The organism is uncultured Roseobacter sp. (assembly GCF_947493125.1).
Classification (GTDB): domain Bacteria; phylum Pseudomonadota; class Alphaproteobacteria; order Rhodobacterales; family Rhodobacteraceae; genus Roseobacter.
In genome coordinates this window covers 1-55,255 of sequence record NZ_CANLQB010000010.1, presented here as the reverse complement: position 1 = coordinate 55,255, position 55,255 = coordinate 1, and the positions used below count along the sequence as shown (strand labels likewise).

Sequence of the window (55,255 nt, the reverse complement as noted above, 5' to 3'; positions counted from 1 at the left end):
GATGCGATAGTCGTCACGAACCTTTGTGTGCCAACGGCGTCTGGCGTGCCGCTGCGGCTGCTGCCCAAAGAGATCAACGGCGTGCGGATTGTTGGCATCGACGTGCCGGGCTTCGGCGTGCCGACCCACGCGGAGGCCAAGGATGTTCTCGCCGGTGCGATGCTCACCTATGCGCGGCAAGAAGCTGAAGCGGGCCCAGTGGCCGCACCGGTGGGTGGCAGGTCGTCGCGACCGACGGTCGCGCTTCTGGGCGAGATGTTCCCGGCGGATCCGATGATGATCGGCCAGATGCTGGCGCCCATGGGGTTGGCAGCGGGGCCGGTGTTGCCGTGCCGGGAGTGGCGCGAGCTCTATGCCGCACTCGACTGTTCCGTCGTGGCGGCCATCCACCCGTTTTACACCGATACGGTCCGGGCCTTCCGTGCCGCGGGGCGGCCTGTAGTGGGCTCGGCCCCCGTGGGGCATGACGGCACAGCGGCCTGGCTGCGCGGTATTGGCGAGACCTATGGGGTGTCAGCCGACCAGATTGCGGCGGCGCAGAATGCGGCTCTGCCTGCCATCAAAGGGGCGCTGGCAGCGACGCCGATCAAAGGAACCATTACGCTCTCGGGGTATGAGGGCTCGGAGCTTCTGGTCGCGCGGCTATTGATCGAGAGCGGGGCGGAGGTGCCCTATGTGGGCACCGCCTGTGCGAAGTCGGAGTGGTCTGCGGCGGATGCGGCCTGGCTCGAAGCCAAGGGCGTCACGGTGAAGTATCGCGCCTCGCTCGAGGATGATTGCGCGGCAATGGAGGCCGTGAAGCCCGATCTGGCCATTGGCACCACTCCTGTCGTTCAAAAGGCCAAGGAGCTTGGTGTGCCTGGGCTTTACTTCACCAACCTCATCTCGGCGCGGCCGCTGATGGGTGTGGCGGGCGCAGGATCGCTCGCAGAGGTGATCAATGCGGCAATTGCGAACAAGGACAGGATGGACCGGATGACCGCCTTCTTCGAGGATGTGGGTCATGCGGATACGGCGGGTGTCTGGGAGGGCAGCCCGAACCTGCGGCCGGATTTCCGGGCGCAGCATCAGAAGAAGCTCGACAAGATGGCGCGGGCCGCCAAAGCGCGGGAGATGATCTGATGCTTGTCACAGACCATGACCGGGCGGGTGGATACTGGGGGGCGGTTTATGCCTTCTGCGCTGCGAAGGGCTTGCAGGTGGTGATCGACGGGCCCGTGGGTTGTGAGAACCTGCCGGTCACGTCGGTGTTGCACTATACGGATGCCTTGCCGCCACATGAGTTGCCGATTGTGGTGACCGGCCTTGGCGAAGGCGAGATGGGCGCGGGCACCGAAGAGAGCATGAAGCGGGCGTGGGATACACTCGATCCGGCCTTGCCAGCGGTTGTGGTGACGGGATCCATTGCCGAGATGATCGGCGGTGGCGTCACACCGCAGGGCACCAATATTCAGCGGTTTCTGCCGCGGACGATTGATGAGGATCAGTGGGAGGCCGCCGACCGGGCGATGACCTGGATCTTCACCGAGTTCGGCATGACGAAAGGCCGGATGCCGCCCGAGAAGAAACGCGCGGAGGGCGCCAAGCCCCGCGTGAATATCCTCGGGCCGATGTACGGCACCTTCAACATGCCGTCGGATCTGGCCGAGATCCGCAGGCTGGTCGAAGGGATCGGCTGTGAGGTGAACATGGTGATGCCTTTGGGCGCCCATGTGGCCGAGATGAGAGATTTGGTGAATGCGGATGTGAACATCTGCATGTACCGCGAGTTCGGGCGTGGATTATGCGAGCTTCTTGCCAAGCCGTATCTCCAGGCTCCGATAGGGGTCGAGAGCACGACCAAGTTCCTGCGCGCACTGGGGAATTTGGTTGGCCTCGACCCCGAACCTTTTATCACGCGAGAGAAGCATTCGACCATCAAACCGGTCTGGGATCTCTGGCGCTCCGTCACCCAGGATTTCTTTGCCACGGGGAGTTTTGCAATTGTAGCGAATGAGACCTACGCCCGCGGCATCCGGCTGTTCCTCGAAGACGACATGGGGTTGCCATGCGCCTTCGCCGTCGCGCGGGTGGCCGGGCAGAAGACCAACAATGAAGAGGTGCGCGCCCTGATGGGGCAGAAGCGGCCCCTGATCGTCATGGGCTCGATCAACGAGAAGATGTATCTGGCCGAACTGAAGGGCGGTCATGGGCCAAGCCCTGCGTTCATCCCGGCAAGCTTTCCGGGAGCGGCGATCCGGCGGCATACGGGCACGCCGTTCATGGGCTATGCGGGCGCGACCTACCTTATTCAGGAAATCTGCAACGGGCTCTTTGACGCGCTTTTCCATATTCTGCCGCTCGGCACGGAGATGGATGCGACAGACGCGACGCTCACCCCGCTGCGGCGCGATTTCCCCTGGGATGCGGATGCGCAGGCGATGCTCGACAAGATCGTCGAGACCCATCCCATTCTGACACGAATTTCAGCTGCGAAGACTTTGCGCGACGCGGCGGAGAAAGCGGCTCTGGCCGCAGGCGCGGACCGCGTGGTGCTGGACACCGTGCGGGCGCTCGATGCCGGGCTGGCCGGTACTGATTTGGAGGATCAGACATGACTGATATGACATCTGACATCGTTGAAGCGGCTGTTGAAGCCCCGCATCAGGCGCCCAGCAAGAAGGCGGTGCGTACCGAGTTCATGGTCTACTTCGTGATCATCTTCCTGGCGACGCTGCCGCTGGCGACCCTGACCTGGGCGCTTTCGGCCATTCGAACCCGCAGTTTCACCGAGAAGGGCCCGATGGCACGCGCCTGGACCCAGGCCCGTATCATCACTCCGATGATCTTCTCTGCATGACGTTCCCTGCGCGACATAGGGGCCTCGGCCCGGGTCGCGATCCGCATTCTCGGCTTGTGTGCGCCTGTCGAGATCAAGAGCTGTACGCCTTTTGCGAGGTGGACAGAGCCCCGAGGGGGGAGACCCCCAAAGGACCCCGCCGCGGGGTGCGCGGCGTCAGCATAACAATCCGGAGGGATATTTATGGCTGATAATCACCTGTCTTTCACAGGTCTAACCGACGAGCAGGCGCAAGAATTGCACGCTGTCTACATGAGTGGGCTCTGGCTGTTTTCAGCAGTGGCCGTGGTCGCTCATCTGGCAACGTTCATCTGGCGTCCGTGGTTCTAAGAGGAAATGGATATGGCAAAGTTCTACAAGATCTGGCTCATTTTCGATCCTCGCCGAGTGTTTGTTGCACAAGGCGTGTTCCTCTTCCTGCTGGCAGCGATGATTCACCTCGTCCTGCTCAGCACTGAGCACTTCAACTGGTTCGAACTGGCGGCGCAATCCGCCCAGTAGAGGGATCTGGCCGGGCAAGGGCCATCCCGTACCGGTGCCAGAGTGACACCCAAGAACAGCTGCGGGCGGCCAAGTGTGCGCCATCCGCCCGCAGCAAACCAACGTAACAAACGACGGCCTCCGCCTCTCACTGGCGCGCCGCACACATGCGGAGACTGAAGATGGCTTTGCTCAGCTTCGAAAGAAAATATCGCGTCCGCGGAGGGACGCTGATCGGGGGCGATCTGTTCGACTTCTGGGTGGGGCCTTTCTATGTGGGCTTCTTCGGAGTGACGACGGCCTTCTTCGCCCTTCTGGGAACCATTCTGATTTTCTGGGGCGCGAGCCAGCAGGGCACGTTTAATCCCTGGCTGATCAATATCGCCCCGCCTGACCTGAGCTATGGGCTTGGGTTGGCGCCGCTTCTGGAGGGCGGGCTGTGGCAGATCATCACGATCTGTGCGACGGGCGCGTTCATCTCCTGGGCGCTGCGCGAGGTCGAGATCTGCCGCAAGCTGGGCATGGGCTATCACGTGCCCTTCGGCTTCGCGGCGGCGATCATCGCCTATATGACGCTGGTGATCTTCCGCCCGCTCTTGATGGGCGCCTGGGGGCATGGGTTCCCCTATGGGATTTTCAGCCACCTCGACTGGGTGAGCAACACCGGCTACGCCTATCTGCATTTCCACTACAACCCGGCGCACATGCTGGCGGTGACGCTGTTCTTCACCACCACGCTGGCGCTGGCGCTGCACGGTGGTTTGATCCTGTCGGCCTGTAACCCCGAGAAGGGCGAAGAGGCCAAGACACCGGATCACGAGGACACGTTCTTCCGCGACTTTATCGGCTATTCGGTCGGCACGCTGGGCATTCACCGTGTGGGCTATCTGCTCGCCATCAATGCCGGGCTGTGGTCGGCGATCTGCATCATCATCTCCGGTCCCGTCTGGACCGCGGGTTGGCCTGAATGGTGGAACTGGTGGCTCGATCTGCCGATCTGGGGTGAACCCATCGCGATGGGAGGGATGTGATCATGTGGCTTCCTGAATATCAGAACATCTTCACGCAAGTGCAGGTCCAGGGGAAACCCGAATGGGGCATGGACGACCAGGGCAACAACATGATGGAAGAACGCGCGGGCAAGCCGTTCTTCAGCACCCTCGTCGGGCTCTTCGGCAACGCCCAGGTCGGGCCCTACTATGTGGGCTGGACGACGCTGGTGGCGTTCGCGACGGGCATCGCCTGGTTCGTGATTGTGGGGTTCAACATGCTGGCGCAGGTCGGCTATTCGATCCCGCAGTTCATCCGACAGCTCTTCTGGCTGGCGCTTGAGCCACCTTCGCCGGAGTATGGTTTGAGCATGCCCCCGCTGGACGAGGGGGGCTGGTATATCATCGCCAGCTTCTTCCTGCTGGTCTCGGTGCTGTGCTGGCTCTTGCGGGCCTATCTGCTGGCGCAACAGCACAAGATGGGCAAGCACATCTTCTGGGGCTTTGCGGCTGCGGTGTGGCTCTTCCTGGTGCTGGGTCTCTTCCGTCCTGTCCTGATGGGATCGTGGAGCGAAGCGGTGCCCTACGGCATCTTCCCGCACCTCGACTGGACCACGGCGTTTTCGATCCGCTACGGCAACCTTTACTACAACCCGTTCCACTGTCTGAGCATCGTCTTCCTCTATGGCTCGGTGCTGCTCTTCTGCATGCACGGCGGGACCATCCTGGCGGTGACACGCTACGGCGGCGATCGGGAGCTGGAGCAGATCTACGATCGCGGGACCGCGACCGAACGCGCCGCTCTCTTCTGGCGCTGGACCATGGGCTTCAACGCCACGATGGAAGGCATCCACCGCTGGGCCTGGTGGTTCGCGGTGCTGACGCCGATTACTGGCGGCATCGGCATCCTGCTAACCGGCACGGTCGTGGACAACTGGTTCATCTGGGCGCAGGAGCACAACTTTGCGCCGATGTATGACGGCTCCTACGGATATGCCGACTACGGCTCCTACGAAGCCTTTATCGGGAAGGAGGACTGATCATGCTGCCCAAGTGGTTTGACAAATGGAACGCGGACAATCCGACCAATGTGTTCGGTCCCGCGATCCTGATCGGGGCGGTCGGCGGCGCGGTTTTCGCGGCGATCATGATCATCAGCTTTGGCAACCCCGCCCAGACGGCCTCGCTGCAGACGGGTCCGCGCGGGACGGGGATGTCGGTGCCGGAGTTCAACGTGGTGCGCACCGCGCCCGATCCGACGATTGAGGCCTACTACACCGATACACCCTTTGTGCCCGAAGGGGGTGAACCGCTGGCCCGGGACATCTATGAGAATGTCCAGGTGCTGGGGGACCTGACGGAGGACAACTTCAACCGGGTGATGACGGCGATCACGCAGTGGGTCAGCCCGGAACAGGGCTGTGCTTACTGTCATGGCGACGGCGATCTGGAGACCTATGGCGCGGATGACCTCTACACCAAGGTCGTCTCGCGTCGGATGATCCAGATGACCCAGAACATCAACGAGAACTGGGGTGGTCACGTCAATGCGGTCGGGGAGGTTGGTGTGAACTGCTACACCTGCCACCGCGGTCTGAACGTGCCGTCGGAGATCTGGTTCAACATCAGCCCGGTCAACGAGGCCGCTGGCGGTTGGGCGTCTGTGCAGAACCGCGCCACTTCGATCAGCCAGTCAACGTCGCTACCGTCCAACGCGCTGGAGGTGTACCTGACCGACTATGAGGCGGTGAATGTGCACGATCTGGAGAGCCGTGTGGAAGGCATCCCGAATGACGAAGAGGTCGCCTCGATCCAGAAGACCGAGATGACCTATTCGCTGATGAACTACTTCTCGAACAGTCTCGGCGTGAACTGTGTCTTCTGTCACAACTCCCGCGCCTTCTACGACCCCGAACAGCACACGCCGCAATGGGCGACCGCGCTGCTGGGTCGGCAGATGGTCATCGAGATGAACCAGGAGTACCTGATCCCGCTCGAATCCGAGTACCCGCCGGAGCGTCTTGGCCCGATCTACGCCGATGCGCCGAAAGCGGCCTGCAAGACCTGCCACAAAGGCTATCAGCGCCCGCTGCAGGGGATGAACGTGATTGCCGACTGGCCCGAGCTCGCGACCAGCGAGGCGCCGGTTTACGAATAGGCGCGGGCGGCTCTGCGCCGCCCCCGTCTCGCCTGGCACGGATCCTTGGCTTCCTGGGTCCGGGCACGGGGTCTCAACACCCCGGTTCCCTTCCTGTTGGCTACAGGAACCTGGCGTCGCAACTGGTTTACCCCAGCTGCGACGCCTTTTCTTTTCCAGGGGTGGCGACCCCGGCTTTGGCAAGAGCTGGCCGCCCCGTGATAAACGGAGACGTGCGCCATGACCAAACCCGACACACCGACACTTGACCAGGTGGCAGGCCCCGCGGACCTGCGCCAGATGTCCGATCGCACGCTTGGCGCTCTGGCGCAGGAGCTCCGCGCCGAGGTGGTGGATGCGGTCAGCCAGACCGGCGGGCATCTGGGCTCCTCGCTGGGCGTGGTTGAATTGACCGTGGCGATCCATGCGGTCTTCGACACGCCGCGCGACAAGCTGATCTGGGACGTGGGGCACCAGTGCTATCCGCACAAGATCCTGACCGGGCGGCGCGACCGCATGCACACGCTGCGGCAGGGTGGCGGCCTGAGTGGTTTCACCAAACGCAGCGAAAGCGACTACGACCCCTTTGGGGCAGCGCATTCCAGTACGTCGATTTCTGCCGCGCTCGGCTTCACGGTGGGGCGCGACATGGGCCAGCCCACGGGCGATGCGATTGCGGTGATCGGCGATGGCTCGATCAGTGCGGGCATGGCCTATGAGGCGATGAACAATGCGGGTGCCGAGGGGCGCAGGCTCTTCGTGATCCTCAATGACAACGAGATGTCGATTGCCCCGCCTGTGGGGGCGATGTCCTCCTATTTGTCGGGCCTGTCGGATCTGACCCGGAAGGGCCCCTTTGGCGGGCTCATGGCGATGGCCGAGGGCATGGAGCAGCTCGCGCCAAGGCCGGTGCGTGAAGGCGCGCGGCGGGCGCGTGAGATGGTCACTGGGCTGGAGAGCAAGGGCACGTTTTTCGAAGAGCTGGGCTTTGACTACATCGGTCCCATCGACGGGCACGACATGGGTCAGTTGCTGAGCGTTCTGCGTGCCGCCAAGACGCGGGCCACGGGGCCGGTGCTGATCCACTGCTGCACGGTCAAGGGCAAGGGGTATGCTCCGGCGGAGGGCTCTGCCGATAAGTACCACGGTGTTGCCAAATTCAATGTGGACACGGGCGTGCAGGCCAAGGCCAAAGCCAACGCGCCGTCCTACACGGGTGTCTTTGGCGACGCGCTGACGGAGGCGGCGGCCCGTGACCCCAGCATTGTCGCGGTGACGGCGGCGATGCCGAGCGGAACCGGCGTGGACCGCATGGCCAAGCGCTTCCCGGCGCGGGTCTTTGACGTCGGCATCGCCGAGCAACACGGAGTCACCTTCGCCGCCGGAATGGCGGCGAGCGGGCTCAAGCCTTTCTGCGCGATCTATTCCACCTTCTTGCAGCGCGGCTATGACCAGGTGGTGCATGACGTGGCTCTGCAAGGGCTGCCGGTGCGCTTTGCCATCGACCGTGCGGGGTTGGTGGGCGCCGATGGGGCGACCCATGCAGGGGCCTTCGACATTGGCTATCTGGGCGCGCTGCCCGGCATGGTGGTCATGGCGGCGGCGGATGAGGCGGAGCTGGTGCATATGGTGGAAACGGCTGTCGCGCATGACGGCGGGCCGATCGCGTTCCGCTATCCGCGCGGGAACGGCACGGGCGTCGCGCTGCCGGAGCGTGGTGAGGTGCTGGAGATCGGAAAGGGCCGGATGATCCGTGAGGGCACGGGTGACGTGGCCCTGCTCTCGCTTGGCACACATCTTGCGGAATGCGAAACGGCGGCAACGATGCTGGACGCCGAAGGGATCAGTGCGACGATCGCCGATGCGCGCTTTGCCAAGCCGCTCGATATGGAGCTGATCGCCGAGCTTGCCCAGACCCACAGCGCGCTGGTCACAGTGGAGCAGGGCGCGCAGGGCGGATTCGGCGCCATGGTGCTGCAGGCGATGGCGGGGCAGGGGCTGCTCGATCACGGCTGTCGGGTGCGCACGGTTTGCCTGCCCGACCGCTTCATCGATCAGGCGGCACCCACGGAGATGTATCGCGATGCGGGCGTCGATGCCGAAGGGATCGTGCGGATGGTGCTGGGCGCGTTGGAGCACGATCGGAAGATCGTCACGCTGCACCGCTGATCAGGAGGCAAGCCCGCCTATGAAGTGCCGCAGGTGGTGCGCCACCTGATCCGGCGCGTCCCAATGGGGAGCGTGGCCGCACCCTTTGATGACCGTGGTTGGAATGTCGATCAGGGCGGCTTGTGCGTCTGCGAGCGGGATCAGCAGGTCCTGTTCGCCGAGCAGAGCGTGGAGCGGAACCTCCGGGCGGGCGTGGAACAGAGTGGCATCGGCGGCCGCAACGGCTGCAAGTTGGTGGGCCATGGCCTCGGCCGATTGGGCATACGGATAGGCCAGCGACTGGGCGATGGCCGCGTCGATGGCACCCGGGCTCTGGTACAGGGCCGGCGTGAAGATCCACGGCAGGAACAGCCGCAGCCAGGTGTCGGGCGGCGCGCTTGACCGGCGCACGGAGAGCAGGCCCTCGAAAAGTGCGGCGTTGCGGGCCGGGTGCAGCGGGGCAGAGGCCATCATTGTGCAGCTCGCAATACGCTCCGGCGCAAGGGAGGCCAGTGCCCAGGCAATGTAGCCACCCAGCGAATGACCCAGCACATGGGCGCGGTCATGACCCAGATGATCGAGCAGCGCGCGCGCATCCTCGGCCCAGATTTTGGGAGAGGCCGGTGCGTCCCAAGGTGTGGTGCGCCCGGTGGTGCGGTTGTCGGGACAGATCAGGGTGAAGTGGTCGCTTAGGTGCGGGATCAGAGGCGCCCAGCTCGCGCAATCGGACATCATCCCCGCGATCAGCAGCATAGGCGGGCCGTCGCCCGTGACCTCATAGTGCACGGTCACGTCCGAAAGGGTGAGCTCAGGCATTGAGGTCTTTCCAGCAGGGCAGAAGGTCATCGGGCGCGCGGGTCGCCTCATAGACCGCGCGAGCGATGGCGCGACTGAGGCAGAGGGCGGCTGCGTGACCGATGAGCGGCGTGTTTTCCGCCGCATCCGCCTGAGCGGGATCGCCCGTGGAGAGTGCGAAGACCAGATCGCCGTCACCGGGAGAGTGGGCCGGGATACAGGCGCGCGCGATCCCGTCGTGGGCCGCGACGGCCATGCGGTGGCATTGTGGTTTGGTCAGTGGCGCATCGGTGGCAACCACGGCGATGGTGGTATTGCCGCGCTCGAACATGGCTTTGGACTTGCGGCTGGTGAGATTGCGGCCAAGTCCGCTGTTGGGATCGGGGCCGAGGCCGCCGAATTCATCGTCGATCTCGAAGGGAGCGGCGTAGAAATGCCTGTCGCCGGGCGTGGTGACGGCCCCCAACGGGTTGACGGCGGCGAGCGCGCCGACAGAAGTGCCGTCGGGCAGGACCAGCGACGCAGAGCCCAGCCCGCCCTTTAGCATTGCGGTGAGCGCGCCGGTGCCGGCGCCCGCCGTGCCAATGGCGAAGTCCGCGCTGGCGGTCTCAAAGGCGTCGCGACCGAGGGTGGGGTAAGGGGTCTGCTCCCAGCCTTTGTCGCCACCGTTCAGCAGATCAAACAGAATGGCGGCGGGGACGATGGGCACACGGGCGCTGCCGACGGGGTAGCCGCGCCCCGCTGCGCGCAGCCCATCCACCACGCCTGAGGCGGCATCGAGGCCGAAGGCGGAGCCGCCTGAGAGCAGCAACGCGTCGATCTCGCTGACGGATTTGTCGGGGGCCAGCAGATCGGTCTCGCGCGTGCCGGGCGCGCCGCCCATGACATGGACGGAGGCGATGAAAGGCTGATCGGCGGTCACCACCGTGCAGCCGGATTTCAGGTTGTGATCTTCGGCGTTGCCGACGCGCAGGCCGGGCACATCTGTGATCAGATTGCGGGGGCCGGGGGTCATGCGAGGTTGGTCAAAGGCGCGCCCTGCGGGCGCATTCCATGTTTGATTTGAGTATTTGGGGAAGAATGAAGGGCCATCAGATGCGCGGTTTGGGGGCTGCGGTGGTGGCATCACCGGTGTTGGGTTCGCCCTTGGGTTCGATCAGCAGGACCTTGCACTCCTGCTCCGCGCGCGGGCGATGGGTTACACCTTTGGGCACCACGAAAAGCTCTCCCGCCTTCACCGGGTGGGAGCTGTTTTCAAGGTCCATCACCATCTCGCCTTCGAGAACGAGGAAGAGGTCATCGGTGGTTTCATGCAGATGAAACGGAAACTCGCCCTGAAAGCGGACGACCAGCACCTCATTGTCATTATAGTCGGCCACCACGTGCGGATCCCAGTGGGTGGTGAACTGCTCCAGTTTCTCAGCCAGATTGATTGTCTTCATATGCACCGCCCTCCATCGACTTCCAGCGCGACCCCGGTGATCATGGAAGCCTCATCCGAGCAGAGAAAGCAAGCGGCATTCCCGAGGTCCTGCGGGGTGGAGAAGCGGCCGAGCGGGATGGTGGCGAGGAACTTGGCGCGCATCTCCGGCGTGTCCTCGCCCATGAAGGATTTCAGCAGTGGTGTTTCCCCGGCGACCGGGTTGAGGGCGTTCACGCGCACGCCGGCGGGCGCGAGTTCGATCGCCATGGCCTTGGTCGCGGTGATCATCCAGCCTTTGGAGGCGTTGTACCAGTTGAGGTTGGGGCGCGGGCTGAGCCCGGCGGTGGAGGCGATGTTGAGGATCACGCCGGCCTTTCGCGACTTCATATGAGGCACGAAGGCCCGGGCGGTCAGGTAGACGGATTTCGCATTCACCGCGAGCACGCGGTCGAAGTCCTCTTCGCTGACGTCTTCGAGGGGGGTGGGCAGATGCGTCACGCCTGCGTTGTTCACCAGGATATCGACGTGGCCCCAGGCCTCCATCGCGGTGCGGGCCATGGTGTCCACGGAGGTGCCATCGGCGACGTCCACCCTGCAGGCGATGGCGTGATCGCCCATCTGGTCGGTGAGGTCCTGCGCGGTGGATTTGTTGATGTCGGCGATCATCACCCGGGCGCCTTCGGAGGTGAACTTGCGCACGATGCCCGCGCCAAAGCCCGAGGCTCCACCCGTGACGATGGCCGTCTTCCCTGTCAGTCGCATGATGTCCTCCCATCCACGCAATTTGATGAAAATATTGCGTATTTTCTTTGCTGTTCTCCGCCTCAGCCTCTGATGCAATCCGCTCGGCGCGTCGTCTGCCCGACGGCTAGAAATCGTAGACCAGAACCCACCGGTTGTGTCCATCACTGTCCGCGGTTGCGGTTGCGTAGCGATGCGGCAGGAAGCCTTCCCGGATCCAGAAGTGCATGGCGCGGGGGTTGGCTTCAAGCACGGAGAGTTTGAGCGCGGCGATTCCCTCCGCCTGCGCCGCCTCCTTGATCAGATGTACCACAGTTCGTCCGATCCCGCGCCCGCGAAAGGCAGGGTCGAGCAGAACCAGACCAATCCACCAATCCTCGGGCAGCTCATAGCCTTTGGCAATACAGAGCATCCCGACCATCGCCGGGCCTTCCATGATGGCGAAATGCAGCAGATCGCGCTCGGTCAACCCTGGTGGTGCCGCGGTGAAGAAGCTGTCAATGAAGTCCATGTTGGGGGCGTGCCCCACTTCGAGCGTCACGTAGTCCGCGGCTCGCATCGCGAGGTCGAGCGCGTCTTCGGCGTGATCGGTTCGGGTGATCGGAGAGAGCGTGAGATCAACCATGCCGGAGGTTCCGTCGGCCGAAGCCGCCGGGCCATACCGGGCAAAGGTCAGATCGATCCGTCACCACTGTGCTGCATCCTCAAATCGGGCAGCTTGGGTGCTGCCTCTAGCAGCTTTGTGGTGTAAGGATGTTGAGGGTTGGTAAACACGGTCTCGGTTAAGCCTTCCTCAATGATTTCACCGGCTTGCATCACCATGACCCGATCAGTCACGGAGCGCACAACGCTGAGGTCGTGAGAGACGAAGAGATAGGTGAGCCCATAGGTGCGGCAGAGATCGGCGATGAGGTCGAGGATCTGCGCCCGCACCGAGACATCAAGAGCGGAGACGGCCTCATCAAAGAGGATCAGTTCGGGCTTGATGATCAACGCGCGGGCAATGGCGATGCGCTGGCGCTGTCCGCCGGAGAATTCGTGAATATAGCGGGTCGCGTCATCCGGCTGCAGACCGACGGCGGTGAGCGCTTCGGCGATGGCCTGCGCGCGGGCCGCGCCGGTGGGCGGAGCGGACAGCAGGTGGAAGGGTTCGGTGATCAGCCGGGCGACGCGGTGGCGGGGGTTGAAGCTGCCGAAGGGGTCCTGGAAGACCACTTGCATGCGGCGGCGCGCGCCCGGGTCCTGGCCGACAGGCGTATCATCGAGCAGGATCTGGCCCTTCTGTGGTGTCTCAAGCCCGAGAATTGCGCGGGTGAGGGTGGACTTGCCGCAGCCGCTTTCACCTACGAGGCCCAGGCGCTCGCCGCGCATGATCGTGAAACTGACGCCTTTTACGGCGTCGAACTGACCGGGAGGCGAAAAGAGCCGGGTGCGGGGGAGGCGGTAGCTGCGGTGGAGATTGCGGACCTGCAAAAGAGGCGTGGGCGGTGGCGGCGCAGGCAGGTTGACCTGATGGGTCGAGGCCTCGAAGAGCATACGCGTATAGGGGTGTTGCATGGTCCGCAGCAGGTGCCAGGTCGGCCCGGTTTCGACCACCTCGCCGTGACGCATGACGGCGATGCGGTCGGCGATGTCGGCCACCACCGCGAGGTCGTGGGTGATGAGGATCAGCCCCATGCCGAAGTCCTGCACCAGGCCCTTCAGGAGGGCGAGTATCTGCGCCTGCGTGGTGACATCCAGGGCGGTGGTGGGCTCGTCTGCGATCAGCAGCTTCGGGTGCCGCGCGATGGCCATGGCGATCACCACGCGCTGGCGCTGGCCGCCTGAGAGCTCATGCGGGTAGCGGCTGAGCGGGAAGCGGTCGGGCCTCAGACCGACGCGAGTGAGGATATCGCGGGCCTGTGCCTCCGCGTCGGCAGTGGGGTCGTGCAACCGGATGGTCTCGGCGACCTGTCGCCCGATGGTATGGACCGGGTTGAGGGCGGTCATCGGCTCCTGAAAGATCATTCCCATCTCGTTGCCGCGCAGGGCGCAGAGCTCGGGCTCGGGCAGGGCTGTCAGGTCGGTCGCGCTGAGACGGATGGTGCCCGTGCTGCGCGCGCCGCGCGGCAGCAGCTGCATGATGGCGAGGGCTGTCATGGATTTGCCGGAGCCGCTTTCGCCGGTGATGGCGAGGATCTCGCCGGGGTCGACGGTGAGGCTTACCTCCTTGAGGATCGGGGCATTGCCGATCTGGAGCGACAGGCGGTCGATCTCGAGCAGGCTCATGTGCGGGCTCGCTGCAGGCGTGGGTCGAGCGCGTCGCGCAGCCCGTCGCCCAGCAGGTTCAGCCCCATGACGATGCCGATGATCGCGAGACCCGGCACGATCGCGAGATGCGGGGCGAGGGTGACCAGCGTTTGCGCGTCGGCCAGCATCCGGCCGAGCGACGGGGTGGGGGGTTGCACGCCGAGGCCCACAAAGCTGAGCGCCGCTTCGACCTGGATGCCCAGGGCGAACTGGATGGTGCCCTGAACGATCAGCAGGTTGAGGACGTTGGGCAGGATATGCTCGACCGAGATATGCGCGCGGGTCTTGCCGGCAACACGGGCGGCGAGGATGAACTCTCGCTCCCAAAGCGGCAGCGCGCCGCCGCGGGTGACGCGCGCGAAGACGGGGATGTTGAAGATGCCGAAGGCGATGATGGCGTTTGTGGCCGAGGGGCCGAAAACCGCCGTGATCAGGATCGCCATGACCAGCAGCGGGAAGGCGAAGACGATGTCATTGCCGCGCATGATGGCCTCGTCAAGCCAGCTGCCTTTGTGCATGGCCGCGGCGAGCCCAAGCGGGACACCGACGCTGAGGCCGATGGCGAGCGCCAGAAGCGCCACGCCCAGCGAGGTGCGCGCGCCGACCATGGTCATGCTGAGGATGTCGCGACCCAGTTGGTCGGTGCCGAGCAGATGCGCTGCCCCCGGGGGTTGCAGCTTGTTCGGGATATTGAGGCTGGTGTGGTCGTGGGGTGTCCAGATGAGCGAGAGGAGCGCGAGGCCGATCAGGACCGCCGAGAGCAGCGCGCCGATGACCAGCGTGCGGCTCATGCGCGTGACCTCAGGCGCGGGTCGACGGCGGCATAGGCGAGATCGACGAAGAAGTTGATGAGGATCACCGCGAAGACCACGAGCATCACGACGCTTTCCACGACAATGAGATCGCGGGCCGAGATCGACTGGAAGATGAGCCGTCCGAGGCCTGGCAGGTAGAAGACCTGCTCGATGATGATGGTGCCCGCGAAGAGGAAGGAGAACTGCAGCCCGATGATGGTGAGGACCGGGATCATCGCGTTGCGCAGGCCGTGGCGCCAGAGGGTCTGGCGGGCGGAGAGCCCCTTGGCGCGGGCGGTGCGCATGTAGTCTTCGCCCAGAACGTCGAGCAGCGCCGAGCGCATCACGCGGGTGAGGATCGCGGCCTGCGGCAGCGCGAGCGCAATCGCGGGCAGGGTCAGGGACGTGAGGCCGGCGATCAGCCCCTTGTCCCAGCCCGCGAAGCCGCCCGCGGGGAACCAGCGCAGGTGAATGGCGAAGACCAGCACCAGCATCATCGCGAACCAGAAGTTCGGCAGCGCCACGCCCAGTTGCGTGGCGCCCATGACGCCGAGGTCACCCGCTTGCCCGCGCCGGGAGGCCGCGAAGATGCCCGCAGGAAAGGCGATCAGGATCGACAGGGCGAGGGCATATAGCGCCAGTGGCAGGGAGACGGCGATGCGGTCGGCGACCATCTCGGAGACCGGTGTGCGGTAGGTGTAGGAGGTGCCGAAATCGCCCGTCAGCATGCCGCCGACCCAGTTGAGATACCGCTGCACCTTGGGCACGTCGAGGCCAAGCTCGGCGCGCAGGGCGGCCAGGGTTTCGGGCTGGGCGTTGATGCCGAGCATGAAGGACGCGGGATCGCCAGGGGCCACTTCGATCAGCGTGAAGATGATCAGCGACGCCACGGCGAGGCTGAGGACAAGCGAGGCCAGACGTTTGAGCACGTAGCGCAGCATTGTGAGGGAGGTTAGTGGATTTGCGGGCGATGTGTAACTCTATCGTTCGTCGTGTCGGCGGTGGTGTTGGGGCTTGCATATTTGGGGAACAATGAAGGGGACCTCCGGCGCGCTTGTTGTTGGGGGTGGTCGGTATAGGTTGGGGCTTATGGGGCAGCCTCTTTTCATCGGATCTGAGATCTTCCGCCATTCCAGCTATGGCCGCTGGCACCCGCTACGAGTGCCGCGTGTGAGCACGGTGATGGACCTCAGTCGCGCGCTGGGATGGTTGCCGAAAGAGCAGTTCATCACCGCGCCGCGGGCGAAGCCGAAGGCGCTGGAAGCTTGGCACACAGCGGAGTATGTCGCGGCTTTACAACGGGTTGAGGCGGATCAGGCGGTGACGGTAGAAGACCTGCAGCGGCATGATATTGGCTCGGTCACGAACCCGGTCTATCCCGAGATCTACCGGCGCCCGGCGACGGCGGCAGGAGGGTCATTGCTGGCCGGGGAGCTGTTGCGCGAGGGCGGGGTGATCTACAACCCGCCGGGCGGTACGCATCACGGGATGCCCGACCGGGCGAACGGGTTTTGCTATCTCAACGACCCGGTTCTGGCGATGCTGAGCCTGCGCCGGAACGGGGTGCGGCGCATCGCATATGTGGACATCGACGCGCATCATTGTGATGGGGTCGCGGTGGGGTTTCACGGCGATCCGGACTGCCTGATGATCTCGGTGCATGAGGAGCGGCTCTGGCCGCGCACGGGGCCGCTGGAGGATGACGCGGGCGGATCGGCGCTGAACCTGCCGGTGCCGCGCGGGCTGAATGACAGCGAGATGGCGTTCATCCGTGAGGCGCTGATCGTGCCTCAGGTGGGGGCGTTTCGGCCCGATGCGGTTGTGCTGCTGTGCGGGGCGGACGGGGTCGAGGAGGACCCGCTGGCGCATCTGTCGATGAGCAACAATGCGCATTGGGCGGTGGTGGCCGCACTGATGGGGATGGCGCCGCGGCTGCTGGTGCTGGGCGGGGGCGGGTACAACCCGTGGTCGGTCGGTCGGCTGTGGACCGGGGTCTGGGCGATGTTGAACGGGCACGGGATTCCAGAGCGGTTGCCTGCGGAGGCCGAGGCCGTGTTGCGCGCCTTGCGGTGGGAGAATACACGGCGAGGCAAGAGCCCGCCGGAGCACTGGTTCACCACCCTCCGGGATGCGCCGCGGGAGGGGCCCGTGCGGGACGAGATCAAGGACCGCGTGCATGTCCTAACGCAACGGTCGGCGGGCCGGTTGAGGCCAACACGGCGAATCATAGGTTAACGTAGAAAAACTTGGGGTCCGACACGTCGGTATTACGTCGGTATTTTGTCGGTATCGCGTCGGTGTGGACGTCGGTGCGACGGGGGTTAACAGGGCGCGCGGCTAAGTTTGTGACCAAAGCGTAGCGGTGGCGCCCGGTTGTCTCAGACAGGCATGTTGTCGAACATGTCCTCAAGCGCTTCGTCGCGCAGATCGTTGTTCATCCGCTCGAGCCGACGCGGCACGATCTGGCCGGAGGCTTTGAGCGTGGCGAGCACACGGTCGAACTGGGGTTGCAGCGCAATGCGCTCCTTTGCCGAGGCGTTCTCGATTAGGTGCTCCAGGTGGGACGCGCGCTGTTGTAGATCAGTCAAGGCAGTCTCCTTTCGTCCAAAGAGGGTTGTCTTGCAGGATGCAGCAGCTTCGGATCAGACCTAATCCGAATGTCGTAGTTGTACTCGGAAAAGTAGAAACTGAGCAAGCAAATGCGTAAAAAATAGGCGCCACTTTTCGTGATGATAGCACCTTAGGCAGCGTGTTTGTTTGACTTCGATCAATTGCTGCAATGCGCAGACGCTGGCGTATGGAAATTGCTGTTTTGCGGCGATGTGCAGTGAGCCCTCTGGTCTCAATTCCAACCGTGTCTCAGGATGGGTCCAAGGCTGATTCGAAGCGCTCCCCGATGATATGACCGAACCGGAAAACCGACCGGACCGGTTCAGCTGTGCCGCCCGGCGGATGGCGCCGGGCAGCGGCCGATCCCCCTCGATGGGGGGGAGGGCGCTTTTCCTCTATCCGGTGTGGCAGGCCTTTTGAGACGCGGACGCGACAGTCCCCCGACCGGGTATCATTCGGCCCAGCTGACACCAGTGAGGTCGGTCGCCTGAGTGGGGGCGTTGGCCCAGAGACCGCGCAGCTCGGCCCGGGCGACAGACAGCTGGGCGAGCTGGAAGAGGTAGCCGTTCACATAGTCATCCGCGATCATCTGCTGCGCCTGGCCCATCATCTCGCTCCGCTTGTCCGGGTCGGTGGTGCTGTTGAGCTTAGTGATCAGGGCCTGGAACTCCGGGTTGTCGTATTGGAAGTAGTAGTCCGGGTTGGCGTAGATGCCGATGTCCATGGGTTCGGTGTGGCTGACGATGGTCAGGCCGAACTCCTTGCCGCGAAAGACGCTCTCCAGCCACTGGGCCCATTCGACGTTGATGATCTGTGCGGTGATCCCGACCTCTGCCAGCTGTGCCGCGACGATCTCGCCGCCGCGCCGGGCGTAGGAGGGTGGGGGCAGGTGCAGGGTGGTTTCAAACCCATCTGCCAGCCCGGCTTCCGCCAGCAGGGCGCGGGCCTTCTCTGGGTCATGGCCGGACTGGCCCGTCAGGTCCTTATAGGCCGGGTTGTGCGGGGCAAAGTGTGTGCCGATGGGGGTGCCATAGCCGAACATCGCCCCGTCGATGATCGCCTGCCGGTCGATGGCATGGGCCACGGCCTGGCGCACCAGCGGGTTGTCGAAGGGCGGCATCTTGTTGTTGGTCGACAGGATCGTCTCGCCTTCGGTGGACCCGACGAGCACCTGAAAGCGCGGATCGGCCTCGAACTGCGGCAGGTTCTCGGGCGCGGGGAAGGCATAGAAATAGTCCACATCCTCGGCCATCACCGCGGCGAAGGCGGCGGTGGGGTCGGATATGAACTTGAAGGTCGCTGCTTGGAGTGCCGCCGGCGTGCCCCAATAGTCCTCGTTGCGGGTAAGTTCGATGCGGTCGGATTGCACCCACTCGACGAATTTGAAGGCGCCGGTGCCGATGGGGGTCTGCTTGATGCCCTCAATGCTCTCGGGCGCCACGATCACCGCGTCGCCCCAGGCGAGGTTGAAGAGCATATTGCCGTTGGGCTCTGACAGGGTCAGCTGCACGGTCAGCGGGTCGATCACGTCCACGGAGGCGATGGCCGTGTAGAGCGCCTTTTGCGCATTCGCGCTGTCTTCGGCGAGAATGCGGTCGAGGGTAAATTTCACATCCTCGGCATCCATGCTGGTGCCGTCGTGGAAGGTCACGCCCGCGCGGAGGGTGAAGGTGTAGGTGAGCCCGTCGTCGCTGACTTCCCAGCTTTCCGCGAGACCGGGCACGACCGAGCCATCGGCCATGAAGCGGGTGAGCCCTTCGAAGACGTTGGAGTAGAGAACCGTGTCGATGGCGCCGGCTGCGGCTGAGGTCGGGTCGAGGTGCGGCGGCTCAAGCTGTACGGCGACGGTGATATCGGTTTGCGCGTGCGCGTGGGCGGCGATCAGGCAGGCGGCGGTGGTCGTCATCAGGCGGTGCAACATGGCGGTCTCCCCGTGGGTGCAATTGTGCGCCCAGCTTTCCCGCAAACGCCGCGTCGCGCAAGGGACAGGTGGTCTGCGCCGGCGTGGGCTGTTATTCCGCGCGGCGAGAGACCAGCGAAAGGCCCGCCCATGAGCGCCACCGCCCGCAAGACCGCGCCCTTGCCCGACGATATCCGGGCCATGAAAGGCGGCACGCCGATCGTCAGCCTGACGGCCTATACAACGCCCATGGCGCAGATGATGGATGCCCATTGCGACTTTGTGCTGGTGGGCGACAGCGTCGGTATGGTGCTGCACGGGCTGCCCTCGACGCTGGGCGTGACGATGGAGATGATGGTCATGCACGGGCAGGCGGTGGCCCGGGGGCTGTCGGCTGCGATGATGGTGATCGACATGCCGTTCGGGAGCTACGAGGAGAGCCCCGCACAGGCGTTTCGAAATGCGGCGCGGCTGATGCGCGAGACCGGCGCGGGGGCGGTGAAGCTGGAGGGCGGCGTGGCGATGGCTGAGACGATTGCCTTTCTGGTCGCACGCGGCATTCCGGTGATGGCGCATGTGGGGCTGACGCCGCAGTCGGTGAACACTTTAGGCGGCTACACCGTGCAGGGGCGCGGGGCGGCGGGGGCCGCGTTGCTGGCCGACGCGCAGACTGTGGCCGAGGCGGGCGCCTTTGCGGTGGTGTTGGAGAAGGTGCCGCAGGGGCTGGGTGATGAGATCACGCAGGCGGTGCCGATCCCGACGATCGGGATTGGCGCGTCGCCGGGCTGTGACGGGCAGATCCTCGTGGTCGATGACATGCTGGGGCTGTTCACGGCCTTCAAGGCGAAGTTCGTGAAGCGCTATGCCGAGCTTGGCCTAACAGGCGAGGCGGCGATTGCGGCCTATGCCGCGGATGTGCGGGCCCGGCGGTTTCCGGGCCCGGAGCATGTGTTTGCGGACCAGGCCCCATGACCGCGCCGATTGTGCGGACGCGGGCCGAGCTGCGCGCGATGACGCGGAGCTGGCGTCAGGCGGGGGAGACCATCGGCGTGGTGCCGACCATGGGCGCGCTGCATGACGGGCACCTGAGCCTCGTGGCGCGCGCCAAGGAGATGAGCACCCGCGTGATCGTGACGATCTTTGTGAACCCTAAGCAGTTCAACAATCCGGATGATCTCGCGAATTATCCGCGCACCGAGCATGAGGACGCGCGCAAGCTGGCGCGCTTCGCGGTCGATGCGATTTATGTGCCCGATGGGGCGCAGATGTACCCCGACGGCTTTGCGACGAACGTGAGTGTGGCGGGGCTGACGGATGTGCTCTGCGGGGCGCATCGGGCGGGGCATTTCGATGGGGTGGCGACGGTGGTGTCGAAGCTCTTTCTGCAGACCTCGGCGGATTTCGCCTTCTTCGGCGAGAAGGATTTCCAGCAGCTGCAGGTGGTGCGGCGCATGGCGCGCGATCTGGATATCCCGGTGGAGGTGGTCGGTTGCCCGACAATCCGCGAGATCGACGGGCTGGCGATGTCATCGCGCAACCTGCTGTTATCGGATCAGGCGCGGGCCCGCGCGGCCACGCTGCATGAGGTCATGGAGGAGACGGCGGAGAAGCTGGGGCAGGGGGCCTTGATCACCGATCTTCGCGCCGTTGCTGAGGCGCGGCTCAAGGCTGCTGGGTTTGGCGAGATCGACTATCTGGAGATGCGGACCCACGACACATTGGCGCTGATCGAGGCGGCACGGGAACCTGCCCGGCTCTTTGCAGCGGTCTGGATGGCGGGGGTGCGGCTGATCGACAATATCGAGGTGCCAGAGGCGCGGTAGAGCGTCGGTCTGACATCCAAGACGCCCCGTTCCGCTGGTCCCCCCGGCGGGAACCGCCGGGCAGCGCCCGACCCCCTTCGATGGGGGTGAGGGCGCTTCTTGCCACTCGCTGGGCTGACGGTCAGCCCGAGCCGCTAGGCGTCGAACCGAGTGAGCCGCGCGCGGAACCAGTCTTCCAGTGCGTCTTGTGACATGTCACCGGTGACGACATCGACCACCACATCGTCGATGCGGTCTCCGGGATGAAGCGCAAGGTCATACCCGCTGTTGAGGCAGAGCACCTCGGTGCTCAGCCATGCCGTGCGTTTGTTGGCGTCGTTAAAGCCGTGAGACGTGGCGAGCCCGTGCAGCAGGGCCGCGGCTTTTCGATGGATGGGCCGATGATAGCCATGATAGGGGCGGCCAATGGCGCCGAGGATGCTGTCGAGATTGCAAATGCCGCGCAGCCCGCCGAAGGCGTCGAGCGATTGCTCATGCGCCTCCAGAACGTCGCCAAGCGTGACTCGATAGTGCCGTTTACCGATTGGCCAGCCGCTGCAGGGCGTCCCTGTTCTTTCGGATCGAGGAGCTCACAACCTTGGGCGTGGCCTTGCCGGAGGCATGCACAGAGGTGTCCCCGCCGTCCTTGCGGACCGCGAAAGTGCCCTTTGGGGCGGTGCGAGCGACGGTGGCGGTGGTTTTCTTGGCCATGTCCTTGGGGTCCTTCCTTGACCTAAAAATGCACATCCGGACGCAGGATATCAAGAGATCGTAAAGGAGACATGATTTGAGCTTTCGCCTTCACACGTCGTGAGGTGAATAGAGTTTCGCACCCAGCCGCAAGACTTTCATATCTTAAGTTGTGCCGCTAGGCGGCTTGTGGCCCGCGCTGTAGTGCCGAGCGCAGGAGTGTGAGCCCCGCCAGCGCAAAGAGTGCCGCGACCGTTCCGTCGATCCAGCGGCGACATCGCGAATAGCGCTCCATCACGGCGCCAACCGAAAATGCGAGGGCGTAGCCCGCGTAAATCGCAAACCCGATCACCATACATCCAGCCGTCGCGACCGCGACGCTTGCAGCCCCGTCGTCCGCGCCCAGACCGACGGACAAGGCCGCCATCCATGCCACGACTGCCTTGGGATTGGACATGTTCAGCATCAATCCCTTGAGAAACCAATGCCCAGTCTTTGTCGCTGATCCATTTATGTCGCCGCCGTCCGCGGTGTCCTTTCGCAGAGCGGATCGCGCTGAACCATAGGCCAGCCAAAGAAGATAGAGCCCGCCTGCGACCTTGATTGCCGCAAGAAGATGGGTTGTTGTTTGCAAGACCGCGCCCAATCCGGTCGCCGCCACGAGGCCCCAAAAGGCGAGGCCGACCCCAAGCCCGGTGCCGAACAGCATGCCTGGCCTCCGGCCAAGACCTGCGGAGATCGTGCTCACCGCAAGTGTTGCAGGGCCGGGCGACACGGCCACAATGAAAAAGGCCGCAAAAATGGCAAACAATCCGGTCCAGTCCATCATGGGCACACCTCTGCAAGTCGAATGAGACGCACGCTAGCGGTTGCACGATGGCGCTTCACTTCCATAAATCAGTCAAAGCTCGGAAATCTGCCGTTCGCGCTCCGCACAGCATCAGCGATGGCGGTGCACTGTAGGTCCGAAGGCTTCAGGCACGCGGCAGCAGCAGGGTTTCGAGGGCGCGGCCCATGACTTTGGCGCTGTCGATCATGTCTTGGATGCCGACGTATTCATCGGGTTTATGCGCAAGCTCGAGGATGCCCGGACCGTAGGCGATGCAGTTCTTCAGCTTGCCGATGCGGTCGATGTGCTTTTGATCGTAGGTGCCGGGGGAGGCGACGTATTCGGGTGGTTTGCCGATCACATCCTCGATGGCCCGGGCCACGGTTTGCACCACGGGCGCGTCGCGGTCGGTCATGGAGGGCAGAACGGAATTAAGCTCGGTGATCTCGTAGTCGAAATCGGCGCGGGTGGCCTTCAGCCCTTCGAGCAGGGCGGTGACCTCGGCGCGGACCTGCTCGAGCGGTTCTTCAAGCAGAAAGCGGCGGTCGATCACAATGCGGCAGCTGTCGGGCACGCAATGGGCGGGCAGGCCGGTGAAATCCGGGTCCTGCTCGGCCTGGCCGCCGTGGATGGAGTTGATGTTCATCGTCGATTGCCGGGCGCCATCGGGGACGACGGGCATATCGGTGCGGCGCTGCGCCATGGCGGGGAAGAGCTTGTCTTCGAATTCATTGAGAACCGCGCCCATGTGGCGCACGGCGCAATCGCCCAGGAAGGGCATGGAGCCGTGGGCGATCTCGCCCTTGGTTTCGATCTCGGCCCACCAGCCGCCGCGGTGGCCAAGGCAGATGCGATCCTTGTTGAGCGGCTCTGGGATGATCACGTGTTGCACGCGCTTGGGGTCGAAATAGCCCTGTTCGGCGAGATAGGCGACGCCGCCGTAGCCACCGGATTCCTCATCCGCCGTGCCCGAGATCTCGATGGCGCCGTGATAGCCGGGGTGGGTGGCGATGAAGGCCTCGGCGGCGATGAGGGAGGCGGCGAGCCCGCCCTTCATGTCGCAGGCGCCGCGGCCGAAGATCTTGCCGTCTTTGATTTCGCCGCCAAAGGGCTCCATCGTCCAGCCGCGCCCGACTTCGACCACATCGGTGTGGCTGTTGAAATGCACGCAGTCGCCGGCGTGCGCGCCCTCATGCCGCGCGATGATGTTCCAGCGCGGGAAGGTTTCGCTGTCACCGGGGGTGCCGGTCGCGCGGATCAGGTGCGTGGCAAAGCCATGGGCAGTCAGGCGCCGGTCAAGATAGTCGCAGATCTGGCGATAGTAGGACCCGGGGGGGTTCAGCGTCGGGATGCGGATCAGCTCTTGGGTCAGGACGATCAGATCGTCGCGGCGGGCGTCGATGGCGGCGGAGAGGGCTGTCATGGATCCAGTCATGCGCGGCGGCGGGCGGCTTGGCAAGAGCCGGGCCCCGGGCCGTGCATATTTGTGCGCCACAAAAGCGGCTAGGCCGTGATGTCCTTCATCGCGGTCAGGAAGGCGCGGACCTCGTCAAAGCTGTTGTAATGGCAGAGCGAGACCCGGACGGCGGCCTCCAGCCCGAGGGGCGTGAGGATGTTGCCGGAGTAGTGGTCGGCCTTGCGCACATGGGTGCGGATGCCCTGGGCATTGAGGGCGGCCACGATGTCGGCGGCGGCGTGCGTGTCGAGGGCGAAGGTGACGAGGCCTTCGCGCGCGGGGTTGTGAGGGCCGCCGAGGATGGTGACGCCCGGCAGGTCTGCAAGACCGGGCAGATTGCCGAGCCCGTGCAGCATCGCCTCGGTCAGGCTGTGTTCGTGGCCGTGGATCGCGCGCCCCGCGGCTTCGATGCGAGTGCGGGGGTCGGGGCTGTCGCTGTGCTGCCCGCCCAGCCAGTCGAGATAGGCGACCACGTCGGAAAACGTGGCATAGGCGCCGGTGTCGCGGGTGCCCATCTCCCAATTGTGCGTCGGGCCGTGTGCGAGCTGTTCCAGCGGCAGAGCCGTCAAACGGTCCGAGACCCAGGCCACGCCGTAGCCATGGCGCGCGAAGGCCTTGTAGGGCGAGATGACATAGCCGTCGATATCGTACGAGCGGATGTCGATATGCCCATGGCTCGCGTGCTGGATGCCGTCGACGATGATGACTGCTTTGGGTGCTGTGGCGCGGATGGCGGTGGAGATGGCGGCCACATCGTTGGCGATGCCGGTCACCGGCGAGGTGTGCAGGATCGTGGCAACGCGCACTTCCGGGGTGACGCAGCGGGCGTAAGCCTCTGCGGTCACGGCACCAGTGGCATCGTCATGCGGAACGGAGATATAGGGTTTCTGCGCCTGGTCTGCCCAATGCGTGGCGGCGGAGCGGGAGGCGGGATGTTCGACGGTGGAGCCGATCACAGCGCCCACAGGCGTGCCCATCACGGCGGTGCGGACCAGCCGGAAGGTGAGCTCGGTGCCGCTTTCGCCGACGAAGAATTGCCCGCCGTCGGGATTGAACAGCGTGGCCATATCCGCCCTGGCCCGGGCGATGGTGTCCATCAGCGCGTGGGCCGCCGGATTGTCGCGGCCCTGATTGTCGGGGATCGCGGCGAAACGAGCCGAGGTATCCACAACGCTGTTGAGGGTGAGTGCCCCGCCCGCGTTCTCGAAGAAGATGCGCGGGCCCTGGAAAGGGCAGCTTTCGACATGGGCAAAGCGGCTGCGGATCTCGGACATCAGGGTTGCGGCGAAAGCGGTCATGGCGGTCCTTCGGACAGAGTCTTCGGAACCCATTCAGGCGCAAGCGGGTTGAGTGTCAAGTGATGGACAACGAGAGGGCGCGCGGCACCTGATATGCGAGATGATGTGGCACACGGAGACGAAACGAAGGAAGAAGCATCGGTTCAGGAGGCAACGGCCCTTGCGCCCAAGCTGATCTATGAGGTCATTCGCCGGGAAGGCGAGGAGGAGCTGGCGCGGACCAAGCGCTCGCTCATCTGGTCCGGCGTCGCGGCGGGCGTGATGATCAGCCTGTCGGTACTGGGCGAGGCGATCTTCCGCACCTATCTGCCAGATCAGCCGTCGAGCTATCTCATTGAGAACCTGGGATATTCTCTTGGATTTCTTGCTGTGATCCTGGGACGGATGCAGCTCTTTACCGAAAATACGATCACCACGGTGCTGCCGGTCATGGTCGAGCGCACCTGGCATACCTTTGGTTGCATGCTGAGGCTGTGGGGGATTGTGCTGGGGGCCAATGTGGTCGGCGCCTTTGCCGTGGCTGCGCTCTTTGTGTTCACACCGGCCTTGCCCAGCGACATCATGCCCGCGGTGGTCGATTTGTCGTATCATGCAACAGGCATGGGCGCGCAGGCGTCCTTCTGGCGGGGGATCCCTGCGGGTATCATCGTGGCGCTGATCGTCTGGATGATGCCGCAGGCGGAGAGCGCGAAGTTCTTTCTGATCCTGCTCTTCACCTGGCTGATCGCGGCGGGGGACTTCACCCATATCGTGGCCGGATCTGTCGAAATGGCGGTGTTGGTCTGGATGGGCGAGCTGGGTGCAGGCCAGGCGATTGGCGGGTTTTTCCTGCCGGTTCTGGCGGGCAATATCATCGGCGGCACCGCGATCTTCACGCTGATGGCCTGGGGTCAGGTGCGCGACGAGCTGCCCCGATCCTGAGCGGTGTAGCGGAACCATATGGTTCCGCCGTGCGTTGAATTTGCAAGTAGACAAAGGAGAGAAAGACCATGGAATATGCAGGAATAGGTGGATTTATCGTTCTGGTTCTGAACATCTGGGCCATCGTGTCGATCATCGGCTCGAGCGCCTCGACCGGCTCGAAAGTTCTTTGGACACTGCTGGTGCTCGTGCTACCTGTGGTTGGATTCATCGTCTGGCTGATCGCCGGACCCCGTGCTGCGAGGGCCGCCATCTAACATGCCCCAAGGGCAACCTTTAGGTTTCGCGATGAGCCGTGCGGCCGTCTTTGCCGCCGGTAAGCAAATCGCCACCAACAACCTCAGCCTCATTGCGGCTGGGGTTGCTTTCTATTCGATGCTCTCGGTTTTCCCGGCGCTGGCGGCCCTGATCGCGGTGCTGAGCCTGATCGCCGATCCGGCGGTGGTGATCACCCAGCTGGAAGAGTTTCGCGGGCTGATGCCCGATGCGGTCTACAATATCCTCAACCGACAGATCGTGACCCTGGTGAGCGCAAGCTCGGGGACGTTGGGCTGGGCTGGTGCGATCTCGCTGGGCCTTGCGCTGTGGTCGGCGCGTGCGGGGGTGGGCGCGATGATGCACGGGCTGAACGTCGTCTATGCCCGCGAAGGCCGGTCGAGCCTCAAGCACTACCTGCGGGCGCTGCTGCTGACGGTGAGCCTGCTGGGTGTGGGCGTGGTGTCGGTGCTGACGATCGTGGTGACGCCGATCGCGCTGGCCTTCTTTCCGCTTGGGCCGCTGGCGTCCTTTGCGCTGGAATTGTTGCGCTGGGTGATCGCCATTGTGGTGATCTTCGGCGGGATCGGGCTTTTGTATCGCTTTGGCCCGAACCGCAAGGGGATCAAGATTGGCTGGCTGACGCCTGGAGCGGTGATGGCGGGCACCAGCTGGGCGATGATGTCCATCGCGTTTTCCTACTACGTCGCACATTTCGGCAACTACAACGAGGTCTATGGCTCTATCGGTGCGGTGATTGCCATGCTGGTCTGGCTCTGGCTGAGCAGCTTTCTGGTGCTGCTGGGTGCTGCTCTGAACGCCGAGATCGAAAAGCGCAGGCCGGAGTCGCCGCCGGAGGTGTACGGGCCGCCGCCCCCTCCCGAGCCGATGCAGCAGGCAGCGGAGTAGGTGCGTCAGCCCGTCACGGGGGGCGATTTTTCGGAACAGTTGGGTGGGATGTCTCGTTTCTTTCTTAACACGAGAAAGGAAGAAAGGAGACATGAGCATGACAAGCGCTTTGAATGTTGTACCCGAGACGACCGACATCCGTACAGGTGTCGAGGATGCTGAAGCCATGGCGAAAGGTCTGGAGAACGCGCTGGCGGATACCTACCGCCTGATCTTCAAGACCCATGCCGTGCATTGGAATGTCGAGGGGCCGCTGTTCTTCTCGGTTCACAACCTGACTGAAGAGCAGTACGAGAACCTGTTCGACGCGGCGGATGAACTGGCCGAGCGGATCCGGGCCCTGGGCCAGCTGGCGCCATCGACCCTGTCGTCGATTGTGGCCAATTCGGTTGTGCAGGATGAAGAAACACCGGCCTCCGCCGGAGAGATGTGCGAAGATCTCGCAGCCGACCACGAGCGGGTGGCACATCGCCTGCACGCGCTGATCAAAGTGGCGGGTGACAATGAGGACCCGGTCACCGAAGATATGGCGACCGAGCGCGCCGCCTTCCACGAGAAAGCCGCGTGGATGTTGCGGTCGATCGCCAAAAGCTGATCACCGAAATGCACAAAAAGCCCCGCTGTCCCGGCGGGGCTTTTTATTTTTGGAATAAGTCCTTGCGTCAGGCTTTTAATGTTTCGGTTGAAGAGAAGAACATGGCCTGGCTGACGGCTGAGATCACCTGATCTTCGGTATAGGGTTTGGAGATCAGGAAGGCAGGTTCGTGCTTGTCGCCCGTGAGCAGACGCTCCGGAAAGGCGGTGATGAAGATGACCGGGCGCTCACCCAAATTCGCCATCAGATCATTCACCGCGTCGATGCCCGAAGAATTATCGGCCAGCTGAATGTCGGCGAGGATCAGGTCCGGCACATCGGCTGCGCCGAGCTTGACCGCCTCATCGCGGGTGCGGGCGACGCCGGTGACGCGGTGGCCCATGTCGGAGACGATGCTCTCGATATCCATGGCGATGATTGCCTCGTCCTCGATGATCATCACCGAGCCGGAGACCGCATCGGCCATCTCGCGGCGCGCGATGCCGACCAGCGCTTCGGCCTCGGACTGGTCGATGCCGATGATCGTGGCGACATCGCCGAAACTGAAGCCCTCGACACTGTGCAGGAGCAGCGCTTCGCGGCTGTGGGCGGTCAGCCGGGCGAGATGTTTCTGCGCCCGGGCCTGCAGGCCGCTTTCGTCATCTTCCACGGGGGCGCCGGCGCTGGACCAGATGCCGTAGAGCACGCGAAAGACGCCGGTCTTGACCGACGTGCCGTCGAGCACGGAGCGGTCGGCCAGAATGGCCTCAAGCGCCGCTGCGGCGAAACGATCGCCGCTGCTCTGGCTGCCGGTCATCGCCCGGGCAAAGCGCCGCAGGTAGGGCAGGGCATTGCCCAGTTCATCGCTGATATCCGGGGAGACGGAAACGTCCGACATAAGAAATCGTCCTTTTTTTTACTTTTTCTTGGAACCAAACTCGTACTTGTGTGTTTGGTTCCGACGCAGGTGGGATATTTTCATACCTTATTTGGATTGATCGGCAGTATGACGCAAACAGGAGCAAACCGAAAACGCGAAAGCGTGATCGATGAGAATTTGAAGCGGGTCTATGAGGAGACGCTGGATGAAGGCATTCCCGACCGCTTCAAGGACTTGCTGGACGCGCTGAAGCAGCAGGAGCAGTCCAAGGGTGCGGTGAAATGAGCGCGCCGGATCCTCGGGATGCGCTGGTGGAGCACCTGCCCGCAATGCGAGCTTTTGCGATCAGCCTGACCCGCAATGCCGCCACGGCGGACGACATGGTGCAGGACACGCTGGTCAAGGCCTGGACCAATATCGACAAGTTCGAGGCGGGCACCAACATGCGGGCCTGGCTGTTCACCATCCTGCGCAACACCTATTATTCCTCGCGCCGCAAGGCCAAGCGCGAAGTGGCCGACGTCGATGGCACACATACCGAGGGGCTGGCCGAAAAGCCTGCCCATGACGGGCGCCTGCAGATGAGTGATTTCCGCGAAGCTTTCGCACAGTTGAGTGATGAGCAGCGCGAGGCGCTGCTATTGGTCGGTGCGTCGGGCTTTTCCTATGAGGAAGCGGCCGATATGTGCGGCGTGGCGGTGGGCACTATCAAGAGCCGGACCAACCGCGCGCGGCAACGTCTGGCGGAGCTGATGCATCTCAGCGACGATGAATCGTTGGAGCTGACCGACGACGCCACCATGTCCGTGCTGACGGCGGCGAAGGTGGCGTCCTTCTAGCGATGACGGGTGGATTTCTGGATGGCGATGTCTTTCGGGGTCTCGCCTTCCGCGTTCTGGTGTTTCTGTCGCTTGCGCTGTTGCCATTCGGTCTCATCGCCGTGGTGCAGACCCGCGAGATTGCGCAGCAGGCTGAGGCCAATGCGGAGCTGTCACTGTTGGGTCTGACCGAGCTTGCCTCGGGGTCCGAGCGGAGTTTTATCCAGGAGGCGTTTGGCGCGGGTGAGGCGCTGAGTTCCGTCGTGCGGCTCTTTGGGGAAGATCAGGCGGCCTGTGCTTCCTTCATGCGCACCTATCAGCAGACCTCCGGGATCTATGACGTGGTGGGGTTCATTCCTGCCGATGGGGTGATGACCTGCTCGTCCGCAGGGGGCGCCTATGATTTTCGCGCCTATACGGATTTCGAGGCGGCGCTGGAGACGCGGGAGCGCGCGGTGATCGTGAACCGGACGGGCCCGATCAGTGTGCAGCCGGTGCTGGCGATGTTGCAGCCCGTAGAGGTCGCGGAGACCTTCGCAGGTTTCATGCTGCTCTCGGTGCCGATCTCGATCATGCGCGAACGCCCGGACCCGCCCAGCGAGATGTTGCCCAGCGATCTGGTGATATTCAACGGTCTGGGCGAGGTGCTGACGACGGACCGAGCGCGGCTGGTCACGGAGGCGGATCTGCCGCAGAACCGCAGCCTCAAGACGCTGGTCGGCGAGCGAACGGCGGTCTTTGAGGACGTGAACGTGGAGGGGGCCGACCGCGTCTATTCGGTGGTGCCCATCGTGCCGAATGTGGTTTATGCGATGAGCATCTGGCAGCGTGAGGCGGTGTTGGCGAGCACCGGGCAGACCGGGCGGCTGAGCATTTTCCTGCCGGTCGTCATGTGGCTGGCGAGCCTCATTGTCGCGTTCTGGGCGATCAACCGGCTGGCCATTCGCTATATCCGCAAGCTGGGCCGGCAGATGCGGCTCTTTGCCTACAACAGGTCGATGCCGCGCACGGCCCTGGGGCCAGAAGTGCCGCGCGAGTTCGTGCAGATCCAGACGGCGTTCATGGGTATGGCGGAATCGATCATTCAGGACGAGGCCTCCCTTGAGGACTCGCTTCGGGAGAAGAATATCCTGCTGAAAGAGGTGCATCACCGGGTCAAGAACAACCTTCAGCTGATTTCCTCGATCATGAATATGCAGATCCGGCGTGCGCCGACAGAGGATGCGCAGCGGGTGCTGCGCCGGTTGCAGGAGCGCATTCTCAGCCTCGCCACCGTGCACAAGAATCTCTATCAAAGCGACGGGTTGGAGCGGGTCAACGCGGGCGAGTTGGTGGAAGAGATCGTGGGCCAGCTTCTGGTCGTTGGCCTGCCGCCGGGGTCCGCCGTACAGGTCGAGCAAAGCTATGACACGGTGCATCTGGACACCGACGATGCGGCGCCGCTGACCCTGCTGGTCTCGGAAGCGGTGACCAATGCGATGAAATATATCGGCCATGCCACCCCTGCGCGCCCCGCAACGCTGAAGATCGCGTTGCGGCAACAGGATCCGGAGACGGCGGCCTTTGTCATTTCCAACACGGTGGGCGAGGACCCGACAGCCGAGGGCACAGGGCTCGGCACGCAGCTGATCAACGCTTTTGCCCGCCAGTTGAACGCCGAGGTCACGACCGCCGCCGAGGACGGGATGCACACTCTGACGCTGACCTTTCCCGTGCCGCATCGGGCGAAGCATGTTCACGACTATTAGACTTTTATGGATCCAATGTGGAACAAAGCAGCCGATTGCCGCGTTTTTGCCCGGAACACGGAAGAAAGGAGCCTGACATGTCGACTGACCTTTTCGTCTTCGGGCTTGCCATTCTGACTGTGGTTGCGCTGATCGTTCTCGTTCTCACAAGTGAGGGCAAGAGTGGGCGTGGCGACGACAAGGAGTGAACCGGTCGTCGCCGAACCATTGTAGATCGCTTGGGTCGGGGAGTATCGCCACTGCCGATCCCAAAGGGACTGTCCGAGGTGGACAGAGGGAAGCCGAAGAAGCAGAACCCCGACCGCGCAGAGCGGTCGGGGTTTTTCGTTCAGAAGCTGGGAGGCGTGCAGGCGCTGATGATCTCGCAGTCCTCACGTCCGGTATTCCGGAACCGGTGGGGCAGGCGGCTGTTGAAGAGATAGCCGTCGCCTGGGCCGAGCGTGCGCACCTCGTCGTCCACGGTGATCTCGATCTCGCCGCGGATGATCACGCCGGCCTCTTCGGCGTCATGGCTCAGCATGCCGGGGCCCGTGTCGGCCCCCGGAGCGTAGCGTTCGTGCAGCAGCTGCAGGGCGTGATCCTGGGCACTGCCGAGCTGGCGTAGGGATAGAAGCTGCGCTTGTGCGCCATCGAGATGCGGCGGCGCGATCTCGGTGAATTCATCGGCACCATAGAAATACTTGCTCTCGCCGGGCTCCTCCAGCGTGGAAAAGAATTCCGCCATGGAGACCTGAATCGCGTCGAGCAGGCTTTTCAGCGAGGCCACGGAGGGGCTGGTCTTGTTCTGCTCGATCAGGGAAATCGTGCCGTTGGTCAGCCCGGCGCGGGTGGCGAGTTCCCGCTGGGAGAGCCCACGATTTTTGCGGATCGCACGCAGCCTGTGTCCGATATCCACGAGGAAAGCTCCTTGCTGGTCGTGTGACGTCTTGGTTTTGCTTGGTTTTTTAAACAGCACCGGTGGCCTTTGCTCAATGTTTTTCTTTGAGCCGGTGCGAGCCGTTTAAAATCTGCTGCAGAATCGCGATTGACAAGGAAATTAAACGTCGTATCGATATTTTAAACAGACTCGTTTCACCCGACATCAGAGGATCCTGTCATGGCCACCATTGCGAAGTCCCCGACCACAAAACCCAAGGCCCGCAAGGCGCGGACCAAGAAACCCCCAAAGATCGAGGTGGTCGCCTCGACCCCTGAGGCACAAAGCAATGCGGCCCTGCTGGCGCGGCGCGAGGCGGCGGTGCCGCGGGGCGTGGCCTCGGCCGCTCCCGTCTTTGCCGACCGGGCCGAGAATGCCGAGCTGTGGGACGTGGAGGGCAAGCGCTACATCGATTTTGCGGGGGGGATCGCGGTGCTGAACACCGGCCACCGGCATCCGGAGGTGGTGGCTGCGGCCAAGGCGCAGGAGGATCGCTTCACGCATACCTCGTTCCAGGTGGTGCCCTATGAGCCTTACGTGGCGCTCGCCGAGAAGCTGAACGCCCTGGCACCCGGTGATTTTGCCAAGAAGTCGCTCTTGGTGACGACCGGTGCGGAAGCCGTTGAAAACGCGATCAAGATCGCGCGTGCGGCGACCGGGCGGCCCGGTGTGATCGCCTTCACCGGCGGCTATCACGGGCGCACGCTGCTGACGCTCGGCATGACCGGCAAGATCAGCCCCTACAAGAAGGACGTGGGGCCGTTCCCGGCGGATATCTTCCGCGCGCCATTCCCGTCGGTGCGCGATGGGATCACGGTGGAGGATGCGCTGACCGGGTTGCAGAACCTCTTCCTGACCGATGCGCAGCCCGACCGGGTGGCAGCGATCATTATCGAGCCGGTGCTGGGCGAGGGCGGCTATGTGCCGGTGCCCTTTGAGATGATGCGCAGCTTGCGGGCGATTTGCGATGAGCATGGCATTTTGTTGATTGCGGATGAGATTCAGGCCGGCTTTGCGCGCACGGGCACCTGGTTCGCGGTGGAGCATTCCGGCGTGGTGCCGGACCTGATCACGGTCGCGAAATCCATGGCGGGCGGCTATCCGATTGCCGGGGTGATCGGCCGCGCCGATGTGATGGACGCGATGGACCCGGGCGGTCTGGGCGGCACCTATGGCGGCAACCCGGTGGCCTGTGCTGCAGCTTTGGCGGCGATTGACGCCATTGAGCAGGAGGGGCTGCTGGCGCGGTCGCTGCAACTGGGCGAGACCTTCCGGGCGCGCTTTGCCGAGATCGGCGCGCGCGTGGCGCCCTACCGGATGTGGGACATCCGGGGCTTGGGCGCGATGCTGGCGGTGGAGTTCGTGAGCGATTTCGAGACGGCCACCCCGGATGCGGCCCTGGTGAAATCCATCTGCGCGCATGCGCTGAAGCGTGGGCTGATCCTGCTGGGTTGCGGGATGCACGGCAATGCGCTGCGCATCATGGTGCCGCTGACCGCCTCGGATGAGATCATCGCGGAAGGGCTTGCAATCTTTGAAGCAGCACTTGCCGATGCGGTGGCCGAACAGGCGGCCTGACCCTCGGAGCAGATGTGAGAAGGGCGCCCCTGCGGCGCCCTTTTTCGTGTCAGCAGGGTGGGGGCGCGAAGCTGGCCGCATCCGCGCGCGCCCAGCGTTTGCGATAATCTGCACCCACGTCCGACTGGTTGTCGAAGAGGAAGCCCATGGGCAGATAGGGGTAAGCATCGTTGCCCTCGGCCATTTCCTTGTCGCCCAAGCGCACCATCAGGTGTTGGGGCATGAAGTCCCCGGGATGTTTGAGGCCCGCGGCTCCTGTCATCTCGCCGAGCGCTTTCAATGTGTTGTCGTGGAAGCGCGCGACGCGTTGGGATTTTGAGCCCACGTCCAGCGCGCGTTGGCGAATGGGGTCTTGCGTGGCGACGCCCACCGGACAGTGATTGGTGTGGCAGGCCTGCGCCTGAATGCAGCCGATGGAGAACATGAAGCCCCGCGCGGAGTTGCACCAATCAGCACCGAGAGCGAGCGCGCGCGCGAGGTCGAAGGCGGAGATGATCTTGCCCGCCGCCCCGATGCGCACCTGATCGCGCAGCCCGGCGCCACGCAGGGTGTTGTGCACGAAGGTGAGCCCTTCGATGAGGGGCATGCCGATGTGGTTGGAGAACTCGACGGGGGCCGCCCCCGTGCCGCCCTCGGTGCCGTCGACGACGATGAAATCGGGCACGATGTCTGTTTCCAGCATTGCTTTGACCATGCACATGAACTCGCGCCGGTGGCCGATGCAGAGCTTGAAGCCCACAGGTTTGCCGCCGGACAGCTCGCGCAATTGCCCAATGAACTGCATCATCTCGATGGGCGTGGAGAAGGCGGAATGGGCGGCGGGTGAGACGCAGTCCTCGCCCATGGGAATGCCGCGTGCCTCGGCGATCTCCGGGGTGATCTTGGAGGCGGGCAGCATGCCGCCGTGGCCGGGTTTGGCGCCTTGGCTGAGCTTCAGCTCGATCATCTTGATCTGGTCGAGGCTGGCGGTCTCGCGGAACTTCTCGGGGTCAAAGGTGCCATCCTCGGCGCGGCAGCCGAAGTATCCGGAGGCCACCTGATAGATCAGATCGCCGCCGCCCGCCTTGTGATACCGGCTGACCGAGCCTTCGCCGGTGTCATGGGCAAAGCCGCCGAGTTTGGCGCCGGTGTTCAGCGCCTGGATCGCATTGGCGGAGAGCGAGCCGAAGCTCATGGCCGAGATGTTGTAGAGCGAGGCGTCGTAGGGGTGCGTGCATGCCGGGCCGCCGATGCGCACGCGAAAGTCACAGTCTTCGATCTCGACCGGGGCCACGGAATGAGTGACCCAGGAATAGCCCGCGTCATAGACCCGTTCGCGGGTGCCGAAGGGGCGCTTGTCTTCCTGTCCCTTCGCGCGTTGGTACACGAGGCTGCGCGCGTCGCGGGAGAAAGGCTCCTCATCCTGATCGGATTCGATCAGGTATTGGCGGATCTCGGGGCGGATGCCTTCGAAGAGAAAGCGCATATGGCCGAGCACGGGGTAGTTGCGCAGGATCGAGTGATGCGGCTGGCGGACATCGTGCAAGCCGAGCAGCGACAGGAAGATGAACATGGCCGCCGGGATCAGCATCCACCATGTCCAGATCAGGGCAGCGATCAGGCAAAGGAGGCTGGCCGCCACGACACCCGCGAAGGTGGTGTAGCGCATCATCGAGGAGAGATCGGGCATGTGGTGGTCCTGCTCTGGCTGCAGCGGAAATGGGCGAGCGCCCCGGCTGGCGGGTTCACGAAAAATTAAACATCTGAAAATGATGAGTCATTGTGCAGATTTGCGCAAGGATTTCTGTATCACCCTTTTGCGACAGCAGCTTTTGCCATGGCGCTTGATCAGCGGCGCAAAGCTTCGTACGCTTTAAATCGGTCGGCTGCGCATATGATCAAAAAGCCGAATCCCGCGAGACGACGGGGTGGCGCAGACCGTGACAAGAAACGGGGGACCTGTTGCCGACGTACCTGCCTATAGATCTGCCCTTGTGCTCTCGCAGCCAGAGACCCGTGGAGAGAGGTCATGGATACGTTTAAAATAATATCCAAAACGCGGGACGCTGTGCCAAATACCTGGGCACAGTGGGCCTTCCCCAAGGTTCCTTTTACCCGACATGCGTATCAGTGGTTCCAACCTGCGCCCGATGGGCGTAAGGCAACGCGGTGCGAAGCTTTTTGTGGGCCGGGGCGGCCCCCTTCGCCGCGACGGAGTGTTTTGTTATGACCCCATTCGCCATTGCCGGCGTACAGATGTATGTGAACGCGTTGCATTCCAACGTGGAAGGAATGATCCATCGGCTGGACGTGCTGATGGCGCGCTTCCCCTGGACGCAGATGGTGCTGTTTTCGGAGCTGGCACCCTATGGGCCTTTGGATAAATTCGCGCAGGCGCCGCAGAACGAGGCGCTTGAGACCTTCTGCGAGGCCGCGCGCAAACACCGGGTCTGGCTCATTCCGGGGTCGATGTTTCTGCGCGACCCCGAGACCGGGCTGGTCTTCAACACCGCCGTGGTGATCAACCCGGACGGTGAGATCATCAAGCGCTATGCCAAGATGTTTCCGTTCCGGCCGTATGAGACCGGGATTGCGGCGGGCACGGAGTTCTGTGTGTTCGACGTGCCGGAGGTGGGGCGCTTTGGCCTGTCGATCTGCTATGACATCTGGTTTCCTGAGACCACGCGGCAGCTGACGGCGCAGGGGGTCGAGGTGTTGTTGCATCCGGTGCTGACCGGCACGACCGACCGCGATGCGGAGCTGGCGATTGCGCGGGCCACGGCGGCGCAGTTTCAGTGCTATGTCTTTGACGTGAATGGCCTGGGTGCAGGCGGCGTGGGGCGCAGCCTTGTGGTCGACCCTTCGGCGCATGTGCTGCACCAGTCGGCGGGGCAGGAGGACATGTTCCCCATCGAGATTGACCTCAACATGGTGCGCCGCCAGCGCGAGACGGGCATGAAGGGACTGGGCCAGGTGCTCAAGAGCTTCCGCGACCGCTCTGTCGACTTCTCGGTCTATGATCGGGACAGTGGAACCGATGCGTATCTGAAGACGTTGGGCCCATTGGAAATACCACAGCAGGGGACGCGCGCGGGACTTCACGTGGATGTGCCAGCTCAGAAAGTGCAGGAAACGCCAGCCTTCAAGGGTATGGCGATCGACACGCTGTCTGGTGCTGTTGCCGCACAACCTGCAAACCAGACGAGTAAAGCCGCCCAAACAGAGGTAGCGCCAAAACCCCTGACCGACGGTACAGGGGAAAACGAAAAACAATCTAGCGGGTAGATCGCCGGAGAAGAGCGGGCACTGCCCGCGCTGCAACGGTGGTTCTCCCGGACAGCGGAGGACAACTGATGCATGCGATAAACGATTATTCTTCGGCGATTCAATTGCGATCTGACCGATGGAGCGCGCTGCGGGAAGCAACGGCGGGCCTGACCCGCGGCCCGAAGCCCAAGCAGGAAGCGGCGCTGCGCAAGACTGTCGAAGAGCTGTTCAAATCGCTCGCGGTGATCGAGCCCTATTGGGCGTTTCCCGGCATGGCGGCCTTCGATCACATGCGGCGGCAGTTCGAGCATGGTTCCTTCGATGATCTGGCTTTTGCGGTGGGGCGCGTCACGCGAGCACTGACCACAGGAGCCTATCGGCGGCGGCATATCCCGCTCGAGCGGGACAGCGTGGATCATGAGGAACATGACGACGAGGCGATGTTGCCGCCCGAGGCGCGGGCGCTCGCCAAGCCCTACTTCGAGGTGCTGATCGTCGACAATGTGAACGAGCATCAGGAACGCTGGCTGCGCAGCAACGTGACGCGGATGCGGCGCCCGGAGGACCCGTTTGTCTATGAGGCGCTGGTGGTGCCGAGCCTCGAGGATGCGCTGGTGGCGGTGCTCTTCAATCACAACATTCAGGCGATTGTGGTGCGGCCCGGGTTGGTGCTGAAGTCACGAATGGATCAGGAGATCGTCGCGCGGTTTATCACCCGTGCGGGTGGGCAGGAAGAGATCGACAACATGCTGCCTGAGAATTATGGGCCGGAGCTCTGCCGGCTGGTCGCGAAGGTGCGGCCGGAGCTGGATGCTTACCTCGTGACCGAACGCTCGGTGGAGGAGATCGCGGGGCTTGATCTGGGGATTTGCCGGCGGGTCTTCTATAATCAGGAAGACTTCATGGAGCTGCACCTGAACATCCTGCGCGGGGTGCAGGCGCGCAACAAGACACCGTTTTTCACGGCCTTGGTGAACTACTCAAAGCAACCCACGGGTGTCTTTCACGCAATGCCGATCAGCCGCGGCAAGTCGATCTCTCGGTCGCATTGGATTCAGGACATGGGGGCGTTCTACGGGCCGAATATTTTCCTTGCGGAAACTTCGGCGACCTCGGGCGGCCTCGACAGCCTGTTGGAGCCGCATGGGCCGATCAAGGAGGCGCAGGAGTTGGCGGCCCGCGCCTTTGGCTCGAAACAGACGTTTTTCGCCACCAATGGCACCTCGACCTGCAATAAGATCGTCGTGCAAGCCCTTGTTCGGCCTGGAGATATCGTGTTGGTAGATCGCGACTGCCACAAGTCGCATCACTATGGGATGGTGTTGGCCGGGGCGCAGGTGAGCTACCTCGATAGTTATCCGCTCAACGAATACTCGATGTATGGCGCGGTGCCGCTGCGCGAGATCAAGCACCGTTTGCTGGAATTGAAAGCTCAAGGCAAGCTCGACCGGGTGCGGATGCTCTTGCTGACCAACTGCACCTTTGATGGGCTTGTCTATAACGTCGAGCGGGTGATGGAAGAATGTCTGGCGATCAAGCCGGATCTGATCTTCCTCTGGGACGAGGCGTGGTTTGCCTTTGCGCGGTTCAACCCGACCTATCGCCAGCGCACGGCCATGTCGGCGGCGGGCACGCTGAAAGAGAAGTTCCGCAGCGACACGCACGAGCGGCTTTACGAGGCGCAGCAGTCGATGCTGGAGGGCTGCGATGATGAGAAACTGCTCGATACCCGGCTGATCGCGCCGCCGAATGCACGTGTGCGGGCTTATTCGACACAGTCAACGCACAAGACGCTGACCTCGCTGCGGCAGGGCTCGATGATCCATGTATTCGATCAGGACTTCAAGGGCGAGGTGGAGCAGGCCTTCCACGAGGCCTATATGACCCATACCTCGACCTCGCCCAACTACCAGATCATTGCGAGCCTCGACGTGGGACGGCGGCAGGTGGAGTTGGAAGGCTTCGAGTTCGTCCAGCGCCAGATCGAAGCCGCGATGTCGATGCGGCGGGCGATCATGACGCACCCGCTTTTGTCGAAGTATTTCAAGGTGCTGACGGCAGGGGATATGATCCCGGATCATCATCGGCAATCGGGTATCACCAGCTATTACGATGCCCAGCAAGGCTGGACCGATATGTGGGACAGCTGGGAGCAGGATGATTTCGTCCTGGATGCCACGCGGGTCACGCTCGCGGTGGGGGGCACCGGCTGGGATGGCGACACGTTCAAGACCGATATCCTGATGGACAAATACGGCATCCAGATCAACAAGACGTCGCGCAACACGGTGCTGTTCATGACGAATATCGGCACGACGCGGTCGTCGGTGGCGTATCTCATCGAGGTTCTGGTGGAGATCGCCAAATCGCTGGATGAACGGCTGGATGATGCGAGCCGGATGGAACGGTTGTCGTTTGATCGGCGGGTCAAGGGGCTCATGGAAGAGCTGCCGCCGCTGCCGGATTTCAGCCGGTTCCACGATGCCTTCCGGCAGTGCGATGTGACGGGCGAGGGCGATATCCGCTCGGCCTTCTTCCTCGCCTATGACGAGGAGAAATGCGACTACCTCGACATCAACGGATCGCTGGGGGCGGCCCTGGAGGCGGGCGAGGAGGTCGTCTCCGCCAGTTTCATCATCCCGTATCCGCCAGGTTTCCCGATCCTGGTGCCCGGGCAGGTGGTCAGCAAAGAGATCCTCGCCTTCATGCTGGCGCTGGATGTGAGCGAAATCCACGGATACCGGCCCGATCTGGGGCTGCGGGTCTTTACCCAAGAGGCGCTGCAAGCGCTCGTCGATGCCAAGAACGGCACTTCTCTGGCCTCTGCGGCCGAATAAACCAACAGGAAGGACACTAAGACATGTCAGCTACGGTTCTGAAGAATATCTCGGAGATCCGCCGCTATTTCCACCGCAATGAGGACCCGGTCTATTTCATCTCGGCCACGAACTTCAACCTGTTGGGGCTGGACGAATGGGTCAAGAATTTCAAGTACATCTGCTACATTGATTGCTATGGCGGCAAACATCCGAACGTGTTTTGCCCCTCCGAGCAGCCGCATGCGGAATTCCAGTCCATCGAGGACATCAACAACTACCTGCTGCAGCACAAGGAAGTCATCGACTTCATCAAGCGGCGCGGGGGCAAGCCGAAATTCGTTTTCCTGATGTTCGATGCCGAGACCGAGCGGCTGTCGAAAGAGCTGGGCGCGGAGGTCTGGTTCCCCAAAGCCAAACTGCGCACCAAGATGGACAACAAGATCGAGACGGTGCGCATCGGCAACAAGGCGGGGGTACCTTCGGTGCCGAATGTGTTGGCCGAGGTGAAATCCTATGAAGATCTGAAGAAGACCTGCGAAAAGGCCAAGATCGGGCATGATCTGGTGCTGCAATCCGCCTTCGGCGACAGCGGTCACACGACGTTTTTCATCAAGTCCGAGGCCGATTTCCGACGCCATGAGCACGAGATTGTCGGCGAGGGCGAGATCAAGATCATGAAGCGGATCGACTGCCGGGGCTCTGCCATCGAGGCATGCGCGACCAAGGAGGGCACGATCGTCGGGCCTTTGATGACAGAGCTTGTCGGCTTCAAGGAGCTCACCCCCTATCGCGGCGGCTGGTGCGGCAATGAGATTTTCTCGACCGCCTTCACGCCGAAAGTCCGGGAGAAGGCACGCGATCTGACCTTCAAGTTCGGCGAGCAGCTGCGCAAGGAGGGCTATCGCGGGTACTTCGAGCTCGATTTCCTGATCGATAAGAAAACGGGCGACATCTGGCTGGGCGAATTGAACCCGCGGATCACCGGCGCCTCGTCGATGACCAACCACGCGGCTTTTGCCCATGCGGATGCGCCGCTGTTCCTGTTCCACCTACTGGAATTCTCAAAACGGAAATTCAACCTCGATGTGGATGAGTTGAACGCCCGCTGGGCTGACAGTGCGAACATCGATTCCTGGAGCCAGATGGTGATCAAGCATACCGAGGACAGCGTCGATATCTGCACCTCGGCCCCCGAGACGGGCATCTACCGGATGCTGGAAGATGGGCGCGTGGTCTATGACCGCTTCGACTATCACCGTCGCGCGGTGGAAAGTGAGAACGAGGCGTTTTTCCTGCGCATTCTTGGACCCGGCGACTATCGCTACGAAGGGGCGGATATCGGCATTCTGGTGACGCGCGGGCGCTCGATGACCAAGAGTTTCCGGTTGAATGAGCGGGCGAAAAAATGGATCCACGGGATCAAGCAGAGCGTGACGGCCAAGCCGCTGCCCACGGCAACGGCGCTGGCGGATCCGGCGTTCAAGATCCTCTGACCCGAAAGGACCGCGCAACAGATGTTATGGCGCGCCGTAAGTGAAGATGCGCCTGGACCGAAATGGTCCGGGCTTTTTGCCGAGTACTGGCCCGACTATAAGCGCTGGTGGCTGAAGGAGGGCGAAACGGCGCGGCCCACCTATACGGAGTCGCGCGGGGCCTTGCGGCAGCATATGCCTGAGATCGTGCCGCTCTATGACGAGCTATGCGAGCTGGTTGGAGGCGGCGATCTGGCGGCGCGGTTTTTGTCGTTCTACTGCCCGCCGCCCTATCTGGCCGGCTGCTCCCAGGCGATCTGGACCGGCAAGGAGCCGGTGATGGTGCGCAATTACGATTACAACCCCAATGCCTTTGACAGCCTCGTGCTGTGCACGAAATGGCGCGGGCGGCGGGTCATGGGCACCTCGGACGGGCTCTGGGGGCTGGTCGATGGGGTCAATGACGCGGGGCTCTCGATCTCGCTGACCTTCGGCGGGCGGCGCGTCGTGGGTGAGGGGTTCGGCGTCCCGCTGATCTTGCGCTATGTGCTGCAAACCTGCGAAACGGCGGAGGAGGCGGGGGCGGCGCTCGCGCGCATTCCGACCCACATGAGTTACAATGTGACGGTTCTGGACCGGAAACGGCAGTATCTGACGGCGATGATGGCGCCGGACCGCCAGACGCTGATCACCCATGCCGCTGTCGCCACGAACCATCAGGAGAATGTGGAGTGGGTCAGCCATGCCCGGTTCACAGCAACCGTTGAGCGGGAGCGGTTTCTTTTGCATCGCTTGACCTTACACCGTGATCCTGAAGAGAAGTTCATTGGCGCGTTTTTGAAGCCGCCGCTCTATTCGACAGCGTTCAACGTGGGCTTTGGCACGCTTTATACGGCAGTCTATCGGCCCCGTCGGCGGCAGATGGAATTGCGCTGGCCCGGCACAGTCTGGTCTTTGGGTCTGAACGACTTTGAAGAGGGTGGGCGGCATGTCGTGCTGCCGGGCGCTGCCTGATTTTATCGTGTGGTCAAACTTTTCACCGATTGTCGCGGATTGTTCGCCCTGAAGTTGTGCAAGGGGCTTGCCAAACCGCGCGTGGTCCCGAAGATTACCCGCAGAAAAACAAACCGGGGAGATTTTGACATGAGAAAGACAACAACCCTTTTGTCTGCTGCGATCCTGCTGTCGAGCACGGCGCTGGCTTCGGCCGAAACGCTGCGGTGGGCGCGTGCAGGTGACAGCCTGACGCTGGATCCGCATGCGCAGAACGAAGGCCCGACCTCGACCTTTGCGCATCAGATCATGGAGCCGCTGGTCCATCGTGACCATGCAGGCACCATCGTGCCCGCGCTGGCGACCGAATGGGCGCCGTCCGAAGAGGACCCGAATGTCTGGGTGTTCAAGCTGCGGGAAGGTGTGACCTTCCACGATGGCGCGGCCTTCGACAGCTCGGACGTGAAGTTCAGCCTCGAGCGGGCAATGACCGAGGACTCCGACTATAAGGAGTTGCTGGCTTCGGTCGCTGAAGTCCGCGCGCCGGACGCCTATACCATCGAGATCGTGACCAACGGCCCGAACCCGATCATGCCAAACAACCTGACCAACATGTTCATCATGGACAAGGAATGGGCGGAAGCGAACAACGCCGTCGACGTGCAGGATTATGAAGGTGGTGAGGATACGTTTGCCGCGAAAAACGCAAACGGAACAGGGCCTTACAAGCTGGTGAGCCGCGAGCCGGACGTCAAGACCGTGCTGACGCTGAACGAGAATTATTGGGGTAAGGATGAGTTCCCGCTTGAGGTGACCGAGATCATCTACACGCCGATCCAGAACGCCGCCACGCGCGTGGCGGCGCTGCTCTCGGGCGAGGTGGATTTCATTCAGGACGTGCCGGTGCAGGACCTTGACCGTGTGGCAAGCACCGACGGGCTGGATGTGCGGACGGCTCCTCAGAACCGGGTGATCTTCTTCGGCATGAACGTGGGCGACGAGGATCTGGCGAACGACAACGTCGAAGGCGCCAACCCGCTCGCGGATGTGCGCGTGCGCGAGGCGATGAACCTGGCAATCAACCGCGATGCCATCAAGCAGGTGGTGATGCGCGGCCAGTCCGCGCCCGCGGGCATGATCGCTCCGCCCTTCGTGAATGGCTGGGACGAGGAGATGGATGCGTCTTCGACCACCGATCTCGACAAGGCCAAGACGCTGATGGCGGACGCGGGGTATGGGGATGGCTTCTCGATCCAGCTCGACTGTCCGAATGACCGCTACATCAATGACGAGGCGATTTGTCAGGCGGCTGTCGGTATGCTGGCGCAGATCGGGATCACCGTGAACCTCGACGCCAAGCCCAAGGCGCAGCACTTCCCGCTGCTCAGCAATCTGGAAACGGATTTCTACATGCTGGGCTGGGGTGTGCCGACGTACGACTCGGAATACATCTTCAACTTCCTCGTGCACGGGCGTGACGACAAATACGGGTCGTGGAACGCGACGCGCTATACCAATGACGATCTGAATGCGAAGATCCAGAGCCTTGCGTCGAACACCGATCTGGAAGCGCGCGATGCAGATATCGCCGCGATCTGGGAAGTGGTGCAGGAGGAGAAGCTCTATATCCCGATCCACCACCAGGTTCTGAACTGGGGTATGAAGTCGAACGTCGACACCGTGGTCGAGGCGGAAGATTCGCCGAAAATCAAGTACTTCAAGCTGAACTGAGCCTGATGAGCTTGTGAAACATGTGGCGCGGCCCTCGCTGGGGGCCGTGTCATCACCGCTTTCCTGCATACTTGCCGAAAGGGTTTTCCGATGCTGCGTTCCCTCTCTTTCTCCGCTGTCTTGATGGCCTCCGCCTCCATGTTGGGAGCTGAAGAGTTTCGATGGGCTGAAACGACCGACCCGCAGACAATGGATCCGCATGCGGTCAACTCCGCGGCGGTTCTGGGCTTTCTGAACAATGTCTATGAAGGGCTCGTCAGGCGTGGGAAGGACATGAGCATCGAGCCCGCACTGGCGACCGCCTGGGAGCCGATCGACGGCGGTGCGGGCTGGCGGTTCACCCTGCGCGAGGGCGTGACCTTCCACGATGGAAGTACATTTGACGCGCAGGATGTCCTCTTTTCCTATGAGCGCGCGTCGAGCGAGGCGGCGGATACGCGCAGCTGGTTTGCGCCTGTCTCTGAGGTGCGTGTGGTCGACGACTATACCGTCGATATCATGACCACGGCGCCGAACCCGATTTTTCCCGATAGCATCGCCAACTGGATGATGATGGACGCGGGCTGGGCTGAGGCGAACACCGCTGTGCGACCCGACAAGGACAACGGCAATTTCGCGACGCTGAACGCGAATGGGACGGGGGCGTTCCAATTGGTAACGCGCGAGCCCGGGCTGCGCACGGTGTTGGAGCCCTTCGGCGGCTGGTGGGATGAGGCGGAGCACAACATCACCCGCGCCGAACTGACGCCGATCCAGAACCCGGCGACCGCGGTGGCGGCGCTGCTCTCCGGCGATGTGGATTTCATCAACCCGGTGCCGATCCAGGACACCGCGCGGCTGGCCGCAAATGATCAGGTCAAGGTCATTCAGGGCATCGAAGCGCGTGTGATCATGCTGGGCTTCCCGCATGAAGCCGAGGCGCTGAAGTATTCCAATGAAACCGCAGACGCCAATCCTTTCGCGGATGTGCGCGTGCGGCAGGCGGTCTCTCATGCGGTGAATGTGCCCGCGATCCTGCAGACAATCATGCGCGGCAACGCCGAGGAGGTGAGCCAACTGGTCAGCCCGGCGATGCGCGGTTTCAGCGCGGATCTGGCCGCGCGGCCTGCCTATGATCCGGACAGGGCACGGGCACTGCTGGCTGAGGCGGGGTATCCTGACGGATTCTCCTTTGGGCTGAAGTGCCCGAACGACCGGTATCTGAATGACGAGTCCGTGTGTCAGGCTGTGACAGGTATGTTGGCGCAGGTGGGAATGCGTGCGACGCTTGACGCGATGCCGGTGCAGAACTACTGGCCCGAGCTGCGTGCCGACAACTATGACATGTATCTCCTCGGCTGGTCGCCGGGGACCTTTGATGCGGAGCATCCGGTGCGGTTTCTGGCCAGCACGCCGAATGAAGAAAAGAAGCTAGGCTCTTGGAATTTTGGAGGATTCTCCAATGCGCGGGTGGATGAGCTGCTGCCAATGATCCAGTCCGAGATCGACGATGGCAAACGGCAGATGATGCTCGATGAGACCACGAAGATCCTGCAGGACGAGGTGGCGTATGTGCCGCTCTACGTACAGCCGCTGGTCTGGGGCACGCAGGCGAATGTGGAACTGACGCAACGGCCTGACAACTTCTTCCTGCTGCGCTGGGTCACCGTGAACTAGAGAACCGACATGCTCGCCTTCATCATCCGCCGCGTCTTCCAGTCGATCCTCGTGTTGCTCGTTGTTGGCGCGGTGGCGTTTTCGATGTTCCGTTTTGTGGGCGATCCCATCGACAACATGCTGGGGCAGGAGCGCACGCAGGCGGATATCGAGCGTCTGCGCACCGAGCTTGGGCTCGATCAACCGTTTCCAGTACAGTACTACAAGTTCCTGAAAGGCGCTGTTCAGGGCAATTTCGGTGTCAGCTACCGTCAGGGGCGCCCTGTCTCCGACATCCTGATCGAGCGCGCGCCCGCCACGCTTGAGCTGGCAGCGGTGTCCGGGTTTCTGGCGATTACAATCGGGATTGCCTTGGGCGTGTTCACGGCGATCCGGCGCAATGGGTTTACAGCCAATGCGATCATGTCTGTGTCGCTGATCGGGGTGTCGCTGCCCACCTTTCTGATTGGCATCCTGTTGATCTACCTGTTTTCCGTCGAGCTTGGCTGGCTGCCCAGTTTCGGGCGCGGAGAGACGGTGATGGTGGGCGGATGGTCCACTGGGTTTCTGACAGAGAGTGGCCTGAAAGCCCTTATATTACCGTCGATTACACTGGGGCTTTACCAGATGACTTTAATTATGCGGTTGGTGCGGTCGGAGATGCTGGAGGTCTTGCGACAGGACTACATCCGCTTTGCCCGAGCCCGCGGTTTGCGCGATCGCGCGGTGAACTTTCGCCATGCTTTGAAGAACACACTGGTGCCCGTGATCACGGTGACGGGCTTGCAGCTGGGCTCCATCATCGCCTTTGCGATCATCACCGAGACGGTGTTCCAGTGGCCGGGTGTCGGGCTGCTGTTCATCAACGCGATCCAATTCGTCGATATCCCGGTGATGGCGGCATATCTGATGCTGATTTCGGTGATGTTCGTGGCGATCAACCTGATCGTCGACCTTCTTTACTTTGCTATTGATCCGCGACTGCGCGCGGACAGAACGGCGGCGCACTGATGGCGGATCTCACCCAAACGACGACCCCGGTGGAACGCTCGCGCCTCCGCCTCGCGCTGGAAAGCGATTTTGCCTACCAGTTCCGCAAATCACCGGTTGCGATTGTCTCGGCAGCGATTGTGCTGTTCATGGTCCTCTGCGCCGTGTTTGCGCCCTTGATCGCTCCGTATGACCCCTTCGACCCGGCCTCGCTCAATCTGATGAATGGGTTCTCCAAGCCCATGGAGCCCAATGCCTTCACGGGCGAGACCTTCTGGCTCGGCACGGATGATCAGGGGCGGGATGTGTTTTCGACCATTCTTTACGGCATGCGCATCTCGCTCTTTGTGGGCGTTGCGGCGGTGCTCTTTGCGATGGTGCTCGGCGTGACGCTGGGGCTGATCGCGGGGTATCTGGGCGGCTGGACCGAGACGATCATCATGCGTGTGGCCGACGTGCAGCTGACCTTCCCGGCGATCCTTGTGGCGATGCTGATTTTCGGGATTGCCAAGGGGATCACACCGGTGGAGTACCGCGATCAGATGGCGATCTGGGTGCTGATCATCGCGATCGGTCTGTCGGATTGGGTGCAGTTCGCGCGGGTCGTGCGCGGGGCCACGCTGGTGGAGAAGAACAAGGAATATGTGCAGGCGGCGCGGTTGATCGGGCGCGGGTCGGGGGCCATCATGCTGCGGCATATTCTGCCGAATGTTCTGTCTCCCGTATTGGTGATTGCGACGATTTCGCTGGCGTTGGCGATCATCGCAGAGGCCACGCTGAGTTTCCTCGGCGTCGGCGCACCACCGACGCAGCCGTCGCTCGGCACGCTCATTCGCATCGGGCAGGGATTCCTGTTCTCCGGCGAGTGGTGGATCCTGCTGTTCCCAGCCGTGACACTGCTCGCGCTGGCCCTGAGCGTGAACCTGCTGGGTGACTGGCTGCGCGATGCGCTGAACCCGAGGCTGCGCTAATGGCGGACCCTGTGCTCTCCATCCGCGACCTCACCGTCGAAATTCCCACCCGGTACGGCATCTTGCGGCCTGTAAGCGGCGTTTCCTATGATATCGCAGCGGGCGAAATCCTTGGCGTTGTCGGCGAGAGCGGGGCGGGGAAGTCGATGGCAGGGAATGCCGTAATCGGGCTCTTGAGCCCGCCGGCGCATATCGCAGCGGGCGAGATACATGTGCGAGGCACGCGGGTCGATCAGCTCACCGGCGATGCGATGCGGCGGCTGCGCGGCAAAGAAATAGGCATGGTGTTTCAGGACCCGCTGACCTCGCTCAATCCGCTTTTGCGCATCGGGGATCAATTGACGGAGACGATGCTGGCCCATCTGGATATCAGCCGCGCGGAAGCGGAGCGGCGGGCTGTCGCAGCGCTGGAAGAGGTTGGTATTCCCGGCGCCGCCGAGCGCGTGGGCAGCTATCCGCATGAGTTTTCGGGCGGCATGCGCCAGCGGGTGGTGATCGCGCTTGCGCTCTGTGCCGAGCCTTCGCTTATCATCGCGGATGAGCCCACCACCGCGCTCGATGTGTCGGTGCAGGCGCAGATCATCGCGCTCCTGAAGAAGCTCTGCCGCGAGCGGGGCACCGCGGTGATGCTCATCACACATGATATGGGTGTGATCGCTGAAGCGGCAGACCGGGTGGCCGTGATGTATGCCGGCCAACTGGCGGAACTGGGCCCGGTGCGCGACGTACTCACGGCGCCGCGGCACCCCTATACCCACGGTCTGATGGGCTCGACCCCGCTGGCCTCACGCGGCAAGGACCGGCTCCACCAGATCCCGGGCGCGATGCCGCGGTTGGACGCGCTGCCCGACGGGTGCGCCTTTCACCCGCGCTGTCCCCGGGCGCACGACCGCTGTCGCGTGTCGCCCGGACCCCGCATAGAGGACGGCGGCGGGCGGGCGGCCTGCCTCTTCCCGATGGTTGAGGAGGCCGTGGCCTGATGGCGCTGGTCGATATCCGGAATCTCACCCGTATTTTCGATGTCTCGAAACCCTGGTTGAACCGGGTGGTGGAACGGCGCGAAAAGTCCTACCTCACCGCCGTCTCGGACGTCAGTTTCGAGATTGCCGAACGCACGGTCTATGCGCTGGTGGGCGAGAGCGGGTCGGGCAAATCGACCATCGGCAAGATGCTGGTAGGGCTTCTCGGGCCGAGCTCGGGCGCGGTGGAGATTCGCGGCACGGATCTGGCACGCGAGACCGACGCCGCCAAAGTCGATGCGGTGCGGCGCGACATCCAGATGATTTTTCAGGACCCCTTCGCCTCGCTCAACCCGCGCTGGCGCGTGCGGGATATTATCGTGGAGCCGGTGGCCGCGCGGGGCGGGGACACGAGCGGGATGGCCGAGCGGCTGCTGGAGCAGGTGGGGCTGTCGGCGAAAGATGCCGGGAAGTTTCCGCATGAGTTTTCGGGTGGGCAACGGCAGCGCATTTGCATTGCTCGGGCGCTGGCCTCCGAGCCCAAACTGATCGTCTGTGACGAGCCGACCTCGGCGCTGGATGTGTCGGTGCAGGCGCAGGTGCTGAACCTGATGAGCGATCTGAAAGACGAGTTTGGGCTCACGTATCTGTTTATCAGCCACGATCTGACGGTGGTTCAGCACATGGCCGACCGGATCGGCGTGCTCTACCTGGGGCGGCTGGTGGAGGAGGCGGGGCCGGATGAGCTCTTTGACGACCCCAAGCATCCCTATACCCAGATGCTGTTGGCAGCGGCCCCCCAGCTGGACAGTTTCGGGCGCGAAGTACCACCGCCCACGGGCGAGATCCCTGACCCGATCAACCCGCCGAAGGGCTGTGCCTTTCACCCGCGCTGTCCCCTCGCAGCAGACGTCTGCAGCCAAACCCGCCCCGAGATGCGCGACATTCGCGGCGCGCGCGTGGCCTGTCACATGGCGGGCTGACCGGGGATGACCGTTCTGATTGCCGGAGCGGGGATTGCGGGGCTGACACTTGGCCTGACGCTGCACCAAATCGGGGTGCCGTTTCGCATCTATGAGGCCGTACGCGCCCTGAAACCGATGGGCGTGGGCATCAACCTGCAGCCGAATGCGGTGCGTGAGCTGCATGATCTGGGCCTTGCCGATGACCTTGCTGAGATCGGCGTATCGACCCAGAGCGTCGGCTTCTACAGCAAGACGGGCCGCGAAATCTGGACAGAGCCGCGCGGCACTGCGGCGGGCTATCACTGGCCGCAGTACTCGGTGCACCGCGGTCAGTTACAGATGCTGCTCCATGAGACATTACGCGCTCGGGCAGGCGAAACCTCTGTGATAACCGGGCATCGCGCGACTGGGTTTTCCGGGCATCAACTCAAACTGGCTGGGCCCAATGGCCCGGCGAGCGTCGAAGGCACGGTGACTATCGGTGCGGATGGCATCCACTCGGTCTTGCGCGGGCAGATGTACCCGGATGAGGGGTCGCCGATCTGGAGCGGGGCGATCCTCTGGCGGGGGACAACGCGGACCAGACCGTTTCTGGGTGGTGCTGATATGATCCTGGCCGGGCATGACCGCCAGCGCATCGTGGCATATCCGATCACGAATGCCGATCCGGCGACAGGCGATGCGCTGATCAACTGGATCGCGGAGTTGCGCGTCGATCCGAGCCAAGGCTGGCGGAAAGAAGACTGGAACCGCCCTGCGGACCTCGGGGATTTCCTGCCCGCCTTTGACGATTGGGTGTTTGACTGGCTGGATGTGCCCGGGCTGATCCGCGGTGCCGAGGCGGTGTTTGAGTATCCAATGGTGGATAGGGATCCAGTGGCCCGTTGGACGGAAGGCCCGGTGACACTGATGGGAGATGCCGCCCATCCGACCTATCCCGTGGGCTCGAACGGGGCGAGCCAGGCGATTGTGGATGCGCGGACACTCGGTGCGTGTTTTGCAGCACACGGCACAACGCCTGAGGCCCTGCACGCCTATGAGGCCAGTCTGCGACCACGAACCAGCGCGGTCACGCTGGCCAATCGCGGCAGCGGGCCAGACGCGATCTTGCAGATGGTCGAAGACCGGTGTGGTGGTGTGTTCGACCGCATTGAGGATGTGATTCCACAGGACGAACTGGCGGCCCATTCGGCGAAATACAAGCGGTTGGCAGGCTTCGACGTAGACGCGCTGAACGCGCAACCGGCGCTGATTGGCTCCATATGACCCGCTTTGACTTCAGGAAAGAGAACGCATGACAAAAATCGCTGTGGTGACCGGAGCCGCGGGTGGCATGGGGCGGGCGATTGTCGACCGCCTGGTCAGCGATGGCTTCCATGTGATCGGCTTCGACATCGACGAAAGCGGTTTGGCAGAGATGGCCTGCGCAGGGTTCGAAGGCAAACCTGTCGATCTGACGGATCCCACGGCCATCGCCACCGCCTTCGACAACATCGCCATGGCGCAGGGCGGGCTTGATGCCTTGGTGAACAATGCGGGCACCTGCCTGATGTCCGATTTCCCCGATATACCGGCAGAGGAGGTCGCGCGGCAGATGGCGCTGAACTTTACCGGGGCGTTTCACTGCTGTCAGGAAGCCATCAAGTTGATGCGTGGGCGGGCCGGGGTTCGGAAGATCGTGAACATCTCCTCCAACGGCGCGTATAATTTCGACGCGTTTGATCCGCCGCATTACCGGGCTTCCAAGGCGGCGCTGGATACGCTGACCAAGGACCTGGCGCGGCGCTACGCGACCGAGAAAATCGCGGTGAACTCCATCGCACCGGCGATGACGGAAACACCGCTTTTTAATGTCGTGAGCGAGGAGGTCTTGGCCGATGCCATTGCGCAGATGCCGCACGGGCGGGCCATGCGGCCAGCGGAAATCGCCGCCTGGGTGGGCTTCCTGCTGTCACCAGCGGGCGACATTTCCAGCGGCAACGTGATCATCCTGAACCAGGGCCGCGACGTGCGCTAGCTGTACCACGCCGGCGCTTTGCGCAGACCTCGCCATTGCTCAGGGCAGTGGCCGTAGATCACCATCGCCTTCCGCGCTTCGGCGATCTGCATCAGCCGTGCACCACTGGCCATTGCAGCGCTCTCGTCCCAGGACCCGGCAAACCGCTCGTCAATCTCGGCTGGGCGGCTGATCGCATCAGATGTGAGCAAAACCGGGCCGGTCTCCGGCAATTCAATCAGAAAGGCGAGTTGGCCGGGTGCGTGGCCCGGAACGAGATAAATGTCGAAACCCGGCCCCATAGGGGCGTCATTTTCGACTTCGATGTAGCGGCGATCAGGCCAGTCCATGACCTGCTTGCCCGACCAATAGAGCGGTCGGGGCAGGGCAAGTTCTGCGGCTGCGATAACGATTGGTGCCGCAGGGAACCCGTGCAGGAAACCGACGTGATCAATATGCGTGTGGCTCTGGATCATGAGCGTGATGTCCTCGGCGCCAAGGCCAAGCCGCGCCAATTGCGCGGGTGCGAGGTTCTCGGGCATGAGCGACAGGACGCGGCCAAAGCCGCCCAGCTCATCCTCCGCTGTCGCAGCGGCTGCATCCTCGGCGTATTTGGCGGGAAAGCCGGTGTCGATCAGGACGTTTTCGCCATCATCCGTCTGGATCAGATACCCGCAGATGCCAATGATCCGCCCGTTGGCGTGCACCTGAAAGAGCCCGTAGTCGAGCACCGCCATCCGTAAGGGACGCCCTGTCAGAAGGGGTTGCATCTCACCTGCCTCGTCGGTCTTGTTGGCGCGAGTAGGCGGGGGAGGGGCCATGAAAGTCAAGATACACGAGCTGTTCCAGTACCTGCTCGAGACGACCGAGGCCCAGCCGGAGGCGATCGTCGGATTCTCGCTGTCGGCCTCGCCCACATTGGGCGCGTTTCTGGATGAGCTTGACCCGGCGCTGCCGTTGGATTGGAACAGCCGCGATTTTCGTGGCCTGCCGGAGCTGCGCGGCCATGTCCTGGCGCAAGCCGGGCTGGAGGGGCGGTGCAGGCCTGAAGATGTGCTGATCACCGCCGGAGCGGCCGAGGCGAATTACCTGGCGATCATGCAGCTGTTGCAGCCCGGCGATGAGATCGTGATCGAGACACCCGGATGGCCCCAGGCCGCGGTGCTTGCCCGCGCGGTTGGCGCGACGATCGTCGAGGTAATACGCCACGAGGCCGACGGCTGGCAGCTGCCGCTGGACGCGCTGGCGGATGCGGTGACCGAGAAAACGCGGATGATCTTTCTGAGCAATCCGAACAACCCGACGGGGCAGCTTCTGGGCCATGATGAGCTGAACGAGGTTGTGGCCATCGCCGAGCGGGTGGGCGCATGGCTGCTGGTTGATGAGGTTTACGCTGGGCTGGAGTGGCAGGGACCCCGGGCGCCCTCGGTGGCTGGGCTCTATCCGCGCGGCATCACCACTGGGTCGGTTTCAAAGGCGCTGGGGTTGCAGGGGCTGCGGACAGGCTGGCTCATCTGTCGTGATCCGCAGATGGTCATGGACGCGGTGATCCTGCGAGAGAATTCCTCGGAGATCATGAACATCATGGGCGAAGTGATCGCCGAGATTGCACTGCGTCCGGACCGGTATGCGGCAGCGCTGGAGGCTGCGCGGGCGGCAGGACGAGCCAATCTCGCAAAGATGTCAGCCTGGCTCGAGACGCAGCCGAACCTCAGTTGGGTGGCCCCGCAGGCGGGGCTTATCGGGCTTGCCCGTTTGCCGGATGGCGTCGACAGCGCCGCCTTCGCGCGCCGGTTGCTGGAACCGCCGTATCGCACCTTTCTGCTGCCAGGCAGCGCATATGATCAGCCCCAGCACGTTCGCCTGGGCGTCGGTGGTGGGACGGAGGTCAATCTCGAGGAGGGGCTCGCCCGCGTGGCCCAAGCCCTGGCGGATTGGCCGGATTAGCGGAGCCCGGTGGCAGCCACGAATGCGGCAAGATCGAGGATGATCTGACCACGCGCGGTTGCAATCGCCGGCGGCCCACCCGCCGGATCGAAAGGGACAGTGAGGTCGAAGAGCCCCGCGCGCTCGCGTCTTCCGTCGGGTACGGCCACGAAGTACTGTCCTGTTGCGCGGAACCGGCCCTCAGCCTCGGCCACGAGGCTTTCAAAGCGCAGATCGAGCCGTGCATCGGGGAAGCTCTCGAACGGCCAGGGTGTGGAGGCCACGCGTGCCCCGCTGAGCCGGGCGAGATGGCGCGCCAGCTCGAGCGCGACCGCGCGCTCGGGTGTATCAGCCCAGAGCGTGCCGCCATCGCTGCTGAGCCTTCCGTCTGTATCCTGCTGCGGGATTTCATCCGACGCGGCATAGGCAGGCAGGGAGACTTCGCGGATCTCCACGGCGCGGAAGGCGATGCGCTGGCGCTCAGTCACGGTGGGGTCCGGCACCACGTAGCGATCCGGGGCCGCGCCACAGGCGGTGAGTACCAAGAGCGCGAGGCCTGCAAAAGAGACAGCTTTGGAAATCATGGTCAACGCCCTCTGATCAATGCGCTGGGGTTACGCTCCAGCAAGCGGGCCAGGGAGGTCAGCGCATCGGCGGCCTGCGAGATGTCCCGCAGCGCGGCCTGTGCGTCGCGGCTGATCACATCGCCTTTGTTATAGCCTTCGATGGTCCGGCTGGCCTGGTCGAAGACTTCCGTGATCCGTTCCACGAGTGCGGGCAGATCACGGCTCGACAGAGCCACCGCATCGGCGGCCTCGCGGGTGGAGGCGAGTGTTGCGTTGACGTTGCGCACGGCACCGCCTTCACGAAGCTCGGCCAGTGTCGCGTTGAGCTCATCCAGCGCGGCGCCCAAGGACGCGGGCAGCTCTTGCGCGGCGGTTGTGGCCAGGATGTCGTCGGCTGAGGCCAGCAGTTCGGTCAGCTGGACGGTCAGGTCTTCCAGCGGCATCGCCTCGGCCTTGGCGGCCACGCTGCTGAGGTTGTCGATGAGTTCCGGAATACCCGCGACGGAGGCATTGACCGCCGCTGCCGCATTGGTGGCCTCGGCAATGGCCTTCACAATGCGGTCAACCGCGCGCCCGTCCTCAATCTGCGCAAGGATCGTGTCAACCCGCGCAATCGCCGCGTTCAGCGAAACAGGGATATTCTGCACCTCTTCGGAGGTCAGAATGCCACGCAAATCACCCAGAAGCGCGCGGACCTCGAGAGGGGTTTCGCGCAGCTCTTGGCTCGAGACGAAAGCCTCGGCGCTTTGCATGAACCCGATGGCGCTGTTGAGCAGCTCCTCGATGGGCAGGCTGTTGATGCGGGTGAAGACACCTTCGACGGTGGCCGTCGCATCAGAGATTTCACTGTCGGTGGAGGGCAGGCGCGCGATATCGTCTTCCGAAACGATCACCTCGGCGGGTTCTGCATCCTCAATCTCGACCAGTTCGACCTTCAATCCACCGGTCAGCAGGCTGCCGGAGGCCAGCCGGGCCCGCGTGCCTTCCGCCACGCGAGCGCGCAGGAACTCCAGCGCGCGGGCGGGATCAACGTCGCCCTGCAGGCCAAGACGGGCCGGTTGAATGCCGATCACCACGTTAAGACGCACGCGGCTGTCACCAAACTCATCGGAATCGACGATGCCCGACAGGCTCTCGACCGAGCCGATCCGCAGCCCGCTCCACTCC

Annotated in this window: 53 protein-coding genes and 1 pseudogene (1 of these 54 cut by a window edge); 33 read left to right on the top strand and 21 right to left on the bottom strand. The window is 63.1% G+C overall.

The features are described 5' to 3' along the window. From bchY to dxs, 9 genes are all read left to right on the top strand, one after another. Positions 1-1,122 carry the 3' portion of a chlorophyllide a reductase subunit Y gene (gene bchY, locus Q1A71_RS19985; protein WP_299680786.1) on the top strand. Its footprint begins 450 nt before the window's first position, so only the last 1,122 of its 1,572 coding nucleotides appear in the window; the start codon falls outside the window, past its left edge; it ends in the stop codon at positions 1,120-1,122. Continuing rightward, positions 1,122-2,597, top strand: coding sequence for a chlorophyllide a reductase subunit Z (bchZ, locus tag Q1A71_RS19980; RefSeq protein ID WP_299680783.1), 1,476 nt, complete (start codon positions 1,122-1,124; stop codon positions 2,595-2,597). The genes bchY and bchZ overlap by 1 nt, the downstream gene beginning before the upstream one ends. Continuing rightward, entirely contained in the window at positions 2,594-2,839 is a 246-nt protein-coding gene (pufQ, locus tag Q1A71_RS19975; protein WP_299680780.1) for a cytochrome PufQ, read from the top strand. Before bchZ ends, pufQ begins: the two co-directional genes overlap by 4 nt. A gap of 183 nt (positions 2,840-3,022) precedes the next feature. After that, complete coding sequence (gene pufB / locus Q1A71_RS19970; protein ID WP_159975335.1) at positions 3,023-3,169, top strand: light-harvesting antenna LH1, beta subunit; 147 nt, start codon at positions 3,023-3,025, stop codon at positions 3,167-3,169. A gap of 12 nt (positions 3,170-3,181) precedes the next feature. Beyond that, positions 3,182-3,340 (top strand): light-harvesting antenna LH1, alpha subunit, encoded by a 159-nt coding sequence (gene pufA / locus Q1A71_RS19965; RefSeq protein WP_187429532.1) that lies wholly within the window; start codon positions 3,182-3,184, stop codon positions 3,338-3,340. 161 nt (positions 3,341-3,501) lie between these two features. Next, positions 3,502-4,350: a photosynthetic reaction center subunit L gene (pufL, locus tag Q1A71_RS19960; protein ID WP_299680770.1), complete on the top strand. Its 849-nt coding sequence runs from the start codon at positions 3,502-3,504 to the stop codon at positions 4,348-4,350. A gap of 2 nt (positions 4,351-4,352) precedes the next feature. Then, entirely contained in the window at positions 4,353-5,348 is a 996-nt protein-coding gene (gene pufM / locus Q1A71_RS19955) for a photosynthetic reaction center subunit M (RefSeq protein ID WP_299680767.1), read from the top strand. Positions 5,349-5,350: 2 nt separating this feature from the next. Further along, positions 5,351-6,466 carry a photosynthetic reaction center cytochrome PufC gene (gene pufC, locus Q1A71_RS19950; RefSeq protein WP_299680764.1) on the top strand — a complete coding sequence of 372 codons (1,116 nt, stop codon included), beginning with the start codon at positions 5,351-5,353 and terminating at the stop codon, positions 6,464-6,466. Between the two features lie 219 nt (positions 6,467-6,685). Further along, on the top strand, positions 6,686-8,614 hold the full coding sequence (gene dxs / locus Q1A71_RS19945; protein WP_299680762.1) for a 1-deoxy-D-xylulose-5-phosphate synthase: 1,929 nt from the start codon (positions 6,686-6,688) through the stop codon (positions 8,612-8,614). Here the strand turns inward: dxs and Q1A71_RS19940 are convergent, their stop codons facing one another. The 8 genes from Q1A71_RS19940 to Q1A71_RS19905 form a co-directional block, all read right to left on the bottom strand. Next, the gene (locus tag Q1A71_RS19940; RefSeq protein ID WP_299680760.1) at positions 8,615-9,409 is read right to left on the bottom strand and encodes an alpha/beta fold hydrolase; all 795 of its coding nucleotides are present in this window, start codon (positions 9,407-9,409) and stop codon (positions 8,615-8,617) included. After that, positions 9,402-10,403 (bottom strand): P1 family peptidase, encoded by a 1,002-nt coding sequence (locus tag Q1A71_RS19935; protein WP_299680757.1) that lies wholly within the window; start codon positions 10,401-10,403, stop codon positions 9,402-9,404. Before Q1A71_RS19935 ends, Q1A71_RS19940 begins: the two co-directional genes overlap by 8 nt. A 76-nt stretch (positions 10,404-10,479) precedes the next feature. After that, positions 10,480-10,830 carry a cupin domain-containing protein gene (locus Q1A71_RS19930; RefSeq protein WP_299680754.1) on the bottom strand — a complete coding sequence of 117 codons (351 nt, stop codon included), beginning with the start codon at positions 10,828-10,830 and terminating at the stop codon, positions 10,480-10,482. Next, positions 10,827-11,573: an SDR family oxidoreductase gene (locus Q1A71_RS19925; protein ID WP_299680750.1), complete on the bottom strand. Its 747-nt coding sequence runs from the start codon at positions 11,571-11,573 to the stop codon at positions 10,827-10,829. The genes Q1A71_RS19930 and Q1A71_RS19925 overlap by 4 nt, the downstream gene beginning before the upstream one ends. A gap of 106 nt (positions 11,574-11,679) precedes the next feature. After that, positions 11,680-12,177 carry a GNAT family N-acetyltransferase gene (locus tag Q1A71_RS19920; RefSeq protein ID WP_299680747.1) on the bottom strand — a complete coding sequence of 166 codons (498 nt, stop codon included), beginning with the start codon at positions 12,175-12,177 and terminating at the stop codon, positions 11,680-11,682. A gap of 47 nt (positions 12,178-12,224) precedes the next feature. Beyond that, a complete protein-coding gene (locus Q1A71_RS19915) occupies positions 12,225-13,820 on the bottom strand; it encodes an ABC transporter ATP-binding protein (protein ID WP_299680744.1) in 1,596 nt (531 codons plus the stop codon). After that, positions 13,817-14,632 carry an ABC transporter permease gene (locus Q1A71_RS19910; RefSeq protein ID WP_299680741.1) on the bottom strand — a complete coding sequence of 272 codons (816 nt, stop codon included), beginning with the start codon at positions 14,630-14,632 and terminating at the stop codon, positions 13,817-13,819. Before Q1A71_RS19910 ends, Q1A71_RS19915 begins: the two co-directional genes overlap by 4 nt. Next, positions 14,629-15,576, bottom strand: a complete 948-nt coding sequence (locus tag Q1A71_RS19905) for an ABC transporter permease (RefSeq protein ID WP_299680738.1) — start codon at positions 15,574-15,576, stop codon at positions 14,629-14,631. The genes Q1A71_RS19910 and Q1A71_RS19905 overlap by 4 nt, the downstream gene beginning before the upstream one ends. Before the next feature lie 148 nt (positions 15,577-15,724). Between Q1A71_RS19905 and Q1A71_RS19900 the strand changes: the two genes are divergently transcribed. After that, positions 15,725-16,870, top strand: coding sequence for an acetoin utilization protein AcuC (locus Q1A71_RS19900; protein WP_299680735.1), 1,146 nt, complete (start codon positions 15,725-15,727; stop codon positions 16,868-16,870). A 143-nt stretch (positions 16,871-17,013) separates the two neighbouring features. Here Q1A71_RS19900 and Q1A71_RS19895 read toward each other — a convergent pair whose 3' ends face one another. Next, positions 17,014-17,223 (bottom strand): hypothetical protein, encoded by a 210-nt coding sequence (locus Q1A71_RS19895; RefSeq protein WP_299680732.1) that lies wholly within the window; start codon positions 17,221-17,223, stop codon positions 17,014-17,016. Positions 17,224-17,696: 473 nt separating this feature from the next. Continuing rightward, entirely contained in the window at positions 17,697-19,166 is a 1,470-nt protein-coding gene (locus tag Q1A71_RS19890; RefSeq protein WP_299680729.1) for an ABC transporter substrate-binding protein, read from the bottom strand. A 129-nt stretch (positions 19,167-19,295) separates the two neighbouring features. Here Q1A71_RS19890 and panB point away from each other — a divergent pair, with 129 nt between their 5' ends. Together panB and panC are read left to right on the top strand one after the other, a co-directional pair. Further along, positions 19,296-20,117 carry a 3-methyl-2-oxobutanoate hydroxymethyltransferase gene (gene panB, locus Q1A71_RS19885; protein ID WP_299680726.1) on the top strand — a complete coding sequence of 274 codons (822 nt, stop codon included), beginning with the start codon at positions 19,296-19,298 and terminating at the stop codon, positions 20,115-20,117. Next, positions 20,114-20,968: a pantoate--beta-alanine ligase gene (gene panC, locus Q1A71_RS19880; protein WP_299680723.1), complete on the top strand. Its 855-nt coding sequence runs from the start codon at positions 20,114-20,116 to the stop codon at positions 20,966-20,968. The genes panB and panC overlap by 4 nt, the downstream gene beginning before the upstream one ends. Before the next feature lie 134 nt (positions 20,969-21,102). On the opposite strand, the gene Q1A71_RS19875 is transcribed toward panC, so the two are convergent. The 5 genes from Q1A71_RS19875 to Q1A71_RS19855 form a co-directional block, all read right to left on the bottom strand. Beyond that, on the bottom strand, positions 21,103-21,387 hold the full coding sequence (locus tag Q1A71_RS19875) for a type II toxin-antitoxin system death-on-curing family toxin (protein WP_299681017.1): 285 nt from the start codon (positions 21,385-21,387) through the stop codon (positions 21,103-21,105). A gap of 97 nt (positions 21,388-21,484) precedes the next feature. Next, positions 21,485-21,658 (bottom strand): hypothetical protein, encoded by a 174-nt coding sequence (locus Q1A71_RS19870; RefSeq protein ID WP_299680720.1) that lies wholly within the window; start codon positions 21,656-21,658, stop codon positions 21,485-21,487. 157 nt (positions 21,659-21,815) lie between these two features. After that, a complete protein-coding gene (locus Q1A71_RS19865; RefSeq protein ID WP_299680717.1) occupies positions 21,816-22,466 on the bottom strand; it encodes a LysE family translocator in 651 nt (216 codons plus the stop codon). Positions 22,467-22,611: 145 nt separating this feature from the next. After that, positions 22,612-23,889 carry an acetylornithine deacetylase/succinyl-diaminopimelate desuccinylase family protein gene (locus Q1A71_RS19860; RefSeq protein ID WP_299680715.1) on the bottom strand — a complete coding sequence of 426 codons (1,278 nt, stop codon included), beginning with the start codon at positions 23,887-23,889 and terminating at the stop codon, positions 22,612-22,614. An 80-nt stretch (positions 23,890-23,969) separates the two neighbouring features. Further along, a complete protein-coding gene (locus Q1A71_RS19855; protein WP_299680712.1) occupies positions 23,970-25,220 on the bottom strand; it encodes an aminotransferase class V-fold PLP-dependent enzyme in 1,251 nt (416 codons plus the stop codon). 93 nt (positions 25,221-25,313) lie between these two features. On the opposite strand from Q1A71_RS19855, the gene Q1A71_RS19850 reads away from it, so the two are divergent. The 4 genes from Q1A71_RS19850 to Q1A71_RS19835 all read left to right on the top strand — a co-directional run bounded on the left by Q1A71_RS19850 (position 25,314) and on the right by Q1A71_RS19835 (position 27,900). After that, positions 25,314-26,141 carry a formate/nitrite transporter family protein gene (locus tag Q1A71_RS19850; protein WP_299680709.1) on the top strand — a complete coding sequence of 276 codons (828 nt, stop codon included), beginning with the start codon at positions 25,314-25,316 and terminating at the stop codon, positions 26,139-26,141. 68 nt (positions 26,142-26,209) lie between these two features. Then, on the top strand, positions 26,210-26,398 hold the full coding sequence (locus Q1A71_RS19845; protein ID WP_299680706.1) for a PLDc N-terminal domain-containing protein: 189 nt from the start codon (positions 26,210-26,212) through the stop codon (positions 26,396-26,398). Between the two features lie 31 nt (positions 26,399-26,429). Continuing rightward, positions 26,430-27,305, top strand: a complete 876-nt coding sequence (locus Q1A71_RS19840; RefSeq protein WP_299680703.1) for a YihY/virulence factor BrkB family protein — start codon at positions 26,430-26,432, stop codon at positions 27,303-27,305. Between the two features lie 97 nt (positions 27,306-27,402). After that, positions 27,403-27,900: a DNA starvation/stationary phase protection protein gene (locus Q1A71_RS19835; protein ID WP_299681014.1), complete on the top strand. Its 498-nt coding sequence runs from the start codon at positions 27,403-27,405 to the stop codon at positions 27,898-27,900. A 67-nt stretch (positions 27,901-27,967) separates the two neighbouring features. On the opposite strand, the gene Q1A71_RS19830 is transcribed toward Q1A71_RS19835, so the two are convergent. Continuing rightward, positions 27,968-28,777, bottom strand: a complete 810-nt coding sequence (locus tag Q1A71_RS19830) for a response regulator (protein WP_299680700.1) — start codon at positions 28,775-28,777, stop codon at positions 27,968-27,970. 108 nt (positions 28,778-28,885) lie between these two features. Between Q1A71_RS19830 and Q1A71_RS19825 the strand changes: the two genes are divergently transcribed. Genes Q1A71_RS19825 through Q1A71_RS19815 form a run of 3 tightly spaced genes read left to right on the top strand, consistent with a single transcriptional unit; the run spans position 28,886 to position 31,325 of the window. Beyond that, a complete protein-coding gene (locus tag Q1A71_RS19825; protein WP_299680696.1) occupies positions 28,886-29,044 on the top strand; it encodes a NepR family anti-sigma factor in 159 nt (52 codons plus the stop codon). Beyond that, complete coding sequence (locus Q1A71_RS19820) at positions 29,041-29,598, top strand: RNA polymerase sigma factor (protein ID WP_299680693.1); 558 nt, start codon at positions 29,041-29,043, stop codon at positions 29,596-29,598. Before Q1A71_RS19825 ends, Q1A71_RS19820 begins: the two co-directional genes overlap by 4 nt. Before the next feature lie 2 nt (positions 29,599-29,600). Further along, positions 29,601-31,325 carry a sensor histidine kinase gene (locus tag Q1A71_RS19815; RefSeq protein WP_299680690.1) on the top strand — a complete coding sequence of 575 codons (1,725 nt, stop codon included), beginning with the start codon at positions 29,601-29,603 and terminating at the stop codon, positions 31,323-31,325. A 328-nt stretch (positions 31,326-31,653) separates the two neighbouring features. Here Q1A71_RS19815 and Q1A71_RS19810 read toward each other — a convergent pair whose 3' ends face one another. Continuing rightward, complete coding sequence (locus Q1A71_RS19810; protein WP_299680687.1) at positions 31,654-32,220, bottom strand: cupin domain-containing protein; 567 nt, start codon at positions 32,218-32,220, stop codon at positions 31,654-31,656. A gap of 201 nt (positions 32,221-32,421) precedes the next feature. Between Q1A71_RS19810 and gabT the strand changes: the two genes are divergently transcribed. Next, complete coding sequence (gabT, locus tag Q1A71_RS19805; protein WP_299680685.1) at positions 32,422-33,819, top strand: 4-aminobutyrate--2-oxoglutarate transaminase; 1,398 nt, start codon at positions 32,422-32,424, stop codon at positions 33,817-33,819. 49 nt (positions 33,820-33,868) lie between these two features. Here the strand turns inward: gabT and Q1A71_RS19800 are convergent, their stop codons facing one another. Continuing rightward, positions 33,869-35,488: an FMN-binding glutamate synthase family protein gene (locus tag Q1A71_RS19800; RefSeq protein ID WP_299680682.1), complete on the bottom strand. Its 1,620-nt coding sequence runs from the start codon at positions 35,486-35,488 to the stop codon at positions 33,869-33,871. Between the two features lie 536 nt (positions 35,489-36,024). Here Q1A71_RS19800 and Q1A71_RS19795 point away from each other — a divergent pair. The 12 genes from Q1A71_RS19795 (at position 36,025) to Q1A71_RS19740 (ending at position 51,617) form a co-directional block, all read left to right on the top strand. Further along, complete coding sequence (locus Q1A71_RS19795; RefSeq protein WP_299680679.1) at positions 36,025-37,083, top strand: carbon-nitrogen hydrolase family protein; 1,059 nt, start codon at positions 36,025-36,027, stop codon at positions 37,081-37,083. A 68-nt stretch (positions 37,084-37,151) separates the two neighbouring features. Continuing rightward, a complete protein-coding gene (locus Q1A71_RS19790) occupies positions 37,152-39,902 on the top strand; it encodes an aminotransferase class I/II-fold pyridoxal phosphate-dependent enzyme (protein ID WP_299680676.1) in 2,751 nt (916 codons plus the stop codon). A 23-nt stretch (positions 39,903-39,925) separates the two neighbouring features. Beyond that, a complete protein-coding gene (locus Q1A71_RS19785) occupies positions 39,926-41,377 on the top strand; it encodes a biotin carboxylase (protein WP_299680674.1) in 1,452 nt (483 codons plus the stop codon). Between the two features lie 21 nt (positions 41,378-41,398). After that, on the top strand, positions 41,399-42,370 hold the full coding sequence (locus Q1A71_RS19780; RefSeq protein WP_299680672.1) for a C45 family peptidase: 972 nt from the start codon (positions 41,399-41,401) through the stop codon (positions 42,368-42,370). A 129-nt stretch (positions 42,371-42,499) separates the two neighbouring features. Further along, entirely contained in the window at positions 42,500-44,080 is a 1,581-nt protein-coding gene (locus Q1A71_RS19775) for an ABC transporter substrate-binding protein (protein ID WP_299680670.1), read from the top strand. A gap of 90 nt (positions 44,081-44,170) precedes the next feature. Next, on the top strand, positions 44,171-45,736 hold the full coding sequence (locus Q1A71_RS19770; RefSeq protein WP_299680667.1) for an ABC transporter substrate-binding protein: 1,566 nt from the start codon (positions 44,171-44,173) through the stop codon (positions 45,734-45,736). A gap of 9 nt (positions 45,737-45,745) precedes the next feature. Next, positions 45,746-46,726, top strand: coding sequence for an ABC transporter permease (locus Q1A71_RS19765; RefSeq protein WP_299680664.1), 981 nt, complete (start codon positions 45,746-45,748; stop codon positions 46,724-46,726). Next, on the top strand, positions 46,726-47,676 hold the full coding sequence (locus Q1A71_RS19760) for an ABC transporter permease (RefSeq protein ID WP_299680661.1): 951 nt from the start codon (positions 46,726-46,728) through the stop codon (positions 47,674-47,676). Before Q1A71_RS19765 ends, Q1A71_RS19760 begins: the two co-directional genes overlap by 1 nt. Continuing rightward, on the top strand, positions 47,676-48,656 hold the full coding sequence (locus Q1A71_RS19755) for an ABC transporter ATP-binding protein (protein WP_299680658.1): 981 nt from the start codon (positions 47,676-47,678) through the stop codon (positions 48,654-48,656). Before Q1A71_RS19760 ends, Q1A71_RS19755 begins: the two co-directional genes overlap by 1 nt. Further along, positions 48,656-49,618, top strand: coding sequence for an oligopeptide/dipeptide ABC transporter ATP-binding protein (locus tag Q1A71_RS19750; RefSeq protein ID WP_299680655.1), 963 nt, complete (start codon positions 48,656-48,658; stop codon positions 49,616-49,618). The genes Q1A71_RS19755 and Q1A71_RS19750 overlap by 1 nt, the downstream gene beginning before the upstream one ends. Positions 49,619-49,624: 6 nt before the next feature. Continuing rightward, positions 49,625-50,866: a flavin-dependent oxidoreductase gene (locus Q1A71_RS19745; protein WP_299680652.1), complete on the top strand. Its 1,242-nt coding sequence runs from the start codon at positions 49,625-49,627 to the stop codon at positions 50,864-50,866. Between the two features lie 28 nt (positions 50,867-50,894). After that, positions 50,895-51,617 (top strand): SDR family oxidoreductase, encoded by a 723-nt coding sequence (locus Q1A71_RS19740; RefSeq protein WP_299680649.1) that lies wholly within the window; start codon positions 50,895-50,897, stop codon positions 51,615-51,617. On the opposite strand, the gene Q1A71_RS19735 is transcribed toward Q1A71_RS19740, so the two are convergent. Further along, a complete protein-coding gene (locus Q1A71_RS19735; protein ID WP_299680646.1) occupies positions 51,614-52,366 on the bottom strand; it encodes an MBL fold metallo-hydrolase in 753 nt (250 codons plus the stop codon). The genes Q1A71_RS19740 and Q1A71_RS19735 overlap by 4 nt on opposite strands. Before the next feature lie 49 nt (positions 52,367-52,415). Between Q1A71_RS19735 and Q1A71_RS19730 the strand changes: the two genes are divergently transcribed. Beyond that, complete coding sequence (locus tag Q1A71_RS19730; RefSeq protein ID WP_299680643.1) at positions 52,416-53,543, top strand: pyridoxal phosphate-dependent aminotransferase; 1,128 nt, start codon at positions 52,416-52,418, stop codon at positions 53,541-53,543. Here the strand turns inward: Q1A71_RS19730 and Q1A71_RS19725 are convergent. Together Q1A71_RS19725 and Q1A71_RS19720 are read right to left on the bottom strand one after the other, a co-directional pair. Further along, a complete protein-coding gene (locus Q1A71_RS19725) occupies positions 53,540-54,106 on the bottom strand; it encodes an ABC-type transport auxiliary lipoprotein family protein (protein WP_299680640.1) in 567 nt (188 codons plus the stop codon). The two genes, Q1A71_RS19730 and Q1A71_RS19725, sit on opposite strands and share 4 nt — an antisense overlap. Before the next feature lie 2 nt (positions 54,107-54,108). Further along, a pseudogene (locus Q1A71_RS19720) lies at positions 54,109-55,255 on the bottom strand (paraquat-inducible protein B); the annotation flags it as partial.

What these genes read in the sequence shown, in the direction of transcription:
- pufC (WP_299680764.1), top strand. Translation starts at nt 5,351, where the DNA reads ATGCTGCCCAAGTGGTTTGACAAATGGAACGCGGACAATCCGACCAAT.
- Q1A71_RS19925 (WP_299680750.1), bottom strand. Translation starts at nt 11,573, where the DNA reads ATGCGACTGACAGGGAAGACGGCCATCGTCACGGGTGGAGCCTCGGGC.
- Q1A71_RS19815 (WP_299680690.1), top strand. Translation starts at nt 29,601, where the DNA reads ATGACGGGTGGATTTCTGGATGGCGATGTCTTTCGGGGTCTCGCCTTC.
- Q1A71_RS19795 (WP_299680679.1), top strand. Translation starts at nt 36,025, where the DNA reads ATGACCCCATTCGCCATTGCCGGCGTACAGATGTATGTGAACGCGTTG.
- Q1A71_RS19905 (WP_299680738.1), bottom strand. Translation starts at nt 15,576, where the DNA reads ATGCTGCGCTACGTGCTCAAACGTCTGGCCTCGCTTGTCCTCAGCCTC.
- pufL (WP_299680770.1), top strand. Translation starts at nt 3,502, where the DNA reads ATGGCTTTGCTCAGCTTCGAAAGAAAATATCGCGTCCGCGGAGGGACG.
- Q1A71_RS19860 (WP_299680715.1), bottom strand. Translation starts at nt 23,889, where the DNA reads ATGACAGCCCTCTCCGCCGCCATCGACGCCCGCCGCGACGATCTGATC.
- Q1A71_RS19900 (WP_299680735.1), top strand. Translation starts at nt 15,725, where the DNA reads ATGGGGCAGCCTCTTTTCATCGGATCTGAGATCTTCCGCCATTCCAGC.
- Q1A71_RS19855 (WP_299680712.1), bottom strand. Translation starts at nt 25,220, where the DNA reads ATGACCGCTTTCGCCGCAACCCTGATGTCCGAGATCCGCAGCCGCTTT.
- Q1A71_RS19775 (WP_299680670.1), top strand. Translation starts at nt 42,500, where the DNA reads ATGAGAAAGACAACAACCCTTTTGTCTGCTGCGATCCTGCTGTCGAGC.
- panB (WP_299680726.1), top strand. Translation starts at nt 19,296, where the DNA reads ATGAGCGCCACCGCCCGCAAGACCGCGCCCTTGCCCGACGATATCCGG.
- Q1A71_RS19800 (WP_299680682.1), bottom strand. Translation starts at nt 35,488, where the DNA reads ATGCCCGATCTCTCCTCGATGATGCGCTACACCACCTTCGCGGGTGTC.
- Q1A71_RS19730 (WP_299680643.1), top strand. Translation starts at nt 52,416, where the DNA reads ATGAAAGTCAAGATACACGAGCTGTTCCAGTACCTGCTCGAGACGACC.
- Q1A71_RS19930 (WP_299680754.1), bottom strand. Translation starts at nt 10,830, where the DNA reads ATGAAGACAATCAATCTGGCTGAGAAACTGGAGCAGTTCACCACCCAC.
- Q1A71_RS19750 (WP_299680655.1), top strand. Translation starts at nt 48,656, where the DNA reads ATGGCGCTGGTCGATATCCGGAATCTCACCCGTATTTTCGATGTCTCG.
- Q1A71_RS19835 (WP_299681014.1), top strand. Translation starts at nt 27,403, where the DNA reads ATGACAAGCGCTTTGAATGTTGTACCCGAGACGACCGACATCCGTACA.
- panC (WP_299680723.1), top strand. Translation starts at nt 20,114, where the DNA reads ATGACCGCGCCGATTGTGCGGACGCGGGCCGAGCTGCGCGCGATGACG.
- Q1A71_RS19865 (WP_299680717.1), bottom strand. Translation starts at nt 22,466, where the DNA reads ATGATGGACTGGACCGGATTGTTTGCCATTTTTGCGGCCTTTTTCATT.
- Q1A71_RS19755 (WP_299680658.1), top strand. Translation starts at nt 47,676, where the DNA reads ATGGCGGACCCTGTGCTCTCCATCCGCGACCTCACCGTCGAAATTCCC.
- Q1A71_RS19780 (WP_299680672.1), top strand. Translation starts at nt 41,399, where the DNA reads ATGTTATGGCGCGCCGTAAGTGAAGATGCGCCTGGACCGAAATGGTCC.
- dxs (WP_299680762.1), top strand. Translation starts at nt 6,686, where the DNA reads ATGACCAAACCCGACACACCGACACTTGACCAGGTGGCAGGCCCCGCG.
- Q1A71_RS19940 (WP_299680760.1), bottom strand. Translation starts at nt 9,409, where the DNA reads ATGCCTGAGCTCACCCTTTCGGACGTGACCGTGCACTATGAGGTCACG.
- Q1A71_RS19770 (WP_299680667.1), top strand. Translation starts at nt 44,171, where the DNA reads ATGCTGCGTTCCCTCTCTTTCTCCGCTGTCTTGATGGCCTCCGCCTCC.
- Q1A71_RS19845 (WP_299680706.1), top strand. Translation starts at nt 26,210, where the DNA reads ATGGAATATGCAGGAATAGGTGGATTTATCGTTCTGGTTCTGAACATC.
- Q1A71_RS19830 (WP_299680700.1), bottom strand. Translation starts at nt 28,777, where the DNA reads ATGTCGGACGTTTCCGTCTCCCCGGATATCAGCGATGAACTGGGCAAT.
- pufQ (WP_299680780.1), top strand. Translation starts at nt 2,594, where the DNA reads ATGACTGATATGACATCTGACATCGTTGAAGCGGCTGTTGAAGCCCCG.
- Q1A71_RS19920 (WP_299680747.1), bottom strand. Translation starts at nt 12,177, where the DNA reads ATGGTTGATCTCACGCTCTCTCCGATCACCCGAACCGATCACGCCGAA.
- Q1A71_RS19850 (WP_299680709.1), top strand. Translation starts at nt 25,314, where the DNA reads ATGCGAGATGATGTGGCACACGGAGACGAAACGAAGGAAGAAGCATCG.
- Q1A71_RS19820 (WP_299680693.1), top strand. Translation starts at nt 29,041, where the DNA reads ATGAGCGCGCCGGATCCTCGGGATGCGCTGGTGGAGCACCTGCCCGCA.
- Q1A71_RS19740 (WP_299680649.1), top strand. Translation starts at nt 50,895, where the DNA reads ATGACAAAAATCGCTGTGGTGACCGGAGCCGCGGGTGGCATGGGGCGG.
- Q1A71_RS19825 (WP_299680696.1), top strand. Translation starts at nt 28,886, where the DNA reads ATGACGCAAACAGGAGCAAACCGAAAACGCGAAAGCGTGATCGATGAG.
- Q1A71_RS19785 (WP_299680674.1), top strand. Translation starts at nt 39,926, where the DNA reads ATGTCAGCTACGGTTCTGAAGAATATCTCGGAGATCCGCCGCTATTTC.
- Q1A71_RS19910 (WP_299680741.1), bottom strand. Translation starts at nt 14,632, where the DNA reads ATGAGCCGCACGCTGGTCATCGGCGCGCTGCTCTCGGCGGTCCTGATC.
- Q1A71_RS19840 (WP_299680703.1), top strand. Translation starts at nt 26,430, where the DNA reads ATGAGCCGTGCGGCCGTCTTTGCCGCCGGTAAGCAAATCGCCACCAAC.
- Q1A71_RS19870 (WP_299680720.1), bottom strand. Translation starts at nt 21,658, where the DNA reads ATGGCCAAGAAAACCACCGCCACCGTCGCTCGCACCGCCCCAAAGGGC.
- Q1A71_RS19935 (WP_299680757.1), bottom strand. Translation starts at nt 10,403, where the DNA reads ATGACCCCCGGCCCCCGCAATCTGATCACAGATGTGCCCGGCCTGCGC.
- gabT (WP_299680685.1), top strand. Translation starts at nt 32,422, where the DNA reads ATGGCCACCATTGCGAAGTCCCCGACCACAAAACCCAAGGCCCGCAAG.
- Q1A71_RS19765 (WP_299680664.1), top strand. Translation starts at nt 45,746, where the DNA reads ATGCTCGCCTTCATCATCCGCCGCGTCTTCCAGTCGATCCTCGTGTTG.
- Q1A71_RS19735 (WP_299680646.1), bottom strand. Translation starts at nt 52,366, where the DNA reads ATGCAACCCCTTCTGACAGGGCGTCCCTTACGGATGGCGGTGCTCGAC.
- pufB (WP_159975335.1), top strand. Translation starts at nt 3,023, where the DNA reads ATGGCTGATAATCACCTGTCTTTCACAGGTCTAACCGACGAGCAGGCG.
- pufA (WP_187429532.1), top strand. Translation starts at nt 3,182, where the DNA reads ATGGCAAAGTTCTACAAGATCTGGCTCATTTTCGATCCTCGCCGAGTG.
- Q1A71_RS19745 (WP_299680652.1), top strand. Translation starts at nt 49,625, where the DNA reads ATGACCGTTCTGATTGCCGGAGCGGGGATTGCGGGGCTGACACTTGGC.
- Q1A71_RS19760 (WP_299680661.1), top strand. Translation starts at nt 46,726, where the DNA reads ATGGCGGATCTCACCCAAACGACGACCCCGGTGGAACGCTCGCGCCTC.
- Q1A71_RS19725 (WP_299680640.1), bottom strand. Translation starts at nt 54,106, where the DNA reads ATGATTTCCAAAGCTGTCTCTTTTGCAGGCCTCGCGCTCTTGGTACTC.
- Q1A71_RS19790 (WP_299680676.1), top strand. Translation starts at nt 37,152, where the DNA reads ATGCATGCGATAAACGATTATTCTTCGGCGATTCAATTGCGATCTGAC.
- Q1A71_RS19915 (WP_299680744.1), bottom strand. Translation starts at nt 13,820, where the DNA reads ATGAGCCTGCTCGAGATCGACCGCCTGTCGCTCCAGATCGGCAATGCC.
- bchZ (WP_299680783.1), top strand. Translation starts at nt 1,122, where the DNA reads ATGCTTGTCACAGACCATGACCGGGCGGGTGGATACTGGGGGGCGGTT.
- Q1A71_RS19890 (WP_299680729.1), bottom strand. Translation starts at nt 19,166, where the DNA reads ATGTTGCACCGCCTGATGACGACCACCGCCGCCTGCCTGATCGCCGCC.
- pufM (WP_299680767.1), top strand. Translation starts at nt 4,353, where the DNA reads ATGTGGCTTCCTGAATATCAGAACATCTTCACGCAAGTGCAGGTCCAG.